The organism is Streptomyces sp. NPDC052079 (assembly GCF_040680275.1).
GTDB lineage: Bacteria > Actinomycetota > Actinomycetes > Streptomycetales > Streptomycetaceae > Streptomyces.
In genome coordinates this window covers 283,110-339,101 of the sequence record NZ_JBFAWL010000002.1, presented here as the reverse complement: position 1 = coordinate 339,101, position 55,992 = coordinate 283,110, and the positions used below count along the sequence as shown (strand labels likewise).

Sequence of the window (55,992 nt, the reverse complement as noted above, 5' to 3'; positions counted from 1 at the left end):
GCGCGCTCGGTGCGGAGATCACCGACGTACGCCGGATCGGGGACGACGGAGAGGCCCTGCACGAGGCGATCACCGGCTGCGACGCCGATGTCGTCGTCACCACCGGAGGCACGGCCGCCGGTCCGGTGGACCATGTGCACCCCACGCTGCGCCGCATCGGTGCCGAACTTCTCGTGGACGGCGTCAAGGTGCGCCCGGGCCACCCCATGCTCCTGGCCCGCACCAAGGAGAGCCAGTACCTCGTCGGGCTGCCCGGCAACCCCCTGGCCGCCGTCTCCGGCCTGCTCACCCTCGCCGAGCCCCTCCTGCGGACCCTTGCCGCCCGCCCCGCGCCGGAGCCGTACACGCTGCCGCTGCGGGACCGGGTGCAAGGACACCCCCACGACACCCGGCTGATCCCCGTCGCCCTGCGGGGCAACCGGGCGCTGCCGCTGCTCTACAACGGTCCGGCCATGCTGCGGGGCATCGCGGCGGCCGACGCACTCGCCGTCGTACGCCCCGGCGGGTCGGGTCCCGGTGAAGAGGCGGAACTGATCGACTTGCCCTGGGCGTCCGGGGGAATCGGGGTGTGTTTCACGTGAAACTTCCGGGCCAGGACGCCATCGCTCGCCAGGCGGACGAACATCTGGTGACCCATCGGGTGAAACTCCCGAGGAAACTGGTGGAACATCCGATCCGCCAGGTCACCAAGCGGCTGTCGATCGCCCTGGTGGTGCTCGTCGTGACGGCGCTCGTCGTGTACGCCGACCGAGACGGCTACACCGACAACTCCGACGGCTCCCTCGATCTCCTCGACGCCTTCTACTATGCGACCGTCACCCTCTCCACCACCGGGTACGGAGACATCACACCGGTCACCGACGGCGCCCGGCTCACCAATATCTTCGTCATCACGCCGCTGCGTGTGCTGTTCCTGATCATCCTGGTCGGCACCACCCTCGAGGCCCTCACCGAACGCACCCGGGAGGAGTGGCGACTGAACCGCTGGAGGTCCATGTTGCGCGATCACACCGTTGTCGTCGGGTTCGGCACCAAGGGCAGGTCGGCGATCAAGACGGTCTGCGCGACGGGGCTGCGCAAGGAGCAGGTCGTGGTGGTCGATCCCAGTGCCAAGGCGATCGAAGCCGCCACGGCGGACGGCTTCGCGGGCGTCATAGGCGATGCCACCCGGAGCGAGGTGCTGAAGCAGGCCGAGCTGCAACGGGCACGGCAGATCATCATCGCGACGCAGCGCGACGATACGGCCGTCCTGGTGACGCTGACGGCGCGGCAGCTCAACCGGGGCGCGAAGATCGTCGCCGCGGTGCGCGAGGAGGAGAACGCCCCGCTGCTGAAGCAGTCGGGTGCCGACGCGGTCATCACCAGCGCCAGCGCGGCCGGGCGGCTGCTCGGGCTCTCCGTGCTCAGCCCCTCGGCCGGCATGGTCATGGAGGACCTCATCCAGCAGGGGAGCGGTCTCGACATCGTGGAGCGGCCGGTCATAAAGGCGGAAGTGGGAAAGACCCCGCGCGAGACGAACGACCTGGTGGTGAGCGTCGTACGCGGGCACCGGGTGCTCGGCTACGACGATCCGGACGTCGGGACGCTGCAACTGACGGACCGGCTGATCACCATCGTGCGGGCGACGCCGGGCACACAGGTCGCCCCGGACATCCGCCCAATCCCCCGAGGCTGAGCCCCGTCCCCCGCTACTTCCGGTTGTACAGCCGCATCGTGACCGGCCCGAAGATCACCACGAACAGCGCGGCCCAGCCCAGCGTCCAGGCGATCTCGTCGGCCGGCCAGTTGCCCGCCATCAGCCCGCGCACGGCGGATGCGAGGTGGGTGACGGGACTGTTGTTGACGAAGGCCTGGAGCCAGCCCGGCATGGTGCGCGGGTCGACGAAGACGTTGGACAGGAAGGTGAGCGGGAAGATCACCATCATGCTGACGCCCATCACCGACTTCTCGGTGCGCAGCAGCAGCCCGAACATCGTCCAGATCCACGAGAAGGCGAACGAGAACAGCACCAGCAGCGCGATCCCGGCGAGCACGCCGGCCACTCCGCCGTCGGCGCGGTAGCCGAGGATCATGCCGACGGTCAGCATCACGAGCGACGCGAGGGTGTAGCGCAGGGCGTCGCCGAGCAGATAGCCGACCATGGTCGACGGCCGCCAGATCGGCAGGCTGCGGAAGCGGTCGAAGACACCCTTCTCGATGTCCGTGTTGACCGAGACGCCGGTGTACATCGTGATCATCACGACCGACATCACCAGGATGCCCGGCAGCAGGAACTGGATGTACTCCTTCGGCGATCCGGCCAGCGCCCCGCCGAACAGGTACGTGTACATCAGCACCATCATGATCGGGAACGCCGTGACGTCGAAGAGCTGCTCCGGCACGTGCTTGATCTTGAGGATGGCGCGCCAGCCGAAGGTCAGCGAGGCCGACCAGGCGCTCGGCCGCGGCGGTCGCTCCTTGGCGACGAGCAGATCGGCCAGGGAGTCGGTGCGCACCGGGGCGAGCTCGCTGCTTTCGGTGGTGGTCGTGGTGCTCATGCCGCCACCTCGTCCTTCGGGTCGTGGGCGTCGTCGGATCCGGAGCCGGGCTGCTGGGTGTCGTGGCCGGTGAGGGCCAGGAACACCTCGTCCAGGCTGGGCTGGCCGAGTGAGAAGTTGTCGACGGTGATGCCGGCGCGGGCCAGTTCGTTCAGCGCGCGGGCGGCCTGCTCGGCGGCGGTGTCGTCGCTCGCCGCCGTGGTGAGCCGGGCGGTGAGCGCCACCGGGTCGGGCTCGGTCTGCACCTGGGCGTCGAGGGCCCGGCGCAGCAGGTCCGCGGCGAGCGGCCGCTGATCGGCGTCCCGCAGCCGCAGATGGACGGACCCGGCACCGACGGACGCCTTCAGCTCGCCCTTGGTGCCCTCGGCGATCACCTTGCCGTGGTCGATGACGGCGATCCGGGACGCCAGCTGGTCGGCCTCGTCCAGGTACTGCGTGGTCAGCAGCACCGTCGTGCCCTGGGCGACGACCGCGCGCACGATGTCCCACACCTGGTTGCGGCTGCGCGGGTCCAGGCCGGTGGTCGGCTCGTCGAGGAACAGCAGGTCGGGGGTGTTGAGGATGGACGCGGCGATGTCGATACGGCGCCGCATGCCGCCCGAGTAGTGCTTGACCTGCTTCCCGGCCGCCTCGATGAGGCCGAACGCCTCCAGCAACTGGGCGGCCCGGGTGCGGGCGGCGGGCTTGCGGTGGCCGAGGAGCCGGGCCAGCAGCACCAGGTTCTCGGTACCGGTGAGGTCCTCGTCCACCGAGGCGTACTGACCGGTGAGGCTCACCCGGCCGCGCACCTCGTCGGCCTCGCGGACCACGTCGTGACCGAAGACGTGGGCTTCTCCGCCGTCCGGCCGCAGGAGGGTGGCGAGCATCTTCACGGTGGTGGTCTTCCCGGCGCCGTTCGGCCCGAGGACGCCGTACACCGTGCCGGCCGGCACGGTCAGGTCGACCCCGTCGACGGCCCGTGTCTCACCGAAGGTTTTGACCAGGCCCACGGTCTCGATCGCCGGGCCGGATGGTGGGGTGCGCATGCTTCGTCCTTCCGCGTGCTCGGGCTACGCAGGGGGAGACCCCCACGGTCGCGCAAACTCATCGGTCGCGCACATGGATTTCCGCCGGTCGCACACCTGACCCCCGCGGTCCCAGGAGTACCGTCCCCCTCATGCATGCGATCACGATTCCCGAACCTGGTGGGCCCGAGGCGCTGGTCTGGGACGAGGTCCCCGATCCCGTGGCAGGCGACGGCGAGGTCCTGGTCGAGGTGGTGGCCGGGGCGGTCAACCGGGCCGACATCCTCCAGCGGCAGGGCTTCTACGACCCCCCGCCGGGCGCCTCTCCCTACCCCGGCCTGGAGTGTTCCGGACGGATCGCCGCGCTCGGCCCCGGGGTGAGCGGCTGGGCGGTCGGCGACGAGGTCTGCGCGCTGCTCGCGGGCGGCGGCTACGCCGAGAAGGTCGCAGTGCCCGTCGGGCAGCTGCTGCCGGTCCCGCAGGGGCTCACCGTCGACCAGGCGGCGGCGCTCCCGGAGGCCGTCTGCACGGTCTGGTCGAACGTCTTCATGATCGCCCATCTGCGCCCCGGCGAGACCTTCCTCGTGCACGGCGGCTCCAGCGGCATCGGCACCATGGCGATCCAGCTCGCCAAGGCCGTCGGCGCGAAGGTGGCCGTGACCGCGGGCAGCAAGGAGAAGCTGGAGCGCTGCGCCGAGCTCGGCGCCGACATCCTGATCAACTACCGCGAGCAGGACTTCCTCGCCGAGGTGAAGCAGGCGACCGACGGTGCGGGCGCGGACGTCATCCTGGACATCGTGGGCGCCAAGTACCTGGACCGCAACGTCCGGGCGCTCGCCGTGAACGGCCGGCTGGCGATCATCGGCCTGCAGGGCGGGGCCAAGGGCGAGCTGAACATCGGCGCGCTTCTCAGCAAGCGCGGCGCCATCAGCGCGACCTCGCTGCGGGCGCGGCCCCTGGAGGAGAAGGCGGCGATCGTGGCCGCCGTACGGGAGCACGTGTGGCCGCTCATCGCCGGCGGCCATGTGCGTCCGGTCATCGACCGCGAGATCCCGATGCCGGACGCGGCCGCCGCCCACCGTCTGGTGGAGGAGAGCGGTCACATCGGCAAGGTCCTGCTGGTCACTCCGGGCTGAGCCGGGCCCGGGGGCGACGTGCCCCACGCGGCGGCCGGTCTCAGCCCGACGCCTGGCGCATGCGCAGGGCGACGAAGGCGAGGCCGAAGCCGAGGCCGATGAGTACCAGGCCGCTGCCGAGCGGAAGGATGCGCAGGACGGGCTCGGTGCTCGCGACCGTCTCGGGCGCCGCCGAGTGCGAGGTCGCCGAGGGCACCGGGACCGCCTCCCGGGATGCCGTTGTGTCGCCCCAGGGTGCCTCGGACACGGACTCCTCGCTGTCCGGACGCGGCCCGTGCGGGCGATCGGTGCGATCGGCGCCCGCGCCCTCGTCCTCGTCCTTGGCCTCGCGCCGCTGCTCCCGCCCATGTGGCCCGGTGTCCCGCGACTCCTCGGCCCGCTCGGACCGGCGGGGGTGCTCCCGGCCCTCGCCCGGCGGGTTCTCGGCCCGCGACGGCTGCCCAAAGAGCGAAGACGAGGGCCCTGCCGAGGACGAGGAGGGGAGAGCGGACGGGGTGGAGGGAGAACGGGACGCGGGCTCGGCCCCGACCTCCGACGCCCCGTAGGCGGCCGCCACCGCCGTACCGGACGCGCCCGCGGCGGGGCCGTACGGCAGCAGCGCCGCCCCCGCCCCCAGAACAACCGCCGCTCCCATTGCACGCAGCCATGGAGTCACGACTGTGACCTCCCGCGCCGGCCGGTGCTCGGTCACACCGTCGGCAAGATGGGCCGGATGGACGCCCAACAGCCTCGCATTCCTGGATAAACCCGGCATTTTGGATACCGCCATCCGGTGGATCCGCGACGGCCGTGACTTCCAGGGGCGCCGCCGAGGTGGACCACGGGTGTGCGAGACAATGAAGCCATGGAGATGCCGAGGAACGAACGGTCGCCCGAGAATCCGCAGATCCTGGTCGTCGGCCAGGACGGCATGGCGCTCAGCGGCGGCAGCGGAGACGAGGACTCCCGCGAGACCCCAGTGACGGAACAGGTCGAACAGCCGGCGAAGGTCATGCGGATCGGCAGCATGATCAAGCAGCTGCTGGAGGAGGTGCGAGCGGCTCCTCTGGACGAGGCCAGCCGGGCCCGGCTCAAGGAGATCCACGCCAGCTCGGTGAAGGAGCTGGAGGACGGTCTGGCCCCGGAGCTGGTCGAGGAGCTGGAGCGGCTCTCCTTGCCCTTCACGGACGAGGCCACCCCGAGCGACGCCGAGCTGCGCATCGCGCAGGCCCAGTTGGTGGGCTGGCTGGAGGGCCTCTTCCACGGCATCCAGACCACGCTCTTCGCCCAGCAGATGGCGGCGCGCGCCCAGCTGGAGCAGATGCGCCGAGCCCTCCCCCCGGGCGTCGGCGACGCCAGCCCGGAGGAACCCCACCTGGGCGGCCGCTCCGGCGGCCCGTACCTGTAACCCCGTCCCCCTGTCCCCGCCCGACGGCACGAAGGGGCCCGGCATCCGAATGCCGGGCCCCTTCCGCCTGCGCGCTGACCGGGTGCCCGCCGGCCGGATTCCGCCGCGGGACGCCGACGCGGGGCGCCGGCGCGGCATCGAACCGGGTTGGCGCCCGCGCCGGCGGGCACGGGCAGGCCTGCAGCCGGCCGGCGGTTGCCGCGCGGCGTGGCTCGGCCTGGCCCTTCTGCCGGGCCTCTACCGCCGGCGCCGCACCGCTGGCCGCCGGTTCGGCGAGGACGGCGGGCCAGCGCCGCGACCGCCAGCAGCGCCTGCGCGCTGACCGGGTGCCCGCCGGCCGGATTCCGGCGCGGGGCGCCGGCGCGGCATCGAACCGGGTTGGCGCCCGCGCCGGCGGGCACGGGCAGGCCTGCAGCCGGCCGGCGGTTGCCGCGCGGCGGCGCTCGTCCTGGCCCTTCCTGCCGCCCGCCTCTACCGCCGGCGCCCGCCGTCGGCTGCGGCCCGCCGGGGCCTGCCGCCCGCCGCCGCCGAAGAGACCGGCGCCCAAGAGGCCCGCGGCGAGCCGCCGGGGTGCGCGTCGGCCCGTACCTGTAACCGTCCCGCAGTCCTCGCTCGAACGGCACGAAGGGGCCCGGCAACCGAATGCCGGGCCCCTTCGCCGTGTCGTGTGTCGCCGGGGTCAGGACGGAGGGTTGCCTGTGGAGACCTTGAGGGTGATTTCCGGCATGTCCTCGGGGTCGACGTCCGTGCCCGCCGGGGGGAACTGCTCCCGGATGGAGCCCTCGCCGTAGGTGTTCTCGTTCACCTTGACGATCTTGAAGTTGCCCCAGCCCGCGGCCTGGAAGCACTCCTTCACCGACCCGATGTACTTGAACTTGAAGTTGGGCAGCCGGATCTTCTCGGGGTCGTTGTACGACTCCTGAGGCTCCTCGCACTCTTCCTTGTCGATCGTCTTGGAGGTGTCAGGTCCGCGGTAGCCCGCCGCCTTGCTCGCCGACGCCGAAGCGGAGCCGCTGTTACCCCCGCCGGCGTGCGGGTCCTCCTCGCCGCCGCCGTTCATCAGCAGCGCGGCGACCAGGCCGCCGACGGCCAGGACCGAGACGGCGACGGAACCGATGATCACCGGCTTGTTCCGGCCGCCGCCCCCCGAGCCGCCCGTCCCGGACGTCTGCGGCGCGATGGTGTACGCCGACGGGGCGGGCGTCCCGTAGCCGCCCTGCTGCGGGTAGCCGTACGCCGGTGACGGGGCCGGCGTGCCGTACGGGTTCGGCGGCGGGGTCGGCTGGTACGGCGTCTGGACGTTGCCCGTGGGCGCCGGCGTTGCCTGGTCGACCGGCGGGAACACCGCCGAGCCGACGCCCGCGCCGCTCTGTCCCTGCGCGCCCGGCACGATGCTCGGCGGGGCCGGCTGGAAGGACTGCGCCACCCGCAGGCACTCCCCGCGCATGGCCTCCGCGCTGGGGAAACGCTCGTTCGGGTTCTTCCTCAGGGCACGGGTGATCAGCGCGTCCACGGCCGGCGGCAGCGAACGGTTGATCGAGGAGGCGGTCGGCGGCTCCTCCTGGACGTGCGCGTACGCGATGGCCAGCGGCGAGTCCGCCTCGAACGGCAGCCGCCCGGTGACCAGCTGGAACAGCATGATGCCGACCGAGTACAGGTCGGAGCGCGCGTCGACGCCCCGGCCGAGCGCCTGCTCCGGCGAGAGGTACTGCGGGGTGCCGACGACCATGCCGGTCTGCGTCATCGACGTCACACCGGACTGCATGGCGCGGGCGATGCCGAAGTCCATCACCTTGACCACGCCGCGCTTGGTCATCATCACGTTGCCCGGCTTGATGTCCCGGTGGACCAGCCCCATCTCGTGGCTGATCTCCAGCGCCGCCAGCACGTCCGCGGTGACCTTGAGCGCCTTGTCGGCGGGCATCGCGCCCTGCTGCCGGATGTCCTCGTCCAGCACGGAGCCCAGCGGACGGCCCTCGACGTACTCCATGACGATGTACGGCGTCGTCATGCCGTCCAGATCGTCCTCGCCGGTGTCGAAGACCGACACGATGTTGGTGTGCGTGAGTTTCGCCACGGACTGGGCCTCGCGGCGGAAGCGCTCACGGAACGCCTGCTCCCGGCCGAGTTCCGTGTGCAACGTCTTGATGGCGACCTGACGGTCGAGCACGCTGTCGTAGGCGAGGTGCACCGACGCCATTCCGCCCTGGCCGAGCAGGTCCCGCAGTTGGTACCGTCCGCCGGCGAGCGCCCGCCCCGCGTACTGGCCCTGTGCGCCGTCCTGGCTCATGTTCCGCGTCCCCCGTAGCCTCTCCGGCGCCGCCGTCGGTGGCTGCTTCGTCGACTGTCTCGTCGTAGATCCAATGTGCTATTCCCGGCCAAGTCTGCCCCAGGCCAGTGACACGTCAAGCGCGGTGCCCGTTCCGTGACCGTACGCGAAAGAAGCGTCGCGGAAGCGTTACAGCGGTCGTACGACCGGTACACCGAATTTGCACGACAGTACGGACTGCGGGTTTCATGACCGGTCCGTCTCGTGCCGGTCCCGGCAGCCCGTCCCGGACCAGAGCCTTGTGCAAAGGCTGTAGCGTGGCCGACGGAGACCGTGACAACACCGCGCGCACCGCGGGCAGAAACGACGGCGAGGACTGATGGCACAGCAGCAGCGCGCTCAGGGCCCGTCCGACGACCCCGAGGCGACTGGCGGCGGCATGTCGGACGCGCCGGACAACTGGGGCAACGGCGGGCTCGTCGGCGACGGCCGGTACCGGCTGACCGGCAGACTCGGCCGGGGCGGCATGGCCGAGGTGTTCGCCGCCGAGGACGTCCGGCTCGGCCGCACGGTCGCCGTGAAGCTGCTGCGCTCCGACCTCGCCGAGGACCCGGTGGCCAAGGCCCGCTTCACGCGCGAGGCGCAGTCGGTGGCCGGTCTCAACCACCACGCGATCGTCGCCGTGTACGACTCCGGCGAGGACGTCATCGGCGGCCAGCCGGTGCCGTACATCGTGATGGAGATCGTCGAGGGGCGCACCATCCGCGACCTCCTGATGAACGCCGAGGCCCCCGGCCCCGAGCAGGCGCTGATCATCGTCTCCGGTGTGCTGGAGGCGCTCGCCTATTCGCACCAGCACGGCATCGTGCACCGGGACATCAAGCCCGCCAACGTCATCATCACCCACAACGGCGCCGTCAAGGTGATGGACTTCGGCATCGCCCGCGCGCTGCACGGCGCGTCCACGACAATGACGCAGACCGGCATGGTCATGGGCACCCCGCAGTACCTCTCCCCGGAGCAGGCGCTCGGCAAGGCCGTCGACCACCGCTCCGACCTGTACGCCACCGGCTGCCTGATGTACGAACTGCTGGCGCTGCGTCCCCCGTTCACCGGTGAGACGCCGCTGTCGGTGGTCTACCAGCACGTCCAGGACATCCCCACGCCCCCGTCGGAGGCCTCCGACGCCTGCCCGCCGGAGCTGGACGGGCTGGTCATGCGCTCCCTCGCCAAGGATCCCGACGACCGCTTCCAGACGGCCGAGGAGATGCGCGGGCTGGTCCAGTACGCGCTGCAGATGCTCTACGACCAGGGCGGCCACACCGGCACCTGGAACACCGGCCCGGTGGACCTGCACGAGGGCCCGCCCACCCCGGCGGCCGGCTACGCGGGGACGGCCATGCTGCCGCACCCGGACGCCGCCGGCACGACGGCGATCCCGCAGCCGATCCTGCCCGGCCGGTACGGCGGCGGGGACGACGGCGGCTTCGAGGGCAACGGCAACCGGGGCAGCGGGCGCGGCAAGCTGTGGATCCTCGCGGTGCTCGCGGTGATCGCCGTCGCGGCGGGGGTCGCGCTGGCGCTCAACAACAGCGGCGGGGGCGGAGGCGGCGGCACGACCGACACGTCGCCGTCCGTCACGCAGACCACCGAGGACGAGAAGGCCAGCGAGTCGCCGAGCGACGAGACGGCCGAGGAGACGACCGACCCCGGTACGGACCCGGGCACCGGCTCGGGCGGCCAGGGCGACTGGACGCCCTCGTACGAGCCCACGCAGGCCCCGTCGCAGACGGAGACGCAGGACCCGTCGGGTGAGCCGACGGGCGGCGAGCCGACCGGCGGCGAGCCCTCGACGCCGACGGACCCCGAGACCGAGCAGCCCCCGGTCACCACGCCCGTGACGCCGCCGACGGGTGGTGGCTCCGAGGGCGGGGAGAACGGTGGCCTGGACGGCGGCGCCGACGGAGGGCCCGAAGGCGGCGACTAGGCGTACGGACCCGCGAGGCCGCGGACGCGCCCGGCCACGCGGCGCCGCCTCGCCATGCGGGGCCGCCTCTTCACGCGGGGCGCCCTCGCTCCGTACACCCTGTGCCTCCCCTCGTGGCACGCCGTGCCGTCACTGAAGTCGACCCTTCCCGTGCCCGGGGTGCCCGGGATAACGTGCCGTTGCTCCGGCCTCCTGCAAGGCTGTGACCAGCGCGCCTTGAAGGGCCTGCCCCATTTACTTGGAAATCCAAGCAAAAACGCAGGTCAGAGGGGTTTCACAGAAATGTGGAGCACTGGGTACCGTGCCTCTTGCAGGGCGCTCGCCGGGGCACCTGTCACGCCTGTTCCCGGTCGAGTGGCACCCACCCCGTGCCCGGTGGTCGAGAAACAGGTGAGCCGCACTGGCCCGCCGGCAACCCCGGGGGCCGGACCGACGGAGGAGCACACGTGACCGTGGAGAGCACTGCCGCGCGCACACCGCGACGCAGCGCCGGAAACAAGGCCGGCACCACCGGCACCAAGCGCACCACCAGCACCACCAAGAAGGCCACCGGAGCGAGGAAGAGCGCCGGGCCCGCCCTCGTCCAGTTGCTGACGCCCGAGGGCAAGCGCGTCAAGAACGCCGAGTTCGACCAGTACGTCGCCGACATCACCGCCGAGGATCTGCGCGGTCTGTACCGCGACATGGTGCTCACCCGCCGCTTCGACGCCGAGGCCACCTCCCTGCAGCGCCAGGGCGAGCTGGGCCTGTGGGCCTCGCTGCTCGGGCAGGAGGCGGCGCAGATCGGCTCCGGCCGGGCGCTCCGCGACGACGACTACGTCTTCCCCACCTACCGTGAGCACGGCGTCGCATGGTGCCGCGGGGTGGACCCGACCAACCTGCTCGGCATGTTCCGCGGTGTGAACAACGGCGGCTGGGACCCCAACGGGAACAACTTCCAGCTGTACACGATCGTCATCGGCTCCCAGACGCTGCACGCCACGGGTTACGCGATGGGCATCACCAAGGACGGCGCGGACAGTGCCGTCATCGCCTACTTCGGCGACGGCGCTTCCAGCCAGGGCGACGTGGCCGAGGCCTTCACCTTCTCCGCGGTCTACAACGCCCCGGTGGTGTTCTTCTGCCAGAACAACCAGTGGGCGATCTCCGAGCCGACCGAGAAGCAGTCCCGCGTGCCGCTGTACCAGCGCGCGCAGGGCTTCGGCTTCCCCGGCGTCCGCGTGGACGGCAACGACGTGCTGGCCAGCCTGGCCGTCACCAAGTGGGCCCTGGAGCGGGCCCGCGCCGGTGAGGGCCCGACGCTGGTCGAGGCGTTCACGTACCGCATGGGCGCGCACACCACCTCCGACGACCCCACCCGCTACCGCCACGACGACGAGCGGGCCGCCTGGGAGGCCAAGGACCCGATCCTGCGCCTGCGCCGCCATCTGGAGTCCGCACACCACGCGGACGAGGGATTCTTCGCGGAACTCGAGGCCGAGAGCGAAGCGTTGGGCAAGCGGGTGCGCGAAGCGGTCCGTGCCATGCCCGACCCGGACCATTTCGCCATCTTCGAGAACGTGTACGCGGACGGCCACGCGCTCGTGGACGAGGAGCGGGCGCAGTTCGCCGCCTACCAGGCGTCGTTCGCGGACCAGGACGGGGGCAAGTGAGATGGCGGAGACCGTGACATCCAAGAAGATGGCTCTGGCCAGGGCGGTCAACGAGTCGCTGCGGCATGCGCTGGATGCGGACCCGAAGGTCGTCGTCATGGGCGAGGACGTCGGCAAGCTCGGTGGCGTGTTCCGGGTGACGGACGGGCTGCAGAAGGACTTCGGCGAGAGCCGTGTCATCGACACCCCGCTCGCCGAGTCGGGCATCGTCGGCACGGCGATCGGCCTGGCCCTGCGCGGCTACCGCCCGGTGGTGGAGATCCAGTTCGACGGCTTCGTCTTCCCGGCGTACGACCAGATCGTCACACAGCTCGCGAAGATGCACGCCCGCTCGCTGGGCAAGGTCAAGCTCCCGGTTGTCGTGCGCATTCCGTACGGCGGCGGCATCGGCGCGGTGGAGCACCACTCGGAGTCCCCGGAGTCGCTGTTCGCGCATGTGGCCGGTCTGAAAATCGTGTCGCCGTCGAACGCGTCGGACGCCTACTGGATGATGCAGCAGGCCATCCAGAGCGACGACCCGGTGATCTTCTTCGAGCCCAAGCGGCGCTACTGGGACAAGTCCGAGGTCGACACCGAGGCGATCCCGGGTCCGCTGCACACCGCGCGCGTGGTACGCGCCGGCACGGACCTCACCCTGGCCGCCTACGGCCCGATGGTGAAGCTCTGCCAGGAGGTCGCCGACGCGGCCGCCGAGGAGGGCCGCTCCCTGGAGGTGCTCGACCTGCGGTCGGTCTCCCCGATCGACTTCGACTCGATCCAGGCATCGGTGGAGCGGACGGGCCGGCTGGTCGTGGTCCACGAGGCACCGGTGTTCTTCGGTTCCGGCGCGGAGATCGCCGCGCGGATCACCGAGCGCTGCTTCTACCACCTGGAGGCCCCGGTGCTGCGGGTGGGCGGCTACCACGCCCCGTACCCGCCGGCCCGTCTGGAGGAGTCCTACCTCCCGGACCTGGACCGGGTGCTCGACGCCGTCGACCGCTCGCTGGCGTACTGAGGAGAGGGTCGTGACGACGATGACGAACGCGTCCGTACGCGAGTTCAAGATGCCGGACGTGGGCGAGGGCCTCACCGAGGCCGAGATCCTCAAGTGGTACGTCCAGCCGGGTGACAAGGTCACCGACGGCCAGGTGATCTGCGAGGTGGAGACGGCGAAGGCGGCCGTCGAACTGCCCATCCCCTACGACGGCGTGGTCCGCGAGCTGCACTTCCCCGAGGGCAGCACGGTGGACGTGGGCACGCCCATCATCGCGGTGGACGTCGCGGGCGGCGCGGCCCCGGCGGAGGAGGCGCCCGCCGCTGCCGCCGCGTCGGAGGCACCTGCCGCACCCGCCACACCCGCCGCGCCTGCCGAGGAAGCCGGGGAGAAGCCCGCCGCCCGTCAGCCCGTGCTGGTCGGCTACGGCGTGGCCACCTCCACGACTCGTCGCCGCCCGCGCAAGCAGGCCCCGGACGACACCGCTGCCCGCCAGGCGGCGGTGGCGGTCCAGACGGAGCTGAACGGCCACGGCGCCGGGGCCGCCGCCCCCCAGGAGCGCCCGCTGGCGAAGCCGCCGGTGCGCAAGCTGGCGAAGGACCTGGGCGTCGACCTGGCCACGGTCACTCCGACCGGCCCGGACGGCATCATCACCCGCGAGGACGTGCACGCGGCCGCGGCCACGGCACAGGCGCCGGCACCGGAGCAGGAGGCCGTGCAGGTCCCCGCCCCGGCCCCGGTCGCCCCGGCGTCGTACGACACCGGCCGCGAGACCCGTATCCCCATCAAGGGGGTGCGCAAGGCGACGGCGGCGGCGATGGTCGGCTCGGCGTTCACAGCGCCGCACGTCACGGAGTTCGTGACGGTCGACGTGACGCGCACGCTCAAGCTGGTCGAGGAGCTCAAGCAGGACAAGGAGTTCGCCGGACTGCGGGTGAACCCCCTCCTGCTGATCGCCAAGGCGCTGCTGGTCGCCATCAAGCGCAACCCCGAGATCAACGCGTCGTGGGACGAGGCGGCCCAGGAGATCGTGGTCAAGCACTACGTCAACCTGGGCATCGCGGCGGCCACCCCGCGCGGTCTCATCGTCCCGAACATCAAGGACGCCCACGCCAAGACGCTGCCGCAACTGGCCGAGTCCCTGGGCGAACTGGTGTCCACGGCGCGGGAGGGCAGGACGAGCCCCGCCGCGATGCAGGGCGGCACGGTCACGATCACCAACGTCGGCGTCTTCGGCGTCGACACGGGCACGCCGATCCTCAACCCCGGCGAGTCGGCGATCCTCGCCGTCGGCGCGATCAAGGCCCAGCCGTGGGTCCACAAGGGCAAGGTCAAGCCCCGTCAGGTCACCACGCTGGCCCTCTCCTTCGACCATCGTCTGGTCGACGGCGAACTGGGCTCGAAGGTCCTGGCCGACGTGGCCGCGATTCTGGAACAGCCCAAGCGGCTGATCACCTGGGCGTGACGCCCGTACGGCGACGGCTCCCCGCCCACCGGGCGGGGAGCCGCTCTCCGTTCTCGGCCGGGGTGCTCACCGGCTCGCCGCCAGGGCCCGGGAGACCGCGGCGAGCGCGACGGAGAAGCTGCCGGCCGTGCACAACAGCCAGAGCACCACGGCCAGCAGGGAGCGGTCCAGGGGGCGCGGGCCAGCCGGCGTAGTTTCCAGGTCGACGCGCCCCCGAGCAGAGCGAGGGTGACGAGCGAGCCACCGCTCACAGCCAGCCCCGCCGGTCGCCGAGGGCGCTGCGGATGCCGGCGGCCACGCCGTCCGGGGCCCGGGGAGGGCGGTGAAGCCGTCGGAGACGATCTGCTCCATGACGATCGTGGCGATGGTCTCGGCCTCGAGTACACGCCGGCAGTCGTACGAGGTGCGCCGCAGGATCAGGTTGACCGTCTCGCGCCAGAGGTCGGGCGTGTCGTCGGGCCACCGGAGCTCCTCCTCGGACTCGCTGAGGTGTCCGGTGAGGCGGTGCCCCCGGGTGGCCGGAGACGCCCCGGGGCCCACGGCCGGTGCGCGGCCGGGGCCCCAGGGTGTGCGGGCGCACGGCCCCGGGCGGGTCAGAGCCTGCCGAAGCCGTAGCTCAGGAGCTTCTTCGCGTCCTTCTCGCGCTGGGCGGCGGAGGACGACGCCAGGACCGTGCCGATGACCGTCTTGCCGTTCCGCGTCGCGGCGAAGACCAGGCAGTACTTGGACACCGAGCCGGAGCCGGTCTTCACGCCGATCGTGCCCTGGTAGCTGCTGAGCAGCGTGTTCGTGTTGGTCCACGGCGCCATCGTGCGGGTGCCGCCCGACTTCGTCCGCGTCTTCGCCGTGTACTTCTTCGTCTTCACGATCGAGCGGAACGTGGAGTTTTTCATCGCACTGCTCGCGATCTTCGTCAGATCGCGCGGCGTGGAGTAGTTCTTGCCGTTCCCGATGCCGTCGAACGAGTCGAAGTGGGTGTTCTTCAGGCCCAGTTTCTTCGCGTCCGCGTTCATCTTGCCGATGAACGATTTCACGCGGGCCGAACGGGTTGTGCCCGTGCCGAACTTGTCGGCCAGCGCGTACGCCGCGTCGCAGCCGGACGGCAGCATCAGCCCGTAGAGCAGCTGGCGCACGGTGACCTTGTCACCGACGATCAGCCGCGCCGACGAGGCGTTCTTCGACACGATGTAGTCGCTGTACGCCTTTTGGATGGTGACCTTGGCGTCAAGGTTCAGGTTCTTCTGCGCGAGGACGACCTTCGCGGTCATGATCTTCGTGGTCGAACCGGTCGAACGGCGCGTGTCCGCCGCCTTGGTGTACAGCGACTTGCCGTTCGCGTTGTTCATCACGAAGCCGCCCTTGGCGACGATCGTGGGCGCGGCGGCGGCCTGTACGGGAGCGGCCTGCGCGGGCGCTGCGTAGAGCGCTCCGGCCGAGAGGACGGCTCCGGTGGTCACGGCGACGCCGACGGCTCTGCTGATGCGGATGCCCTGAATGCCGATCTTCAAGTGAGGTACCCCGATTGAGTTGAATGCCCCAGAGGTGCGGCAGAGTTGAGGTGCGGCCCGCAGTGGGCCGCACATGTCCGACTCCTGTGGGTGGCGGATGGTTGTGCTCGCCGTGGGGTGAGTTTCCGGGGATGTGTGCAGTCCGCATCGTGGACGCGCGCTTTCACGCGTACATGTTGTATCTATCCTGTCCGCATGACCAGCCTGGCCCCTGTGAAGCAGCCGCCCGCCGCCGAGCGCGTCTACAGCCATGTCAAGCAAGCGGTCCTGGACCGCCGTTACGAGGGTGGCACGCTGCTCACGGAGGGCGAGCTCGCCGAGGCGGTGGGGGTCTCGCGGACCCCGGTGCGGGAGGCGCTGCTGCGCCTGGAGGCCGAGGGGCTGCTCAGGCTCTACCCGAAGAAGGGCGCGCTGGTCCTGCCGGTCTCCGCGCAGGAGATCGCCGACGTCGTGGAGACCCGGCTGCTGGTCGAGGAGCACGCGGCGAGAAAGGCCGTACCCGCGCCGCCCGCTCTCATCGAACGCCTGGAGCAGCTGCTCGCCCGGCAGAAGGAGCAGGCCGCCGCCGGTGACTTCGCCGCCGCGTCCGTCACCGACCGGTGCTTCCACGCCGAGATCGTCCGCAGCGGCGGGAACGAGATTCTCTCCCGCCTCTACGACCAGCTCCGCGACCGTCAGTTGCGCATGGGCGTCGCCGTGATGCACTCCCACCCCGACCGCATCGCCAAGACCCTCGCCGAGCACGAGGAGATCCTCGCGGCGCTGCGCTCGGGTGACGCGGAAGCGGCCGTCGGTGTGGTGCACCGGCACGTCGGCTGGTTCTCCCACCTGGCCAGGGGTGAGGTGCGGTGAGCGCCGCCAGTAAGGGGTCCGGCGCAGCGTGCGCGGACCCTCCCGGCGGACGGCGGGCCCTCGCCGTCTGGGGGATCGGCGTCTCCGTCTACTTCGTCGCCGTCATCTTCCGCACCTCCCTGGGGGTGGCCGGCCTCGACGCCGTCGACCGCTTCGGGGTCAACGCCTCCGCCCTGTCCACCTTCTCCATCCTCCAGCTGCTGGTCTACGCGGGGATGCAGATCCCTGTGGGGCTGCTGGTCGACCGGCTCGGCACCAAGAAGGTGCTGAGCATCGGCGCCGTGCTGTTCACGGCCGGGCAGCTCGGCTTCGCCTTCTCGCCGTCGTACGGCATGGCGCTCGCGTCGCGGGCGCTGCTCGGGTGCGGGGACGCGATGACGTTCATCAGCGTGCTGCGGCTGGGCAACCGGTGGTTCCCGGCGCGGCGCGGGCCGCTGGTCGCACAGTTGGCCGGGCTGGCCGGCATGGCGGGCAACCTCGTCTCCACGCTGGTCCTGTCACGGCTGCTGCACGGGGTCGGTTGGACGGCGGCGTTCGCGGGCAGCGCGCTTGCCGGGGCGGGGGTGTTCGTGCTGCTGGTGCTGTTCCTGAAGGACCACCCCGAGGGCCACGAGCCGGAGCCCGTTGCGCACCGGGGCGCCGCCTATGTACGCCGTCAGATCGCCGCGGCCTGGCGGGAGCCGGGGACGCGTCTCGGGCTGTGGGTGCACTTCACCACGCAGTTCCCGGCGATGGTGTTCCTCCTGCTGTGGGGCATGCCGTTCCTCGTCGAGGCGCAGGGGCTTTCCCGGGCGGCCGCCGGCGAACTGCTGACGCTCGTGGTGCTGTCCAACATGGCCTTCGGCCTCCTCTACGGCCAGATCGTCGCCCGGCACCACGGGGCGCGGCTGCCGCTGGCGCTGGGCACGGTCGGGGCGACGGCGGTGCTGTGGGCGGCGACGCTGGTTTATCCGGCGGATCGGGCGGATACGGCGCCGATGTGGCTGCTGGTGGTGCTGTGCACGGTGTTGGGGGCCTGCGGGCCGGCGTCGATGCTCGGGTTCGACTTCGCGCGGCCCGCGAATCCGCCGGAGCGGCAGGGGACGGCGTCGGGGATCACGAACATGGGGGGCTTCCTGGCCTCCATGACGACGCTGTTCATGGTCGGGGTGCTGCTGGACGCGACCGATGGCGATTACGGTGTCGCGTTCTCGTCGGTGTTCGTGCTGCAGGCGCTGGGCGTGTCGCAGATTCTGCGGTTGTGCGGGCGGGCGGCGCGGGCGGAGCGGGAGCGGTTGGTGGCTAGCCGGGTGTCGTCGGTGCACGTGCCTGTGTAGGTGCCCCGGCGTGGGGACTGGGCGGGGGTGGGACGCGCGGCCCGGCGCTTGCGGGGTGCCGTCGCGCCCACCCGTGCCGCCCTGCGGCACGATTGCCCGCGGGAGCGGGGAGGCTCAGGGTGTGACCGCGAAGTGGCGGAGGATTGCTGCGGCCAGGTCCTGGTCGCCCTCTGTCTTCAGGCGGTCCGCCATCGCTTCCGGGGTCACGCGGCCGCAGGCCAGGCGGACGTAGGTCTCCCAGTCGAGGCTGAGGGTGGCGGCCGGGCCGAGGGCCGGGGCCGTTTCCAGGGTGCCGCGGCCCTGGATGTCGACGCGGACCGTGCGCAGGAACTCCACCGGACCGTGGACGTCGATGACCACGGCCGAGCTGCGCGGCGCCCGCGCCTGCTCGGCGACCACGCGCGGCAGCTCGGCGAGCAGCACGTCGCGAGCGATGTACGCGCCGGGCGAGTCCAGGTTGCCGGGCCGGCCGAGGGCCGTGCGCAGATCCTGCTCGTGCGCCCATACGTCGAAGGCGTGCCGGCGCATGGACTCCTCCAGCGTGAGCTCCGTGCCCAGCGGGCCGCGCACCTTGGTGCCGGGGTCGCGCGTCTCGTTGCGCAGCTGGCGGTTGCGCCGGATGATCATGAGCTCCAGCTCGGAGGTCATCTCCGGCGCCGTGTGGTGACGTCGCACGTCGACCTGCATCTCCATGTACCGCTGGTGGTCGTTGGTGACGTGGAACAGGTCGCGCGGCAGCGTGTGGATGGGGCGGGGGTCGCCGTACATCTCCGAGTCCAGGCCGATGACGTGGGACACGATGTCGCGGACGGACCAGCCCGGGCATGGCGTCCGCCGGTTCCAATCGCTTTCCGGAAGCGGCTGCACCAGCTCGGATATCGCCTCGATCGAGTGGGTCCAGGCGTCGGCGTAGGGCTGGAGGGCGGGATGCAGGCTCACGGAACGGGACCCCTCGGCGGTCGGTACACGGGCAGGTTGTGGCGGCGGTGCCAGTGGGCGGTGGCTGCGCTGCGTGGGTGTCTCGGGTCGCTAAGTTACGCTGCTGTGAGGCACCCCGGCAGTGCTTTCCTGTGACGATCGTAGGCCCGTGTGCGCGGGTCGAATGCCAGGACGGTGGTAGTGTGCGCGCTTCTCTGCTCCAAGTCGCCGTGAACGAGGACGAATCGGTCGAATCGCGCCGACGTCGGGTCGCCGCGATGGTGCGGGATCAGGCCGGTGCCGATCTCGTCGTGCTGCCGGAGCTGTGGACCACGGGCGCGTTCGCGTACGAGGCGTTCGACAGCGAGGCGGAACCGCTCGAAGGGCCGACCTTCGAGGCGATGGCCAAGGCCGCGAGCGACGCGGGCGTGTGGCTGCACGCGGGCTCCGTGCCCGAGCGCGCCGTGTCCGGCAGCGGCTCCGCCGCGGGCGACGGCACCCTCTACAACACCTCCCTGGTCTTCTCCCCCTCCGGGGAGCTGGCCGCCGCCTACCGCAAGATCCACCGCTTCGGCTTCGACAAGGGCGAGGCCGTGCTGATGGGGGCGGGCGACGAACTGGTGACGGTCCGTCTGCCGCACACCGTGCTGGGTGTGGCGACCTGCTACGACCTCCGTTTCCCCGAACTGTTCCGCGGTCTCGTCGACGCCGGTGCCGAGACCTTCGTCGTCCCGGCCGGCTGGCCGGAGCGCCGCCGGTCCCACTGGACGCTGCTGGCGCGGGCACGGGCGGTGGAGAACCAGTCGTTCGTTCTCGCCTGTGGAACGGCGGGGACGCACGCCGGAGTTCCGCAGGCGGGTCACTCGATCGTGGTAGATCCCTGGGGTGAGGTCCTCGCCGAGGCGGGCCCCGGCGAGGAAATCCTCACGGTGGACTTCGACCCGGCAACGGTGGCGGGCACCCGCGAACGCTTCCCGGCCCTCAAGGACCGCGTCCTGGGCCTGCCCGCTCCGCGGCACTCGGGCGCGTAGCCGCCCCGGCCCCCCGGGTCCCATCCGCCCCCACCCGGGCTGGTGGACCCCTGGGGTGAGGTCCTCGCCGAGGCGGGCCCCGGCGAGGAGGTCCTCACGGTGGACTTCGACCCGGTGACGGTGGCGGGCACCCGCGAACGCTTCCCGGCCCTCAAGGACCGCGTCCTGGGCTTGGCCACTCCGGGACACTTCGGCGCGTAGCCGCCCCGCCGCCCCCAGGTCCCGTCCGTCTCCGGGGCTGGTGGACCCCTGGGGTGAAATCCTCGCCGAGGCGGGCCCCGGCGAGGAAATCCTCACGGTCGGCTTCGACCCGGCAACGGTGGCGGGCACCCGCGAACGCTTCCCGGCCCTCAAGGACCGCGTCCTGGGCCTGCCCGCTCCGCGGCACTCCGGCGCGTAACCGTCCCGCCACGGGCCACCGGGGCGGGACAGCCATGCCGGTCAGCCGGGCCGGGGACAGCAGCATGCGCAGCGGGACGGTCTTGGCCTCGGCCTCGTGTCCCGCCGTGTCGACGTGGGTACCGTCACCGACGAAGGACGCGCAGAAGAGGCGCGCGCCGCGGCCCGCCCCGCCCCAACCCTCCGGTCCTGCCTACTCCTCCCGCTCCTTCTCCGCCAGGTGGATCACGCACACCGCCACCGCGATCAGCAGCGCGGGGTCCGCGTCGTCCCGTACGACGTCGACGCCGTAGGTTTCCCGGACGTGCAGCCAGCGGCGGGAGATGACGGCGAGCAGTTCGCCGTCGTACTCCACGGCGAACTCCCGGTCCACGATCCGGCCGCTGACGTCCAGTTCGGTGCTGCCGTCCGCCAGGGCCACCCGGTAGTGGTTGCGCAGCAGCGACAGGCGCTTGCGCCGGACGGTGGCGAGCGGCTCGCCGCCCCGCTCGATCACCATGGTGTCCCGCAGGGCCAGCATCTTCTGATGGATGTCGATGAGGACCCGGCCCTCGGTGTCCTTCAGTTCGAAGGTGTCCCGCAGCCGCATCGCCTTGCCGTCGACGAGGAAGACCTTGTTCCCCCGGTCGTCCTCGATCCAGTAGTCGTCCCCGATGCCGAGGATCCGGTCCCGCACAAGGAATCTCATGCCGTGAGGGCTTCCCCCGCCCCGCCCCCGGCACCCGGCGAATGGGCCGACAGGCCGAGCCCCTTCACCGGGACCCGACGGATGGCGCCGGGAGGCCGCTTGCGGAAAGGCGTGGGTGCGGAGATCGACCGACGGCTACGGTAGGAGCAACCATGCCTGAGACAAGTGCCCGTCACCGTCCCACCGCCCTGGTCGTGGGCGGCAGCCTCGCCGGGCTGTTCGCCGCGGCGGCCCTCGCGGAGAGCGCCGATGTCACCGTCGTCGAGCGGGACCGGCTTCCCGAGGGGGTCGGGCAGCGGCGAGGTGTGCCGCAGGCACGGCACGCGCATCTGGTGTGGAGCGGCGGGGTCCAGGCGTTCGACCAACTGCTTCCAGGGCTGGTCGGCGAGGTCGTCGCCAGGGGAGGGCGGCTGGTGCGGATCATGCGGGACATGGTCTCGCGCGCCCCCAACGAGGTCTGGTTCCGCCGCTTCACCTCCACGCACCACCGCAATCTCGTCTGCTCCCGTGAGCTGCTGGACGCCGTCGTACGCGACCGGGTGCTCGCCGACGACCGCATCACGCTGCGGCAGGGCACCACCGCGCTGGGACCGACGGGGGACGCCACCAGGGTCACCGGCGTGCGCGTGCGCTCCGGTGAGCGGGAGAGCGTGCTGTCCGCCGACTTAGTCGTCGACGCCTCCGGACGCGGATCCCGCGCCGCGCGCTGGCTGACGCAACTGGGGCTGCCCGCGGTCGCCGAAAGGGAGATCGACGCCGGAGTCGCCTACGCGACACGGCTGTTCCGCGCTCCGGGGTCCACCGCGGGAACGAACTTCCCGCTCGTCAACGTCCAGGCCAATCCGGCCAAGGCGCCCGGCACGGGCGGCATCATCCTGCCCATCGAGGGCGACCGCTGGATCGTCACGCTGGCCGGTACCCGGGGCGGGGAACCCAGCGGTGATCCGGGCGCCTTCGTGGACTTCGCCCTCGGCCTAGGTGACCCCGTCATAGGCGAGCTGCTCGCGGACGCCGAGCCCCTCGGTGACGTCGCCACGACCCGTAGCACCGCCAACCTGCGCCACTACTACGAGAAGATGCGCCGTTGGCCGGACGGATTCCTGGTCCTCGGTGACGCCGTCGCCGGCTACAACCCCGTGTACGGGCACGGCATCACCGTGGCCGCGCAGAGCGCCCTCGCCGTCAGGGACGTGCTCCGCTCCACGGGCGTGCGGGCGCCCGGGACCGCCCGGTGTCTCCAGCGGGTCGCGGCCCGTCCCGTCGCCGCCGCGTGGGATCTCGCCGTGGGGCAGGACGCCCTGTATCCGGGCGCGGCCGGCACACCGCCCACCGCCGTGGAGCGCCTCCTGGCCCGGTACGTGGACCGGGCCGTCGCCACCGGTGCGCGCCATCCGCGGGCGCTCGGCGCGCTGCTGGACGTGATGAGTCTGGAGAAGCCCGCCACCCGCCTGTTCTCACCGGACATGCTCGTCCCGATGCTCCTCGGCCCCCGCAAGGCGTATCTGCAGGGGCCGCCGTTGACGGAGGCCGAGCGCAAGGCGGCTGTGCGCTGAGGCCCGGCCCCTACGGAGAGGCGCGGGAGAGTCCCGCTCTCCCGCGCCCTCGTGCGCATCGGCCGCCCCCCGGTCAGACCCCGTACCCGTCGCTGTAGCCGTCGCGGGTGTGGTGGTGGGGGCGGGTCGTGTCGTCGACGACCGGGGTGGCGGGTGGTACGACGACCCGCCGACGCCGGGCGATGCTGCTGAAGGTCGCGACGCCGATCAGACCGACGATCATGAAGATGATGCCGACCAGGTCAAGGTTGACACCCTGCATGTCCCAGTCGGTCGCGAACGTGAGGATTGCTCCCACGGCGATGAGGATGATGCATCCGCCGAGGCCCATGAGTGTCGCCTCCCTGTCCGGTGTTTCCGGTGCGCACCGGGTACCCGGGCGGGCGGCGGTCATGCGCCTTGGCACGTAAGGCGGCTGACTAGCTCTCAAGGAACGCGACGAGCGCGTTCGCCAGCAGGAACGGGTCGTTGGCGCCGCACAGTTCGCGCGCGCTGTGCATCGACAGGATGGCCACGCCGATGTCGACGGTCCGGATGCCGTGCCTGGCCGCGGTGATCGGGCCGATGGTGGTGCCGCACGGCATCGCGTTGTTGGAGACGAAGGACTGGAAGGGCACGTCCGCCTTCTCGCAGGCCGCCGCGAACACCGCACGGCCCGAACCGTCGGTGGCGTAGCGGTTGTTGACGTTGACCTTGAGGATGGGGCCGCCGTCGACGCGCGGGTGATGGGTCGGGTCGTGCCGCTCGGCGTAGTTGGGGTGGACGGCGTGACCGGTGTCGGAGGACAGGCAGACGGAGCCGGCGAAGGCGCGCGCCCGGTCCTCGTAGGAGCCGCCGCGCGCGAACACCGAACGCTCCAGCACGCCGCCGAGCAGCGGGCCGTCCGCACCGGTGTCCGACTGGGAGCCGTTCTCCTCGTGGTCGAAGGCGGCGAGTACGGGGATGTGGGACAGGCCCGCGCCCCGGCCCGCCGCTGCGGCGAGCGCGACCGTACCGGCGTGCACGGACAGCAGGTTGTCCATGCGCGGCCCCGCCACCAGCTCTCGGTCGCGGCCCAGGTAGGCGGGCGCCTCGACGGAGTGGACCATCAGGTCCCAGCCGGCGACCTCGCCGGACGGCAGCCCGGCGGTCTCCTCGAGGAAGGCGATGAGATCGCCGTCGCGGACGTCGCCGCCCATGCCCCAGACCGGCTGCATGTGCCGCTGCTTGTCGAGCTTGAGGCCCTCCGCGTTGACCGAGCGGTCCAGGTGGATGGCGAGCTGGGGGACGCGCATCAGGGGGCGGTCGACGCTGACCAGGTGGGTGGAGCCGTCGCGCAGGGTCAACCGGCCGGCCAGGCCCAGGTCGCGGTCGAGCCAGGAGTTGAGCAGCGGACCGCCGTAGATCTCCACGGCCACCTGGCGCCAGCCGTGCGCACCACTGTCGGGCCGGGGTTTCACCCGCAGGTTGGGGGAGTCGGTGTGGGCGCCGACGATCCGGAAGGGGGTGTGCGCGTCCGCGCCCTCGGGGACGTACCAGGCGATGATCGCGCCGCCGCGCAGCACGTACTTGCCGCCCGACGACCCTTCCCAGGCGTCCGTCTCCGCGACCTGCCGGAAGCCCGCCTTCTCCAGCCGCTCGGCGACGTTCGCCACGGCGTGGTACGGCGTGGGACTGGCCGCCAGGAAGGACATGAGGTCGTCGGTGTGGCCGCGATCGAAGCGGGGGGGTTCGCTCATGGGTTCACCTTAACGAGGGCGAGGGCCCGCTTCCCTGTGCGGGAGCGGGCCCTCGTCGGGGTCCATACGCGGCTCGTGGGGTTCTGTACTGATTACGTACCGTGAGGACCCGTAAGGGTCAGAACGCCGCCTCGTCCAGTTCCATCAGGTCCAGTTCGACGCCCTCGGCGACCTTGCGGGCCAGGGTGACGCCGGGGAGGACGTTGGCCGCGAAGAAGCGGGCCGCGGCGATCTTGCCGGTGTAGAAGGCCTGGTCCTTGGCGGTGGCCGTGGCCAGCTTGTCGGCGGCGACCGCGGCGCCCTTGAGCAGCAGGTAGCCGACGATCACGTCACCGGAGGCCATCAGCAGGCGGGTGGTGTTCAGGCCCACCTTGTAGATGTTCTTGACGTCCTGCTCGGTGGCCGCCAGGTCGGTGAGCATCAGGCCGACGATGGCCTCCAGCTCGACCGCCGCCTTGGCCAGGTGCTCGCGGGCGCCCGCCAGCTCCTCGCCGCCCTCGCCGAGCGCCAGGAACTTCTTGATGTCCTCGGCGAGCGAGTTCAGGGCCGCGCCCTGGTTGCGGACGATCTTCCGGAAGAAGAAGTCCTGGCCCTGGATCGCGGTGGTGCCCTCGTACAGGGTGTCGATCTTGGAGTCCCGGATGTACTGCTCGATCGGGTACTCCTGCAGGAAGCCGGAGCCGCCGAAGGTCTGCAGCGACTGGGCGAGCTGCTCGTAGCCCTTCTCGGAGCCGTAGCCCTTGACGATGGGCAGCAGCAGGTCGTTGAGCGCGTGCTCGGCCGAGACGTCCTCGCCCGCCGCCTCCTTCACCGCGATGGTGTCCTGGACGGACGCGGTGTAGAGGACGAGGGCGCGCATGCCCTCCGCGTACGCCTTCTGCGTCATCAGCGAGCGGCGCACGTCGGGGTGGTGGGTGATGGTGACCTTGGGCGCGGACTTGTCCATGAAGTTGGCCAGGTCCGGGCCCTGGACGCGCTCCTTGGCGTACTCCAGCGCGTTCAGGTAGCCGGTGGACAGCGTGGAGATCGCCTTCGTGCCGACCATCATGCGGGCGAACTCGATGATGCGGAACATCTGGCGGATGCCGTCGTGCTTGTCGCCGATCAGCCAGCCCTTGGCGGGGTGGCGGTCGCCGAAGGTCATCTCGCAGGTGTTGGAGGCCTTCAGGCCCATCTTGTGCTCGACGTTGGTGGCGTAGACGCCGTTGCGCTCGCCCAGCTCGCCGGTCTCGAAGTCGAAGAGGTACTTCGGGACGAGGAAGAGGGACAGGCCCTTGGTGCCGGGGCCGGCGCCCTCGGGGCGGGCCAGCACGTAGTGGAGGATGTTCTCCGACATGTCGTGCTCACCGGAGGTGATGAACCGCTTCACGCCCTCGATGTGCCAGGAGCCGTCCTCCTGCTGTACGGCCTTGGTGCGGCCGGCGCCCACGTCCGAGCCGGCGTCCGGCTCGGTGAGGACCATGGTGGAGCCCCACTGCTTCTCGACGGCGATCTGCGCGATCTTCTTCTGGACCTCGTTGCCCTCGTCGTGCAGGATCCCGGCGAAGGCCGGGCCGGAGCAGTACATCCACACGGCCGGGTTGGCGCCCAGGATCAGCTCGGCGTACGCCCAGATCAGCGACGGGGGAGCGGTGGTGCCGCCGATGGCCTCGGGCAGGCCGAGACGCCAGTACTCGGAGTCCATGAAGGCCTGGTAGCTCTTCTTGAACGAGGCCGGGACCGGGGCGGTGTTGGTCTCGGGGTCGAAGACCGGCGGATTGCGGTCGGCCTCGGTGAAGGACTCGGCCAGCTCGTTCTCCGCGAGCCGGGTCAGTTCGTCGAGGATGCTCTTCGCGGTCTCGGCGTCCATCTCCTCGAACGGGCCCGTGCCGTACAGCTTGTCGCGCCCAAGTACTTCGAAGAGGTTGAACTCGATGTCGCGGAGATTCGACTTGTAGTGCCCCATGGCGACGGCTCCGTTGAGAGATCGGCGAGGCACTGACTCCTCGCACCTAGTTCACGTACCAACAAGTAGCTACGATGATGCTACCCGTCGGTAATAAGAAGCAACCCCGATCCGGACATCTGTGACCCAGCCCTCCCGGCGGGTCAGTAGTCTGTGCGGCATGTACGGCTACGACCAGAGCGCGGGGACGCAACAGGGTTACGTCCCGCCGCAGCAGCAGATGCCGGGCGGGTACGGGCAGCAGGCGCCGCTGTATCCGGAGCCGTCCGCACCCTCGCTCGCCGATGCCGTGCGCGCGTTCACCAGCGGCCAGATGGCGGCCGAGGACTTTCAGCAGGTCTTCGCCACGTCCAAGGTCTACTGCCCCCGCGGTGACAACCCCGGATTCCTCGCCCTGCACAACACCCAGCAACCGGTGATCCCGATGTTCACCTCGCTCAAGGAGCTGCGGCGGTACGCGGGCAAGGAGTCGAAGTACTTCGTGATCACCGGCGCCGAGGTGATCGACCTGCTGCCGACCGGCTACGGCTTCGTGCTCGACATGGAGGGCGAGCACAGGATGGTGTTCGACGCCAAGGCCGTGGAGCAGATGGTCGAGTTCGCCATGCGCCGGATGTATGGCTGAAGCGATTGCCGCACAGACGACTGAGGACGCCGGTGTGCGCCCGCGCGGAGCCCGGAGGGAATTCCCTCCGGGCTTTCTCCGTTCCTGGTGGCAGGAAGTTCAACGCTCAACTAAAATGGGTGTACCCAAGGAGGTACCGACATGCCTGCAGTGACCGTCGAGAACCCGTTGACGCTGCCCCGCGTGAGCGCGACCGCCGACGCCGTGGCCCGTCCCGTGCTCGCCGTCACGACCGCGCCGAGCGGATTCGAGGGCGAGGGCTTCCCGGTGCGCCGGGCGTTCGCCGGAATCAACTACCGCCATCTCGACCCGTTCATCATGATGGACCAGATGGGTGAGGTGGAGTACGCGCCCGGGGAGCCGAAGGGCACCCCCTGGCACCCTCACCGCGGCTTCGAGACCGTCACGTACATCATCGACGGGATCTTCGACCACCAGGACTCCAACGGCGGTGGCGGCACCATCACCAACGGCGACACCCAGTGGATGACGGCGGGCGCCGGTCTGCTGCACATCGAGGCGCCGCCGGAGCACCTGGTCGTGTCCGGCGGGCTCTTCCACGGGCTTCAGCTGTGGGTGAACCTCCCCGCCCGGGACAAGATGATGGCGCCGCGCTACCAGGACATCCGCAGCGGCAGCGTCCAGCTGCTCACCTCCCCCGACGGCGGCGCGCTGCTGCGGGTCATCGCCGGTGAGCTGGACGGCCATGAGGGCCCCGGCATCACGCACACGCCCATCACGATGATCCACGCGACGCTCGCACCGGGCGCCGAGGTCACCCTGCCCTGGCGGGAGGACTTCAACGGCCTGGCGTACGTCCTCGCCGGGCGCGGGTCGGTCGGCGCCGAGCGCCGTCCGGTCCACCTGGGCCAGACGGCGGTCTTCGGCGCCGGCTCCTCGCTCACCGTCCGCGCGGACGAGAAGCAGGACGCGCACACGCCGGACCTGGAGGTCGTCCTCCTCGGCGGTCGGCCCATCCGTGAGCCCATGGCCCACTACGGCCCGTTCGTGATGAACACCAAGGACGAGCTGATGCAGGCCTTCGAGGACTTCCAGAAGGGCCGCCTCGGCACGATCCCGGCCGTGCACGGCATGACCGAGGCCGGACCGGAGACCGGCACCGACGGCGCCTGAGCACGACAGGGAACCGACCGGTCGCCCGCGGACACCACGACGTCCGCCGGCGGCCGGGCCGCCCGCTCAGTCGTCTCCCGCGACCGCGCCGTCCCTCTCGTACAGGTCGAACCAGATGCTCTTGCCCTGGCCGCGCGGGTCCACGCCCCAAGTGTGGGAGAGGACTTGGACCAGGATCAGGCCCCGGCCGGAGGACGCCAGCTCGCCCGGTCGGCGCGGGTGCGGCAGGTCGTCGCCGCCGTCGGTGACCTCGATGCGAATTCGGCGGCCGTCTCCCCCGTCGGTGACCTCGGCGAGCAGCAGGGCGTCGGTGTCGGTGTGCACCAGGACGTTGGTGAGAATCTCCGAAAGGAGCAGCACCGCCGAGTCGACCTGGTCCGTCGAGGGCCAGTCGTGCAGCAGTTCGCGCAGTTGGTGCCGGGCCACGGCGACCCGCTCGGGCTCGGCCTGCGCCACCGTCAGCATCGTGCGGCGCACCGGCGGCCGTACCGTGTCGGACTCCGCGCCGAAGCCGCAGCCCTCGCCCTGCCGGGACAGCAGTAGGACGGCGATGTCGTCCTCGCGCCGGTCGGCCAGCGGGCCGGTGGTGTGGTGCGAGGAGGGGCCGTGCACCGCCTGGACCAGCGCGTCGGCCAGCTCCTCCTGGTTGCCCTGGTGCTCCTCGAGGATGGTGCGCAGCCGCCGCCAGCCGGTGTCCAGATCATGGCCGCCGGTCTCGATCAGCCCGTCCGTGCAGATCATCATGGTCTCGCCGGACTCCAGGACCATCTGCGTGGTGGGATAGTCGGCGTCCGGGTCGATGCCGAGCGGCAGCCCGCCCGCCGTCGGCCGGGTCAGCACCGTCGCGTCGGCCATACGGATCACCGGGTCCGGGTGCCCGGCGCGGGCGATCTCCAGCACGCCGCTCACCGGGTCGACCTCGGCGTACAGACACGTCGCGAAGCGCAGTTCGGGGTCCCCCTCGCCGATGCCGTGCAGGAAGCGGGAGGCGCGGGCAAGCACGGCGTCCGGCCGGTGGCCCTCGGAGGCGTACGCCCGCAGGGCTATCCGCAGCTGGCCCATCAGCCCGGCGGCCCGTACGTCATGGCCCTGGACATCGCCGATGACCATCGCGAACCGCCCGCTGGGCAGCGGGATGACGTCGTACCAGTCGCCGCCGACCTGGAGGCCGCCGCCGGTGGGAACGTACCGGGCGGCCACGCCCATGCCCGGGATGCCCTGTCCGAGCTTCGGCATCATCGAGCGCTGCAGTCCGTCGGTCAGCGCCCGCTCGCTCTCGGCCGTGCCCGCGCGGGTCAGCGCCTGGGCCAGCATCCGGGCCACCGTGGTCAGCACCGAACGCTCGTCCGGGGTGAACGCGACCGGGTAGGCGAAGGCCGCCAGCCAGGCCCCCATCGTGCGGCCGGAGGCGGTCAGCGGCAGGAACGCCCAGGACTGGCGCCCGAAGCGCTCGGCGAGCGGCCAGGTGAGGGGATAGCGGGCCTTGTACTCCTCCGGGGAGGAGAGATAGACCGCGCGGCCGGTGCGCACCACCTCGGCGGCCGGGTAGTCGGTGTCCAGCGGCATGGAAGTGAACGGGCTGTCGGCGCCGGGCTCGTGCCCGTGGTGGCCGATGATCGTGAGATGGTCGCCCTCCACGCCGAACACGGCCATTCCGTCCGGTGTGAATCCGGGCATCGACAGATTGGCCGCGACCCGCAGCACTTCCTGCGTCGACCGTGCCTCCGCCAGCGCGCGTCCCGCGTCCAGCAGGAACGCCTCCCGCGAGCGCCGCCAGTCCCCGGTGACCGCCCTGCGCCCGGCGGGCGTGCCCGGCGTCGGCTCGGCGACCTCCTGGAGGGCACCGGTCAGGACGTATGCCCTGCGGGCGCGGTCGTAGGAGGGCTTGGCGCGGCTGCGCACGACCCGGAGCACCCGCTGCCGGTCGTCCATGACCCGGAGGCGTACCTCGGCGAGGGTGCCCTCGGCGACGGCGAGCTGGACCACTCCGGTGATCTCGTTCCAGTCGACGGGATGCAGCCGGGCCCGGATCTGCGCTTCGGTGAGGGTGACCTGCCGGGCGGGCAGCCCCAGCAGCCGCGCTGCCACGGCGTCGACCGTGAACAGCCCGGCGGCGGTGTCCCAGTGCCACAGTCCGGTGTCGAGGGCGGCGAGGACGTCCCCCACGGTGGGCAGGGGCTCACCAGAGCGCATTGCTCCACTTTATGAGGAAGATGTCGAAATGTTCCACCGAAGGCCGAGACCCGCCCCGCGGGTAATGGCGGAGAAGTGGTCCCGGGTCGGCCGGTAGGCTTGGGGGAGTTTCACGTGAAACAACGACCCCGATCTGCGAAGGCTGGATGAACGACGATGCATCGGTACAGGTCCCACACCTGCGGCGAGCTCCGCGCCTCTGACGTCGGCACCGACGTCCGGCTGAGTGGCTGGCTGCACAATCGGCGCGACCTGGGCGGCATCCTCTTCATCGATCTGCGCGATCACTACGGCATCACGCAGCTCGTGGCGCGTCCCGGCACCGAGGCGTACGAGGCGCTGGACAAGCTCTCCAAGGAGACCGTGATCCGCGTCGACGGCAGGGTCGTCTCCCGCGGCGAGGAGAACATCAACCCCGACCTGCCGACCGGTGAGATCGAGGTCGAGGTCGCCGAGGTCGAGGTGCTGAGCGAGGCGGCGCCCCTTCCCTTCACCGTCAACACCGAGGACGGGGTCAACGAGGAGCGGCGCCTGGAGTACCGCTTCCTGGACCTGCGCCGCGAGCGCATGCACCGCAACATCATGCTGCGTACGCAGGTGATCTCGGCGATGCGCCAGAAGATGACGGCGCTGGGCTTCAACGAGATGGCGACGCCGATCCTGAGCGCCACCTCCCCCGAGGGCGCCCGTGACTTCGTGGTCCCCTCCCGCCTGCACCCGGGCAAGTTCTACGCCCTCCCCCAGGCCCCGCAGCAGTTCAAGCAGCTGCTGATGATCTCCGGCTTCGACCGCTACTTCCAGATCGCGCCCTGCTTCCGCGACGAGGACGCCCGCGCGGACCGCTCGCCGGGCGAGTTCTACCAGCTCGACGTCGAGATGAGCTTCGTCGAGCAGGAGGACGTCTTCCAGCCCATTGAGAAGCTGATGACCGAGCTGTTCGAGGAGTTCGGCAACGGCCGTCATGTGACGTCGCCGTTCCCGCGCATCCCGTTCCGCGAGGCGATGCTGAAGTACGGCTCCGACAAGCCGGACCTGCGCGCCCAGCTGGAGCTCGTCGACATCACCGACATCTTCGAGGGCTCGGAGTTCAAGGCGTTCGCCGGCAAGCACGTACGGGCGCTGCCGGTTCCGGACGTCTCCGGCCAGCCGCGCAAGTTCTTCGACCAGCTCGGTGACTACGCGGTCTCGCAGGGCGCCAAGGGCCTGGCGTGGGTGCGCGTCGGCGAGGACGGCTCGCTGAGCGGCCCGATCGCGAAGTTCCTCACCGAGGAGAACGTCGCGGAGCTGACCAAGCGGCTCTCGCTGGCCCCCGGCCACGCGGTGTTCTTCGGCGCGGGCGAGTTCGACGAGGTCTCGAAGATCATGGGCGCGGTGCGGGTCGAGGCGGCCAAGCGCGCCGGTCACTTCGACGAGAACGTCTTCCGCTTCTGCTGGATCGTCGACTTCCCGATGTACGAGAAGGACGAGGAGACCGGCAAGATCGACTTCTCGCACAACCCGTTCTCGATGCCGCAGGGCGGCCTGGAGGCCCTGGAGACCCAGGACCCGCTGGACATCCTCGGCTGGCAGTACGACATCGTCTGCAACGGCGTCGAGCTGTCCTCCGGCGCCATCCGGAACCACGAGCCGGAGATCATGCTCAAGGCGTTCGAGATCGCGGGCTACGACCGTGAGACGGTCGAGGAGAAGTTCGCCGGCATGCTCCGCGCGTTCCGCTTCGGCGCCCCGCCGCACGGCGGCATCGCGCCCGGTGTCGACCGGATCGTCATGCTCCTCGCCGACGAGCCCAACATCCGCGAGACCATCGCCTTCCCGCTCAACGGCAACGCCCAGGACCTGATGATGGGCGCCCCGAGCGAACTGGACGAGGCCCGCCTGAAGGAACTCCACATCTCGGTACGCAAGCCGCAGCCGAAGTAGGCCCGACAGCGTCGACGGGGCCCGGAAGCGTTCACCGCTTCCGGGCCCCGTCGGTCGTGTGAGGGGGCTTAGAGGGCGGGGTCCTCGTCGGTGAAGAGGTCCTCGGCTGCTGCCGCCGTCAGCGAGCGCTCGAACCAGGTGGTGAGCGTGTCGAGGTCGGTGCAGCCGGTGATGCGTTCGCGGATGTCGTCGGAGATTACGAGCCCGCGCACCGTGAGGACACGCAGGATGTCCTCGATCTTGCCCTCGGCCTTCCCCTCCAGGTACTTCTCCTCGAAGAGCGTTCCGTGCCCCGGGAAGTGAGTGACGACGTCCTGCATGAGCTTCCTCCAGTTCTCCCTGGTCGGAGTGGACTCCAGACCGACTTCCACCACCTCGAACCAGTACTTCGTGACGTCCGGCGGGAAGGCCACCAGCCCGCGGGCGACCGCTTCCAGTATGGCGGCCGCCCTGGGGCCCTGGCTGTGAATGATGGCCGACAGCGCCGCCAGGGCCGGCCGCTGGGCCACCACCGTCTCGTCGGTGACCTCCGGGACGGTCTGCGGACCCAGCACGAAGGGCCGGGTGACCTGGGTCGTCCACGGGCCCACCGCGCACTGGAAGGGACCCGCTGCCCAGGCCGCCGTCGAGCGGTCGCGGCAGACCACGACCAGCAGCACGGGCAGGTCGTATTTCGCACGCAGATAGGAGACGTAATACGCCCAGCTCTTCGCCTTCTCCGGGTCCTTCTTCGTCTGGGCCTCCACGGCCAGGACGAAGTGTTCGCCCATGTCGGGCTCGAACTTGAGGACCGTGTCGGCGCGGCGTTCCACCGGGCGGATCTCGGTGACGTCGGCGGAGAGCTCGTAGAAGTCCGTCTTCAGAGGCGGGGGCAGGCCCAGTGCCTCGAAAACGGGGGCGAGGGCCTCGGGGTGCTCCTGGAAGAGCCGGTGGGAGGCCTCGTGTGTCGCTGTGACCATGCGACAAACATGGCTGGTCCCCGGGCCGGAAGGAGAGACAATAGGGGATGATCATTCGTTCGGGTGATGAATAAACGTTCCTCAGTGTTGCTCGCCGCCCTCGCTCCCGTAGAGCGGCAGATTCCGGGTCGAGATGGTCCAGTCGGCGATGGTGACGTCCTCGCCGTAGACGAAGTCCTTCCGGGTGGCGTAGCGGGGGCCGTCCGGGGTGGTGTGGATGTCGGTGAGGACGGCGCCCTCGCCCGTACGCGGGTCGAAGATCACGTAGATGGGGACGCCCATGAGGGGGTAGTCGCGCATCTTGGTGACCCAGTCGTTCTCCGGGTTGGACTTGGAGACCACTTCGATGGCGGCGATGAGCGAGCGAGGGTCGATCGAACCCTGGACGTTCAGGTCCGCCCATGCGATCACCATGACGTCGGGATGGCGCATGATGCCCTCGGGCTCGTCCTCCACATCAGGTGTGCCGGTATGGGCCAGCAACTCGTCCGGCATCGTCCTTTCCAGACGGCGGCTGATGTGTGCAGCCGTGACCTCGTGAGGCCCTCCCGGCGACATCATGTCGTGGACGATTCCTTCCTTGGTGATCTCGAACTTCCCGGGCAGCGTGTCGTCCATGGACTGAACGAAGTCCCGCATGGCCCGGTACAGGTGGGAGGCGCCCTGCTGCGGGTTGTCCGGGGCGATGGTCATGGCGCTCGCTCCTCGTCGTCTGTGCCCAGGGGCAAGGATCGTCACGTTCATGCTAGGCGGCCTCCGGAAGACCGGTTCGGCAGTCGCGGCAGCGACCTGGTTCAGGTGCGCGGAAGGCGCGGTCGCAGCCTTCGCAGTTCTGGAGCGGGTGGCGGACGGCCGGTGGCTGCGCGGGTGCGCGGACGGGCGGCGGGGGCGGGAGCTGGGCGGTGAGGCGGTGGGCGAGGAGGGCGGCCGGCCGGACGAGGGGCTCGTCCGGCAGGTTCGCGGTGAGGGCCTGGCGTACGGCGGTGGGGGTGAGGTCGCGCTCCAGCCAGGCGGCGACGCCGGGTGCGAGGTGTTCGGCGTCGGTGGCGGAGAGGAGCAGCCGGGGGTCATGGCGGCGCAGGCCGGCCAGGACGTCGAGGGCCGTCTGGAGCATGGCGGGCCAGGGGTGCGACGGCTGGGGCACGGCGGGCAGCCGCCGCTTGCGGGGCGCGGGCTCGTCGGGGGCCGTCCGCCGCGCGGGCCTGCGGGCGGCCTGCTCCCGGGCGCCTCGGTGACCTGGCCGGTTGCAGGACACCGTGCGGGTGACGATTCGGCCGGTGGAGGTGCGCTCGCGGGTGCGGCGCAGGTAGCCGTGCGTTTCGAGCTCCCGCAGGGCGGCGGCGATCCGGGTGGGGCCCTCGGGGAAGCGGGCCGCAAGGGTCTTGATGTCGACGGCGGTGCCCCGCCGCACGGACTGGATGTAGCAGGCCAGTCCGATGGCGAGCAGGGACAGCTCAGGGTGCTGGGCCAGGTCGTTGCCGATCACCGTGAAGTTCTCGGTGTGGCGGACGTGGTCGTGGATGACGCCGGCGACGGGCTGTCCGTCGGGGTGGTTCTTGCCCGGGATACGGGACTGGGGGCGCGCGGGAGCGCTAGGGTTTTCGGTGTCCATCGGGAAGCGCCTATCTTCCTCGGTGGTCAGGCCCTCGCACTGGGATGCCAGTCCCGGCGAGGGCCGTCGCATGTCTGGGGTTGTGTGTGTACTGCTGGCGCTGAGCGTAAGGCAGGCAACCAGGCCAAAGGCCAGCCCACTTGGGCATATTCACTCGCGGGAGTGAGTTTGCCCGGCGGGAGGGAGGGGTGGGGCTTGGTGGGGTGCTTTCTCCCTAGTGGGTAGTACTTGGGGAGCGCAGGTCCGTCCGGAGCGTGGGAGTTCATGCTCCGGTGACTGCGGGGCGGGGAGGGTGAGTTCGGCCCAGACCGTCTTGCGGGGCGGCAGGTCCTGGGTGACGCCCCAGCGGTCGGCGAGGGCGGCCACGAGGGTCAGACCGCGGCCGGTTTCGGCGTCCGGGCCCGGCGCTCGGAGATCCGGGAGCCGGTGACCACGCGTGTCCGTGAGCTCGATGCGGAGCAAGCCAACGCGCCCCGCACCTGGTCTCGCCGGGTGCGGGGCGGTGTCGTATGGCTCAGGGCCTGTCTTCGAGAGGTTCGGTGTTACCGCGCCACGAACTGGGTGAGGATGGCCTGGACCTCGTAGATGTCGACGCCCTTGGTGAAGGTCTTTTGCAGCGGGGTCGGGGAGCCCGAGAGCCAGATCTTCAGCTCGGCGTCGAGGTCGAACGTGCCGGCGGTCTCCACCGCGAAGTGGGTGATGCTGCGGTACGGGATCGAGTGGTACTCCACCTTCTTGCCGGTGATGCCCTGCTTGTCGACCAGGATCAGACGGCGGTCGGTGAACAGTATGGTGTCGCGGATCAGCAGGAACGCGGCGTGCACCTGCTCGCCGTGGCCGAGCAGGCGGGCGTAGTCCTGCTGGGCCTGCGTCGGGTCGACGGTGTGCGCGTTGCCGAAGAGTGCCATGGAACGAATCCCCCCACGTGAGTGGCGGCGGCCGGATCTCGGCCGCCTTCACACGATCTTCGCAAGGGGCGGGGACCGGGAGAAGATCTCTCTTTCTCCCGGCCCCCGTCTGTAGCGAGCGCGTTACGCGGTCGGCTTCTCCTCGAGACGCGGGAACAGGAGTGCGCCTCGTCTCGTGCTCGTTGGCCGAGCTGTGCTGGCGGGTCGGCGGTCAGTCGTGACTACTCGTCTTCGAAGGTGTCTTCGGCCGTCGGGGCCGTGACGGCACGACGGAGCCAGCGGCGCAGGATCTCTAGGTCGCCGCAGCTGATGATGCGTTCCCGGACCGCTTCGGGGACGTCGATGTCGCGCACTTGCAGGATGTCCAGGACGTCCTCGGCGGCGCGTCGTACCGCGCCCTCGACCCGGCCTTCGTCACCGATTTCCTCGGAGAGGTCGGACTTGTAAAAGGAGAGGTCCACGGCCACCAGTTTCCTCCACAGGTGTGCTGCCGGGTGCTTGCCCAGGCCTTGTGCGATGAGTTCGATGATCGGGGCGGCGACGTCCTGCGGTGTGCCCCGCAGAACGGTCGTCATTGATTTGGTCCTGCGGTGCGTCCCGCAGGGCGGTTGCCATTCTTTCCGGTGGTCGTGGAAGTCCCGGTGTGGAGTGAGAGTGCAGCGCAGAGGCCCGGAAACGGGTGGTTTCCGGGCCTCTGGGTGTTTGTGGCGCCTCCTACGCGGTCGGCTTCTCCTCGAGGCGAGGGAAGAGGACCGCGCCCTTGGTGACCGTCGAGCCGGCGGGGAGCCTGCCCCAGGCGGCGGACTCCTGGACCTTCTGGTCGGCGAGGGCGCCGAGGCCCGCCTCCGCGCCGAGGGAGTCCCAGAGCTTCTGGGAGGTCTCCGGCATGACCGGGTTCAGGAGGACGGCCACCGCGCGGAGGGACTCCGCGGCCGTGTAGAGGATCGTCGCCAGGCGGGCCCTGCCCTCCGGTGAGTCGTCCTTGGCGACCTTCCACGGCTCCTGCTCCGTGATGTAGCCGTTGACCTGCTTCACGAAGTCGAACACCGCCAGGATGCCGCCCTGGAAGTCCAGCTCGTCGCCGATGCGGCGGTCCGCCTCCGTGACGGCCTTCGCCAGCGCGTCGTGGATCGCCTTCTCCGCCTCGCCCTCGGCCGTCGCGGCCGGCAGTTCGCCGCCGAAGTACTTGCCGACCATCGCGGCCACACGGGACGCCAGGTTGCCGTAGTCGTTCGCCAGCTCGCTGGTGTAGCGGGCCGAGAAGTCCTCCCAGGAGAAGCTGCCGTCCTGGCCGAAGGCGATCGCCCGCAGGAAGTACCAGCGGTACGCGTCCACACCGAAGTGCGAGGTCAGGTCCTGCGGCTTGATTCCGGTCAGGTTGGACTTGCTCATCTTCTCGCCGCCGACCATCAGCCAGCCGTTCGCGGCGATCTTCCCCGGGAGGGGGAGGCCCTGCGCCATCAGCATGGCCGGCCAGATGATCGCGTGGAAGCGGAGGATGTCCTTGCCGACCAGGTGGACGTCGGCGGGGAAGGTCGACTCGAACTTCTCCGGGTTCTCGTTGTACCCGACCGCCGTGGCGTAGTTCAGCAGGGCGTCGACCCACACGTAGATGACGTGCTTGTCGTCCCACGGGACCGGCACGCCCCAGTCGAACGTCGAGCGGGAGATGGACAGGTCCTGCAGGCCCTGGCGGACGAAGTTCACGACCTCGTTGCGCGCGGACTCCGGCTGGATGAAGCCGGGGTTGGCCTCGTAGTGGGCGAGCAGCTTCTCGCTGTACTCGCTGAGCTTGAAGAAGTAGTTCTCCTCGCTGAGGATCTCCACCGGCTTCTTGTGGATCGGGCACAGTTTCTGGCCCTCGTACTCGCCCTCCCCGTCGAGCAGCTCACCCGGGAGCTTGTACTCCTCGCAGCCCACGCAGTACGGGCCCTCGTAGCCGCCCTTGTAGATCTCGCCCTTGTCGTACAGGTCCTGCACGAACTCCTGGACGCGGTCGGTGTGCCGCTTCTGCGTGGTGCGGATGAAGTCGTCGTTCGCGATCTCGAGGTGCTCCCACAGGGGCTTCCAGGCCTCGTTGACGAGCTTGTCGGCCCAGGCCTGGGGCGTGACCCCGTTCGCCTCGGCCGTACGCATGATCTTCTGACCGTGCTCGTCCGTGCCGGTGAGGTACCACACCTTCTCGCCGCGCTGGCGGTGCCAGCGGGAGAGCACGTCGCCTGCGACGGTCGTATAGGCGTGGCCCAGGTGAGGAGCGTCGTTGACGTAGTAGATGGGGGTCGTGACGTAGTACGCCTTCGCCCCCTGCTTCTCTGTTCCAGTGGCCGCCATGGTCGAAATCCTACTGGGCTGGCGGAGCTCGACTCACATGCGTTTCGGGGCGGGCGGGCGGCACGGGTGTGGTGTGCGGTGCCGCCCGCCCCGGTGGTGGTTACGGGCGCCAGGAGGCCAGGACGCCCTCGTACAGCTCCTTGTCCGTGAGCTCACGGGGGGTGGGGCCCGCGTGGAAGAAGGAGGTGTTCTCCGTCTTCAGTTTGCGGAGGTAGTCGAAGGCCTTGTTGTCATGCTCCCCGAAGGCGACGAAGGAGAAGAACACGCCAGGGTGGTTCTTCGCCGCGTCGGTGAGGGCCTGGGTGGCCGGGGTCTTGGCGTCGGGGGCGCCGTCCGTCTGGAAGACCACCAGGGCGGGGGTGCCGGCCGGCTCCTTGGCGTGCTGCGCGAGGACCGCCTCGACGGCGGCGTGGTAGCTGGTACGGCCCATGCGGCCGAGGCCGGCGTGCAGCTCGTCGATCTTGTTCTCGTGGTCGGTGAGGGTCAGCTCACCGGTGCCGTCGAGTTCGGTGGAGAAGAACGTGACGTGGAGGGTGGCCTCCGTGTCGACGTGGGCGGCGAGGGCGAGGGTCTGCTCGGCGAGGGCCTGGGCGGAGCCGTCCTTGTAGTACGGGCGCATGCTCGCGGAGCGGTCGAGGACGAGGTAGACCTTGGCGCGGGTGCCGGTGAGGTCGTGCTTCTTGAGGGTGGCGCCGGCGGCCTTGTAGGCGGTGGTGAGGGTGGTGTTGCGGAGCCGTGTGGCGGGGGTGGCGGGCTGGGCTGTTGGTTCGGCGTCGCGTTCGGCTTCCGCCGGGGTTTCGTTCTCACCCGGGGCGGTGCCGGCGGCTGCGGCGGGCTGGGCTGTCGGTTCGGCCTCGCCTTCGGCTTCGGCCGGGGTCTGGTTCCCACCCGCACCGCCCGTGCTGCTTTCGTTGTCGGGTGCGGGTGGCCCCTGTGGCGTGTCCTCGCCGTCGGCGGCCGCGGGTGAGTCCTCGGTGGGGGCCGTGGGCTCCGCCTCGGAGGCGGGCTGCGGGGCGGCTTCCGCTTCGGCCTGCGGCTCCGCCTCGGGGGCGGACTGCGTGGCGGGCTCTGCTTCGGCCTGCGGCTCCGGTTCCGCCTCGGCGGCGGGCAGGGGGGCGGGCTCTGCTTCGGCCTGCGGCTCCGGTTCCGCCTCGGCGGCGGGCAGGGGGGCGGGCTCTGCTTCGGCCTGCGGCTCCGGCTCCGGGGCGGGCTGCGGGGCGGGCTCCGCTTCGGCCTGCGGCTTCGGCTCCGGCTTCGGCTCGGGTTCTGTCTCGGCCTGCGGCTCCGGCCCCGGCTCCTGGGTGGGGTCTGGCTCTGCCCGGGTGGGGGCCGGGGTGTCGTCCGGGCGGGTGGGGACCGGGACTGTGATCTTGTCGAATGCGGCGCTGACGAGGTCGTGCTCGTCGCGGGGTTCCGGGACCGACGGCGTGGCCTGGGCCGGGGCCGGTTCCGGGGAGGGGGACGGAATCGTCGGGGGGGCCGCGGGTTCCGGGGCCGGTTCGGGCGATGTCGGAGCGGCCGTTTCCGTCGGCTCGGCGGCCGGTGCCGTACCCTCCGCTTCGGCGGCCCTCGCTTTGCGTGACCGTCCGAACGCGTTCCGCAGGAGAGTGAGAATGCCCATGTGCGCAACCCTTCGCGTGAGTTGATGCCCGTCAATCCCTGGCCAGGACGGACACGTAAGGTTAGCGGCCCGCAAGGGCGATCTTGGGCAGGGTGGGTTTGCGGAATCGTATATGTCAAGGGGGCGATCTGGCCCACCTCGACGGTCATCCGCTACCGCCCGGTGCAACTTCCTTTATGCCGCCGCACGTTCACCCGTCGTTCACCAAGGCGCCCGGTTGCCGCACCTATGCGCTCCTACGGTCTCGCTGACACCACGGGCACCCAAGGAGAACATACGTGCGAAAGCTGCTGCCGTTGATCGGAACGCCGTTCGGTTCCCACCCCGGCGGCCGGTCCGCCATGACCTGTCGTTTCCGGTGTGGTGACGCCTGTTTTCACGAGGTGCCCAACACCAGCTCCAACGAGTACGTCGGCGACGTCATCGCCGGTGCCCTCAGCCGCCGGTCCCTGATGCGCGCCGCCGCGGTCGTCACCGTCGCCGCCGCCCCTCAGGTGCAGGCGGCGTCCGCCGCCGCACGCCACGGTCACCGCCGTACACCCGAGGGCGCCCGCGGTCTGCGGTTCACGCCCGTCGCGCCGAACACCGACGACGCCGTCACTGTGCCGGAGGGCTACCGGCAGGACGTCGTCATCCGCTGGGGCGAGCCCATCCTGCGCGGTGCGCCCGCCTTCGACCCGGAGCGGCAGAGCGCGAAGGCACAGACCGGACAGTTCGGGTACAACTGTGACTTTCTCGCCCTGCTGCCGCTGCGCGGCGAGCCTGGCCGGCAGCTGCTCGTCGCCAACCACGAGTACACCGACGAGGTCCTGATGTTCCGGGACTACGACCCCGCGAACCCGACGCGCGAGCAGGTGGAGATCGCCTGGGCCGCGCATGGGCTGGCCGTGGTCGCCGTCGAGGAGGAGCGGCGCAGCGGGGGGCTGACGCCCGTCCCCCGGCACCACCTCAACCGGCGGCTCACCGCCACCACCGAGTTCCGGCTCACCGGTCCCGTCGCCGGGTCCGACCTGGTGAAGACCTCCGCCGACCCGAGCGGCACCAAGGTGCTCGGCACCCTCAACAACTGCTCCGGCGGCACCACCCCCTGGGGCACCACCCTGCATGGCGAGGAGAACTTCAACCAGTACTTCGCCCACGGCTCCAGCGCCACCGACAAGCGGTACGGGATCGGCACCGGAGCCACCGAGCGCAAGTGGGAGAGGTTCGACAAGCGGTTCGACCTCGCCCAGGAGCCGAACGAGGCGCACCGCTTCGGCTATGTCGTCGAGCTCGACCCGTACGATCCCGGCTCCACCCCGCGCAAGCACACCGCGCTGGGCCGGTTCAAGCACGAGGGCGCGACCGTGCGGCTGACGCACGACGGGCGTCCGGTGGTCTACACCGGGGACGACGAGCGGTTCGACTACTTCTACAAGTTCGTCGGCAGCAAGCGGATGCGGCACGGCAGCGGCCGCTGGGTGCGTGAGCACAACCTTTCGCTGCTCGACGAGGGCACGCTGTACGTCGCCCAGCTGACCGGTGACTCGCCCGCCGTCGAGATCGACGGGACGGGCGGGCTGCCCGAGGACGGCGAGTTCGACGGGGGCGGACGGTGGATCCCGCTGGCCACCGCCACCGCCGACGGTGCCGTCTCGCATGTCGAGGGCATGACTGCTGAGGAGGTTTTTGTTTTTACGCGCCTCGCCGGTGACAGGGTGGGGGCCACCAAGATGGACCGGCCCGAGGACATCCAGCCCAACCCGGTCACCGGCAAGGTGTACGTCGCCCTCACCAACAACTCCCACCGGGGAAGGGACGGATACGCCGCCGCCGACGAGGCCAACCCTCGCAACGCCAACAAGCACGGCCACGTCCTGGAGCTGACCGAGCACCGGAACCGGCCGGAGAGCACGCGCTTCTCCTGGTCGCTGTTCCTGGTCGCGGGTGACCCGCAGGACCCGGCGACGTACTTCGCCGGGTTCCCCAAGGACTCCGTCAGCCCGATCTCCTGCCCGGACAACCTTGCCTTCGACGACCACGGCAACCTGTGGATCTCCACCGACGGCAGCGCCCTCGGCTCCCACGACGGCCTCTTCGGCGTCGCAACGCGCGGCGGTCGGCGCGGTGAGCTGAAGCAGTTCCTCACCGTGCCGAACGGCGCGGAGACCTGCGGCCCGGTCATCCAGGGCCGGCGGGTCCTGGTCGCCGTGCAGCACCCGGGCGAGGTCGACGGGGCGACGGTCGACAACCCGGGGAGCACCTGGCCCGACGGGCCCGGCAGCTATGTCCGGCCCGCCGTGGTCGCCGTGTGGCGCGCGGACGGAGGGGACGTCGGCGTCTGAGACCGGGCTCGACACCGGGAGCGGCCGGAGAGGTGCTCATCCGGCGTTGGCCGGGTGCCGCTGCGCCCACCCGTGCCGCCCCAGCGGCACGATTGCCCGCAGCTGGGGTCGCGGCGGGAGAGGTGCTCGCCGGTGCTTGCCGGGTGCCGGTGCGCCCACCCGTGCCGCCCCAGCGGCACAATTGCCCGCAGCTGGGGTCGCGGCGGGAGAGGTGCTCGCCGGTGCTTGCCGGGTGCCGGTGTGCCCACCCGTGCCGCCCCAGCGGCACAATTGCCCGCAGCTGGGGTCGCGGCGGGAGAGGTGCTCGCCGGTGCTTGCCGGGTGCCGGTGCGCCCACCCGTGCCGCCGCAGCGGAATGATTGCCCGCAGTTGGGGCGGCGGCCGGAGAGGTGCTTGCCGGGTGCCGGTGTGCCCACCCGTGCCGTCGCAGCGGCACGATTGCCCGCAGCTAGGGGCCCGGTCAGGCGCCGGGTACCAGCTCCTCCGTCCACTCCCGGTACGCCGGTGCCTGGCGCGCCACCTCTCGGTATGCGTCGGCCAGGTCGGGATAGACGCCCTCCAGCTCCGTGTCCGTGCGGGCGGCCAGCAGCAGTCGTACGCCGAGCGGATCGCCGTACAGCCGGCGGACCGCCGTCTCGGGGCGGGAGGGCGACGTCGGCTGGCACACGGTGACGACCTCGCCGATGGCGACCAGCGACGCGGCGGTGTGGTAGTCGCCGTGCAGCACGCGCGGGCTGATCCCGGCGGCGCGCAGCATCCGGCGTACGGCGTCCCACTCGCCGTCGACCGTCGGGTCGATCATCCAGCGGTCGCCGGCCAGGTCGGACAGGTGGACGACCGGGTGGGCGGCGGCCGGATGGTCGGCCGGCAGGGACACGAACTGCGGCTCGCGCTCGATGAGGACCCGGGTGCGCAGGCCCTCGGGGATGCGCAGCGGGCAGCCCTCCACCTCGTGCACGAACGCGACGTCGAGCTGTCCGTCGGCGACCATGCGCAGCAGGGCGTTGGCGGAGACGTCCATGTGCAGGGTGGGTTCCTGCCAGTGCCGGCGCAGTCGGCGCAGCCAGCCGGCCAGCGCCCGGCTGGCGGTGGATCCGATGCGCAGCTGGCGGCCGCCGACAGCGGCGGCGCGGGCCTCGGTGACCAGGGAGCGCAGCTCGGTGACGAGCGGGCGGGCGCGGCTGAGCACCAGCCGGCCCAGTGGGGTGGGACGGCAGCCGGTGCGCGCGCGCACGAACAGGGCACCGCCCAGCTCCTGTTCGATGCGCCGCAACTGCGTGCTCAACGAGGGCTGGGCCACGCCGAGTTGGCGTGCGGCGCGGTGGAGACTGCCGGTGTCGGCAATCGCGCACAACGCCCTGAGGTGCCTGACCTCGAGCTCCATGTCCTGGGAGGGTAAGGCGGAAGTTCAAGATTCACCAGACATACAAATCCCGCCCGTTCAGGCGGAGTCGGGCGGGTGCGACGGCATGGCCGGAGTACGCCGATAGCACGGTCCTATCACCGGTTGCCATCATCACAGCCGCCCGGCGGGCGCGGACACTCACCGATGACATCTGACTCACCCCCACCAAAGGAGTCATCGATGCGCATGCGCATGCCCATGTCCGTGCTCACCGCCGCGGGTCTGAGCCTCACGGCCCTCGGCCTCGGCACCGCCCCGACCACGGCGGCCCCCGCCCCGCTCGACACCGGATCGCTCGCCTCGATCGCCGCGTACGACGGTTCGTCGGAGGAAGCGGCGGCGAACCGCGCGTTCTTCGAGGCCGTGCTGAAGTCGGCGGCCGAGAAGCGGGCCGCGAACCCGTCGAGCGCGGCGGCCGTCACCGTCGTCTACAACGCCTCCCAGGCGCCCTCGTTCGCCTCGCAGATAGCCCGCAGCGCGCAGATCTGGAACAGCTCGGTCTCGAACGTGAGACTCCAGGCCGGCACGTCGGGTGCGGACTTCTCGTACTACGAGGGCAACGACTCGCGCGGCTCGTACGCGTCCACGGACGGTCACGGCCGGGGGTACATCTTCCTCGACTACCGGCAGAACCAGACGTACGACTCCACGCGTGTGACCGCGCACGAGACGGGGCATGTGCTCGGTCTGCCGGACCACTACTCCGGGCCGTGCAGCGAGCTGATGTCCGGGGGCGGGCCTGGTCCGTCCTGCACGAACGCGTACCCCAACTCTGCGGAGCGGTCGCGGGTGAACCAGTTGTGGGCGAACGGGTTTGCGGCGGCGCTGGACAAGGCGTTGCAGAAGTCGTCGCGGTGACCGGTAACTGGTAGACCTCCGGTGCTGGGGTGGCCGGGGGGGGGTGTCGCGCAGCCCGGCGTTTGCGGGGTGCCGCTGCGCCCACCCGTGCCGCCCCAGCGGCACGATTGCCCGCAGTTGGCGGGGGCGGTGCCCGCAGCTACGTGTGCAGGGTTAGGTCCACCAGGACGGCTTGGTGGTCGGTTCCGGGGAGGGTGAGGAAGCGGGACTTTTGGGTTGCGAACTCCTTGGAGACGAGGACGTGGTCGATTTGGACGCCGAATGCGGGGGCCGTTCGCGAGGGCCAGCTCGGGGTGCGGTCCGCGCCGTTGAGGCGGGCCGCGTCGCGTAGACCGGTGTCGAGGATCCGGCGGAACGCCGCGTGGTCCTGGGAGGCGTTGAAGTCACCGGCGAGCACGGTCGGGGTGTCCGGCTCGGCGGCGGCCGCGTCCCGCAGCCGGCCGAGCTCCCGCTGCCACAGGGGTACCTGGTCGGGGAGCGGCGGCATGGGGTGGGCGAGCTGGAGCCGTACGGCGTGGCCGTCGACGTCGGCGACGGCCCCGGGCATGCCCATGGTGCCGCGAACACCTTCGGTGGGCTCCAGCGGAAAGCGGCTGAGGATGACGGAGCCCTCGGAACCGCCGCCCGCCACGGCCTGCCGGTGCGGATAGGCGTCCGCGAGTTCCCGCTGCAGAGCCGCGTCGCAGGTGTACTCGCACTCCTGGACGAACACGATGTCCGGCTTCTCGCGGCGCACCTCCGCGATCAGCGCGCCGGTGGCCCGCCCGAACTCCACGTTGGAGGTCAGCACCCGCAGCTCGGCGACGGGCGGCCCCGAGGGGTCGCCCGTCTTCCCGTACGGCTCGATGAACCACGCCAGCAGGCCGAGGAGGAGCACGCCCCAGACGGCGCCGGTCCACCAGCGGGCGAGCACGGTGAACAGCAGGCCGGCGGCGGTGGGGACGAGCAGCCAGGGCAGGAAGGCGAGCAGCTGGGGCACGGGGGTGACGCCGTCGGTGTCCGCGGTGCGGCAGCCGACGACCACGCTCACCCCGGCGAACAGCAGCGCCGCACACCAGGCACCGAACCGCCGCCCTCCCCCGGCGCGCCGCCCCGCTCCGTCCCCGGTCACCGTCGGGTCGGCAATCGCAGTCTCCAACGTCCAGGCCTTCCGCTCACCGTCGCGATGCCCCGCATCCTTCCTCAAGGACGGGGGAGCGTGGCGGGCGGTTGCCGGTACGGGTCGTCCGGGGCGTCGGACGCGGCCGGCGACGGAGGATCGCGGCGGGCGCGGTAGCGGCCCGTCAGCCAGGAGGCCAGGGCCACCGTCAGGCCCACCGCCAGGAGCACCCAGGACGTGGTGCGCAGGGTGGCGGTGAGGGCGTCGTAGATCGCGCCCGCCGCCGCGCGGTGGACGGGGTCGGGCAGGTCGGCCAGGGTGAGCCGGCGGCCGACGGCGACCGCCACCGCGAGCAGGGCGCCGCCGAGCGCCGTGCCCAGACCGGTGGCGGTGAGCGCACGGCGACGGCAGGCGGCGACGGCGATTCCGGTGACGGCGAGGCCGATGGTCGCGAGCGGCAGCCAGAAGGCGGCGGCGTGCAGCGCCTGATATCCCTTGCGGAGTCCCGCCACCTCCTCGGCCGGTACCACCGCGACCTCGGTGTGCTCGACGGGGATGCGGTCGGCGTAGGGCATGTGGTCGGCGGCGAGGCGCTGTTTCACCTGGGCGGTGACCGGTGCGAGGTCCACGGTCACGGGGCCCCGGGGAGCCGCGTCGTCGCGCAGGGCGTGCAGGACGGCGTCGTGGACGGCTCTGTTTCCCGCCTCCCATGCCGTGCGGAACGCCGGTGTGCGGGTGAAGGAGTGGACCGCGTCCCGGATGAAGGGGGCGAGGGCGGACTGCTGTGTGCCCTGTGCCTCCGGAGCCAGTGTCCGCACGACCTCGTTCCCCACGGTGTCGGCCACGGCGGTGCGTACGGCGGGGTCGGCGGCCAGGGGGGCCATGGTGTCGACGTAGCGGGGGGTGTCCGCGAGGGCGAGGGTTGCCCAGGTGGTGACGGCGGTGCAGGGGGTGAGGAGGCAGGCGAGGGCGAGGAGGGCGGCGGACAGGGGGTCGCGGAGGGACACTCCTCCAGGCAACGGGGTGAGGCTGACGTGCGCCAGTGCTGCGCGGGCGTACGGGTGAGCCCGCAGCTGTGACGCCTACATGATGCGGTGGCCCTCCGCGTCCTCGTGGGTGTAGAAGCGGTAGAACATCGTGGCGAAGACGCCCGCCGCGACTGCCAGGGACAGCCCCGCGGAGCGCAGGACGCTGCCGCCGGACTGGCTGAACAGGAAGCCGACCGCGCCGCCGCTGAAGGCCGCCCAGGCCACCGCGTGCAGTTCCCGGCGGAGTTTCGGGGCCAGGGCGAGGAGCGCCATGAGGACGAGCGCGAACGCGAGCGCGGTGAGGAAGCCGAACAGGAGGTTCCAGCCGGTGATGGGCCCGCCTTGGCGCCGGTTGGCCGCCGCCCAGTAGCCGTACACCAGCCCGAGGAGGACGGGCATCGCGACCAGCGCCGCCCTGTGCACCCGTCCGCTGAAGAGGTCCGTCGTGCTGCCCCGGTCGATCGCTCTCCGGGATCGGGGTGCCGTATGCGTCATGAGAGCACTCCTCTCGCCACGCCCCCGCCTCTCAGGGCACACCCACCGCGCCCCCCTGGCAAGCCGGCTGCGCGCAACCCCGTACGTCCGGAGACCGGATGCGGGCCGTGCGGCCACGTGTTTCGCTGGGGCCGTGAGTCCGGGCAGCGGTGGGCATGGCCTGCACGACCGGTATCCGCGGGCCGGCCGCGAAGACGTCGTGCACCGGCACGAGATGCTGCGGGTGCGGGGCCGCAGCGTCGCCTGGGTGCCCCCGCTGCTGCTGCTCACCGCCATCGCCGTGGCCGACTACAACACCACGGGCGAGTTCCGGATCATCTCCTGGATCGTGCTGGTGCCGGGCATCGCCGCCGCGATCTGCAGGGTGTGGGAGACGGCTCTGTTCGCCGTGCTGTCGATGGGCGTCTACACCCTTGTGGACAGCGCCTGGCCGCACCAGTTCCAGGCAGGACTGCCGGACTTCATCCTCGTCGCCCTCGGTGGCGTCCTCGCCACCCTGGCCTGCATGGTGCGGGTCCGCGGTGAGCGGCGCGCGCTGCACATGCGGGACGTCACCGACACCGTCCGCCGTACCGTGCTGCGCCCGCTCCCCACCGGCTGGGGCGGCCTGGACCACGCGGGGATCTACCTCACCGCGGACGCCCAGGCGCGGGTCGGCGGCGACTTCTACGACATCCAGCCGGGTCCGCACGGCACCCGGGTCTTCGTCGGCGATGTGCAGGGCAAGGGGCTGGGGGCGGTGGAGACGGCGGCCGTGCTGCTCGGCACGTTCCGGGAGGCCGGCTTCCACGAACGGGAGCTGACGACCGTGGCCGACCGTCTGGAGAGCCGGATGCGGCGCCACCGCGAGTACACCACCGCCCTCGGCCGGGCCGACGGCGACCGGTTCGCCACCGCCGTACTGCTCGGCTTTCCCGCGGACCGGACCGATGTCGTGGACACCGTCGTCTTCGGGCACGAACCGCCGCTGGCCGTCGGCCCCGACGGCGTACGGATGCTGCCGGTCGCCGGGGGGCTGCCGCTCGGCTACCGCGACCTCGCACCCGGGCCGCCCGGAATGCGCCGGGTGCCGCTGACGGCCGACGAGACGCTGCTGGTGGTCACCGACGGGGTGACCGAGGCCCGGGACGGCGACGGACGTTTCTACCGGCTGGCCGACCAGGTGCGGCGGGCCGTGGCGACGGACTCGCGGCTCGTCGCACCGGCACGGCTCGTCAGCTTCGTACGGGACGGCACGCTGCGCCACTGCGGGGGCCATCTGACCGACGACACCACGGCGTTCGCGGTGCGGCGGACCCGCGTGGCGGGAGGCGAAGGCCCCTAAGGGGGACGTTCACCGTACTGACCGCACCCTTTGCAGCCGCAGCGGTTACCGTGCTGTGCCGTAGGTGATCGACAGGGGGAGGGGACCATGCCCGGAACCGTGCTGCTGCTGGCGGCCTCGCCGGTGGGCCGCGGGCGGCTGGTGGACGCGGCGTCCGTGCTCCCGGTCCTCGCCGCCGTACCGCCCTCCGTGCTGTCCGGCACGGACACCGCCAACGTCGTCGAACTCGCCGACCCGCCGGAGCCGCAGGCCGTGCTGACCCGGCTGCGCGCGGCCGCCGCCGCCCCGGGACCGCTGACCGTGTACGTCACCGGCCAGCTCCAGCTCGACCGCCGCCAGCGGCTGCCGCACCTGGCGCTGGCCCGGACGACCGCGGCCACCGTCCGGTACACGGCGCTCCCCTGGCAGTGGTTCCGGGAGGAGCTGCGGCTGCGCCCGGCGGGCGCGACCACCCTGATCCTCGACCTGCACGCCGACCCGGACACCTGGCAGTCGCTGTCCGCGCCGCGGCCTTCGGGCCCATCCCCGCTGGACTGCGGGCGGGACAACGCCGTTTACGGCCGCATCGCCCCGCCGCCGTCCCGCCGGACGGTCGCGGCACCCGCGTACATGAAGGCGGTCGCGACGATACTGCGCAGCGGACGGCGCCCGCCGGACGAGGAGCTGCACCAGCGGGCACTGGCCCGGATGGCGCCGGAGGGCGGGGACACCGGCCTGGTGCTGACCCAGCGCGGGCCGCTCCCAGGCGACCCGCACGCGGCCGTCACCGCCGCCGTCCGGGCCGGGCGGCACGCGGACGCCGACGCGCTCGCCGCGCGGCTGGAGCAGGCGGCCGGTCTGGCGCACGGGCCGGTCTCCGAGGAGGCGATGCACTGGACCGAGGTACGGGCGGATCTGGCGATGCTGGCCGGGGACGCGGCGCGCAGCTGCCGTGCCTGGCTGGCGGTGGCCACGGCCCGGCTGGCCGCCGGCCAGCCGGCGGACGCGCCCGCCGTCGAGGCCGCGGTGGACCGGGCGCACCATCAGTGGGGCCGGATCGGCGACCCGGCCAGGGCACGGGAACTCGGCCCACTGCTCGCGGAGTTGCGCGGGCGGGTACCCGGCCGGCGGGAGGGCGCCCTGGACCATGTGCGGCAGCAGCTGCACCGGCTGCAGACACAGGCCTGACCCCGTACGCCCGTATCCCCTGCGGGGTGGCGAGGGCTACCGCACTGCCGCTTCCACCGGTGCCGTGGTCGGGCATGTGCGGCAGCAGCTGCGTCGGCTGCAGACACAGGCTTGACCCGAGAGGCGTACGGCCGTATCCGCTGCGGGGGCGGCAAGGGCGGCCGTTATCGCACCGCCGCTTCCACCGGTGCCGTGGTCGGTGGCTCCGGGGCGGGGTCGGCGGCCTTGGCCGGGCCCGCGTTCGCCGCCAGGACCAGCGCCGCGACCGCGGCGACGGCCGCGGCGAAGCCTCGGGCGTAGCGCTCGGTGGTGCGTGTGGGTTCCAGCACGGCGACCTCGCAACAGCGATGGGTTAAGCACGTTTAATCCGCGGTTTAACCTAGGGGCTGTCGGACGCGAACGGCAAGGGGCACTGGGGGAGTTGGCATGGGGGATCGGGACGAGCCCGGGACCATCGGACGCCGGGTGCAGCAGTTGCGCGTGGAGCGCGGGCTGACCCAGAAACAGCTGGCCGAGCCGGTGTACACGCCCGCGTACATCTCGACGCTGGAGGCCGGACGGGTGCGCCCCTCCGACGACGCGCTGCGGCATCTCGCCGACCGTCTAGGAGTCGAGTTCGACGAACTGGCGACCGGACGCCCCGCCCGGCTCGTCACCGAACTGCGGCTGCGGCTCACCGAGGCGCAGCGCACGCTCGCCGCCGGTACGGCGGAGGAGGCCGTGCGGCAGTACAAGGCGCTGCTCGCCGAGGCGGAGACGCACGGCCTGGCCGAGGAGGAGGCCGCCGCGCTGCTCGGACTCGGGGAGTGCGCGCTGGAGTCCGGTGAGCTGGCCGATGGCCGCCTGTACTTCGAGCGTGCCGAGGCCCGGCTCGCCGACGCGCCGTTGACCGCGCGGGTGCCGGCGCTGCGCGGGCGGGCCGTCGCCCACTATCTCGCGGGGGAACTGCGGTACGCCGTCTACCTGCTGGAGTCCACGCTCGACGAGCTCAACCGGGGCGGACTGCACGACCCGGACGCGCTGCTGCTGCTCTACGCCAGTGTGATCGGCCCGTACATGGACATGGGCGCGCACGCGCGGGCCGCGCAGGCGGCGGAGTTCGCGCTGGCGCTGGCGCCGCAGTCCGGCGACCCGGCGCTGGTGGCGCGCATGCACCGGTCGGTGGCCCGCACGCTGCTCGCCGAGGGCCGCCTGGCGGAGGCGGACGCCTCGCTGGCCAAGGCCGCGGAACTGTACCGGGGGCTGCAACTCCGTACCGAGCTGGCCAACTGCCACTGGATGCGCGGGTACGTGTACGCGCAGAACGGCGAACTGGAGCGTGCCGAGCAGGAGATGCGCGAGGCGCTGCACATGCTCTCCACCTCGCGCGCGGCCCTCTACAGCAGCCAGCTGACGGTCGAGTTGGCGGACGTACTGCACCGGCGCGGGCGCTCGCGCGAGGCGGCGGAGCTGCTGCGGGACGTGCTCGGCGGGCTGTCGCCCGAGCGGGGCGCGGTGCACGCGGCGGCGGCGCACCGGCTGCTCGGGATCATCGCGGAGGACGCGCGGCGGGTGGAGGAGGCGGAGGAGCACTATGTGCGGGCGCTGAGCCTGCTGGAACGGGCGGGCGCGGCGGGGGACCTGGCCGATCTGTGCCGGCTGCTCGGGGATCTGCTGCGGCGCGCCGGGCGTATCGAGGCGGCGCTCGACGCGTACCGGACCGGGCTGGGGCACCGTACGGCTCCGGGTACGACGACGCTGGGGCCGGCGCCGGCACAGCCGGCTGTGTAGCCGGGCGGCTCCCGGCGGCGGTGCGGCCTCGTCCCCGCCGCTACGTTTTGCGGGTGGGGGCGGGGGTAGTCGGGGGGCGTTTTCGGGTGGTGACGGGAGGCGGTGGGTGTGCGGCCCAGGGACCGCCCCGGGGACGGCGGCGCCGGTGGCGGGGAGTACCGGCGGATCGCCGAGACGATCGCCGAGGAGCTGCGCGGGGCCGGGCCCGCCGCGGTGCCTGAGCGGCTCTGCGCGGCGGCCGTGACGCTGCTGCCGGTGGACGGCGCCAGCGTGTCACTGCGCGGTGACGCCATGCCCGTGCACCTGGCCGCCTCCGGCCCCCGTGCCGCACGCCTCGCCCAGCTCCAGGCGACCCTGGGCGACGGCCCCTGCTGTCACGTCCTGGTGACCGGCGCCCCCGTGCTGGTCGGCGATCTGGCCGCCGACGACTGCGCCCACCGCTGGCCAGTCTTCGCCCAGCAGGCCCTCGGTGCCGGCGTACGGGCCGTGTACGCACTCCCCCTCGGCATCGCCGGCGTCTGCGTCGGCACCCTCGACCTCTACCGCGACACGCCCGGCGCACTCACCGACCGTCAGCTCCGCACGGCCCGGCTGGTCGCCGGCGTCATGACGGGCGCGCTGATGGACCTGCCGCACGACCCCCGGGACGGCGGCGAACCCTGGCTGAGCGGGCTGGCCGCCGACCATGACCGGGTGCATCAGGCCGTCGGCATGATCATGGCCCAGCTAGGCGTCGGCGCGGACGAGGCGCTCGCCCGGCTGCGCGGTGACGCCTTCGCCCAGGGCGCGACCGTCCTCGAGGTCGCCCTCGACGTCGTCGCCCACCGTCGGCGCTTCGACGCCTCCTGAACCTGAGGACGACCGTAGGCTTGGCGACCATGGACATAGCCGCTCTCTTACCGGGGCTCTTGCAGAAGGCCCCGGAGTCGGGGATGAATGCATCTCAAGGTTGCTCTGACGTGCGCCTTACAGCGGACGTTGTTGCTGCTCGATGTACTGGCGGACGATCGCCAAGGGTGCTCCGCCGCACGATGCGGAGAAATATGAGGGCGACCACAGGTGCCCGTGCATGAGGGCGCGGTTGGTTTGGCCGGTGAACTCCTGCCGTATCCGGCGAGCGGAGACGCCCTTGAGGCTGTTGACCAGCTTCGAGACGGCGACCTTGGGCGGGTAGTGCACCAGCAGGTGGACGTGATCACGTTCGCCGTTGAACTCCTTCAGCTCCGCCTCGAAGTCCTCACAGACCTTGCGCATGATCTCTTCGCAGCGTGTCAGCATCTCGTCGTCGAACACCCCGCGCCGGTACTTCGTCACAAAGACCAAGTGCACATGCATCGCTGAAACGATGTGCCTGCCACGCCTGTAGTCGTTCCGCCCGTCCATGAGACCAATGGTAGTAGGGTCGTGGATGTGCAGCTCCGCTATAACTACCGGGCCTACCCGGACGCCTCCCAACGCCGTGCGCTGGCACGTGCGTTCGGGTGTGCCCGCGTGGTGTGGAACGACTGCCTGCGCGACCGGAAACAAGCGCACGCGGCGGGACTGCCGTATGTGACGTCGGCCGAGCTGTCCCGGCTTCGCATCACCCAGGCCAAGCACACCGAGGATCGCGCCTGGCTCGCCGACGTCTCAGCGGTCGTCCTGCAACAGTCTCTGCGGGACCTGGATGCCGCCTACAAGAACTTCTTCGACTCGGTCAAGGGCAAGCGGCAGGGCCGCAAGATTGGCCCTCCCCGCTACAAATCGAAGAAGGACACCCGGCAGTCGATCCGCCTCAACACCAACGCCTTCTCCCTCCAGGACGACGGCACGGTGTACGTGGCCAAGGTCGGCGACCTCAAGGTCAAATGGTCCCGACGGCTTCCGGCCGCGCCTACCTCCCTGACCGTCACCAAAGACAGCTGTGGCCGGTACTTCCTCAGCTTCGTCGTGGACACCGCACCGGACATCCTTCCCGAGGTGGAAGCGGAGTCCGGTATCGACCTCGGCCTGTCCGCCTTCGCCGTCCTGTCCGACGGCCAGAAGATCGACAGTCCCCGCTTCCTGCGCCGGGCGGAGAAGAAACTCAAACGCCTTCAGCGGGAGTTGTCCCGCAAGCAGAAAGGGTCGAAGAACCGGGCCAAGGCCCGGATCAAGGTCGCACGCCAGCACGCCAAGGTGGCGGACCGGCGCCGGGACTTCCACCACAAGGCTTCCACACAGATCATCCACGACAACCAAGCGGTGTTTGTGGAAGACCTCGCGGTGTCCGGCCTCGGCCGCACCCGGCTCGCCAAGTCCGTGCACGACGCGGGATGGTCCGCGTTCCTGCGGATGCTGGAGTACAAGGCGGCTCTGCACGGCCGCACCTTTGCCAAGGTGGACCGGGCCTTCCCGTCCTCGCAGGTCTGCTCGGCCTGCGGATTCCGGGACGGCCCCAAGCCCCTGCACGTCCGGCAGTGGACGTGCGGCGCATGTGGCACCGTGCACGACCGCGACCACAACGCAGCCCGCAACGTCCTCTTCGAAGGACGCCGCATCGTCGCCGCCGGACGGGCGGAGACGCCAAACGCCTGTGGAGCGCCGGTAAGACGGGCACACGTGCCCGCACAGCGCGGTGAAGCAGGAAGCCCCCGGAAGGGTCAGACGACCCAGGCTGGAATCCCTGGACTTTAGGCCAGGGAGCACGTCAATCATCTGCGTCGTGATCCCCTCCCCTCGGCATCGTGACGATCCAGAACCACCTCTCCCGGGCCGACCGCCGCGCCGCCCGCATCGAGCGCAAACTCGACCTGGTCCTGGACCACTTGGGTCTCCACGACGAGGTCCCGGGACTGGACGAGGTCCGCACCCTGGTACGCCAGGGCAAGCAGGTCCAGGCGATCAAGCTGTACCGCGAGAACACCGGCGCGGCCCTGCCGGAGGCCAAGCAGGCGGTGGACCGCCTGGGCTGACGCCCAGCCCGCCGGGTGTTCAGATCTGTAGCCGGCCCTGTCGCGCGACCTCCTTCAGGCGGTCCGCGCCCAGTTGGGTCATGGCCTGGGTGACCTCCGGCAGGACCTCGCCGAAGCCGCCGTTCGTCAGGGTGATCGTGTCGTCGCCGACGCGTACCGCCGCGACGTCGACGGTGAGATACGTCGGCGTCCCGCCGGAGGCCTCTCCGGTCATCCGTACGCGCAGTCCCGCCCGCGCGTCGCCCGCCTCCGGCAGGGGTAGTTCGGACACCTCGACGAGCTGGGCGCCGGCCCGCTGGGTGGTCGCCTCGAAGCGTTCGCACGTCTCCGGCAGGGTCCCCAGCCAGCTCAGGACGCGGTCGACGTCGGCCCGGGGGTGGGCGGCGACCTGGTAGCGCAGCTGGGTGTCGTTGTAGGTGTCGTCCAGGGTGACGGTGGCCAGCGGGCCGGACGGGCTGCCGAACAGTTCCTCCGTGTAGAGCGCTTCGAGGAGCCGGCGGCACTCGGGGTCCTCCGTGGTCGCCTTGAGCATGCCGTCCCGCCAGGTCGCCGCGCCCCGGCTTGGCATCCACGGCTCCCCCAGGTCCGCCTCTGTGAGCAGCGCCTCCCGCAGCTGCGCCTTGCTCAGCGCGGACGGGGACGGCGCGGCCCGCTCGCCGGCGGGGGCGGCCCCGGACGCGGACACCGACGGGGAGGGCGACGGCGCCGGGGGCTGGGAGACGCCCGCGGGTAGTCCGCGCGGCACGTTCCGGTCGGTGGCCATGCACGCGGCCGAGGCCAGCAGCACCGTCGCCGACAGCGCGGAGGCGAGGAGAACGCGGGCGGCGGCCGGGGCATGGGTCATCGGGGTGCCTCCTGGGGGACCGGGCCGTCCACGAGCGGACATGACCTGCTCTTACGGCACCACCGGGCCGCCCGGGCCACCAGCGCGGCGAGCCGTCCGGGTGAGCGGCGCGCACCGGACACCGACTCGCGGGACGGCCTCCCTTTCGTACGGCCACCCGATGCCTCGGCTTCCCGCGGCCACCGACGCCTGGGCCGATGGCGGGCCGGCCGCGGTACGGGTGCGGACGTGCGGCGGCTCGGGGCCTGGCTCCGGTGGAGGAGCCGCCGCGGCGGATGGCGGAGCGGTGGGGCCGGCGCGGGTGCCGTCCTTTTCCTCCCGGCCACCGACGCCTCGGCCGGCGGCGGGCCCGGCCCCGGGACCCCGCGTAGGGTCGACGGGCACGCGAGCCCTCGGAAGGAGCCCCGCCGTGACGAACGAGCAGCCCATCCCGGTGATCATCGACTGCGACACGGGGGTCGACGACGCCCTGGCCCTGCTGTTCGCCGTACGCCACCCGGGGATCGACGTGCGCGCCGTGACCTGCGTCGCCGGGAACACCGACGTGGACGGCGTCGTACGCAACACGCTGACCGTGCTCGAGCGGGCGGGCGCGCCGGACATCCCGGTCGCGCGGGGCGCCGAACGCCCGCTGATCGAGGCACCGCGCTCCGCCCACCATGTCCACGGCCACGACGGCATGGGCGACCTCGGGCTGCCTGCCCCGCGCCGCTCCCCCGCCGATGTGGACGCGGTGACCCTGCTGCGCCGCGAGATCCTCGCCTCCCCGCGCCCCGTCACCCTCGTGCCCACCGCCCCGCTCACCAACATCGCCTTGCTGCTGCGGACCCATCCCGAGGTCACCCGCAACATCGAGCGGATCGTGTTCATGGGCGGCGCGGCGGGCGCCGGGAACGCCACGCCGGTCGCCGAGTTCAACGTGTGGCACGACCCGGAGGCCGCCGCGGTCCTGCTCACCGCGGGCGTGCCGATCACGATGTACGGCCTGGACGTGTTCAGCCGGGTCGTCGTCCCGGGCGCGGAGGTGCGGCGGTTGCGCGCGAGCAGCGAACCAGGCACCCGGCTGGCCGGCGACCTGCTCGCCCATCGCCCCGCCCACCCGCG

The 55,992-nt window shown here is 71.3% G+C and carries 50 protein-coding genes and 3 pseudogenes (2 of these 53 running past the window's edge); 26 read left to right on the top strand and 27 right to left on the bottom strand.

The features are described 5' to 3' along the window. Positions 1–581 carry the 3' end of a molybdopterin molybdotransferase MoeA gene (locus AB0L56_RS06005; protein ID WP_365419495.1) on the top strand. The gene continues 790 nt to the left of window position 1, outside the view, so the window shows 581 of its 1,371 coding nt (coding positions 791–1,371); its start codon lies beyond the left edge, outside the window; the stop codon is at positions 579–581. Continuing rightward, entirely contained in the window at positions 578–1,675 is a 1,098-nt protein-coding gene (locus tag AB0L56_RS06000) for a potassium channel family protein (RefSeq protein WP_361026589.1), read from the top strand. Before AB0L56_RS06005 ends, AB0L56_RS06000 begins: the two co-directional genes overlap by 4 nt. Before the next feature lie 13 nt (positions 1,676–1,688). Here the strand turns inward: AB0L56_RS06000 and AB0L56_RS05995 are convergent, their stop codons facing one another. Together AB0L56_RS05995 and AB0L56_RS05990 are read right to left on the bottom strand one after the other, a co-directional pair. After that, positions 1,689–2,537, bottom strand: coding sequence for an ABC transporter permease (locus AB0L56_RS05995; protein WP_361026586.1), 849 nt, complete (start codon positions 2,535–2,537; stop codon positions 1,689–1,691). Next, the gene (locus AB0L56_RS05990) at positions 2,534–3,562 is read right to left on the bottom strand and encodes an ATP-binding cassette domain-containing protein (RefSeq protein ID WP_365419490.1); all 1,029 of its coding nucleotides are present in this window, start codon (positions 3,560–3,562) and stop codon (positions 2,534–2,536) included. Before AB0L56_RS05990 ends, AB0L56_RS05995 begins: the two co-directional genes overlap by 4 nt. 131 nt (positions 3,563–3,693) lie before the next feature. Between AB0L56_RS05990 and AB0L56_RS05985 the strand changes: the two genes are divergently transcribed. Next, the gene (locus AB0L56_RS05985) at positions 3,694–4,677 is read left to right on the top strand and encodes an NAD(P)H-quinone oxidoreductase (RefSeq protein WP_365419487.1); all 984 of its coding nucleotides are present in this window, start codon (positions 3,694–3,696) and stop codon (positions 4,675–4,677) included. Positions 4,678–4,717: 40 nt separating this feature from the next. Here the strand turns inward: AB0L56_RS05985 and AB0L56_RS05980 are convergent, their stop codons facing one another. Then, the gene (locus tag AB0L56_RS05980; protein WP_365419484.1) at positions 4,718–5,332 is read right to left on the bottom strand and encodes a hypothetical protein; all 615 of its coding nucleotides are present in this window, start codon (positions 5,330–5,332) and stop codon (positions 4,718–4,720) included. 189 nt (positions 5,333–5,521) lie between these two features. Between AB0L56_RS05980 and AB0L56_RS05975 the strand changes: the two genes are divergently transcribed. Then, complete coding sequence (locus tag AB0L56_RS05975) at positions 5,522–6,064, top strand: bacterial proteasome activator family protein (protein ID WP_361026574.1); 543 nt, start codon at positions 5,522–5,524, stop codon at positions 6,062–6,064. 679 nt (positions 6,065–6,743) lie between these two features. Here AB0L56_RS05975 and AB0L56_RS05970 read toward each other — a convergent pair. Then, positions 6,744–8,354 carry a protein kinase gene (locus AB0L56_RS05970; protein WP_365419481.1) on the bottom strand — a complete coding sequence of 537 codons (1,611 nt, stop codon included), beginning with the start codon at positions 8,352–8,354 and terminating at the stop codon, positions 6,744–6,746. Positions 8,355–8,712: 358 nt separating this feature from the next. Here AB0L56_RS05970 and AB0L56_RS05965 point away from each other — a divergent pair, with 358 nt between their 5' ends. The 4 genes from AB0L56_RS05965 to AB0L56_RS05950 all read left to right on the top strand — a co-directional run bounded on the left by AB0L56_RS05965 (position 8,713) and on the right by AB0L56_RS05950 (position 14,410). Beyond that, complete coding sequence (locus AB0L56_RS05965) at positions 8,713–10,320, top strand: protein kinase (protein WP_365419479.1); 1,608 nt, start codon at positions 8,713–8,715, stop codon at positions 10,318–10,320. A 446-nt stretch (positions 10,321–10,766) separates the two neighbouring features. Then, a complete protein-coding gene (pdhA, locus tag AB0L56_RS05960; RefSeq protein WP_361026564.1) occupies positions 10,767–11,972 on the top strand; it encodes a pyruvate dehydrogenase (acetyl-transferring) E1 component subunit alpha in 1,206 nt (401 codons plus the stop codon). Position 11,973: 1 nt separating this feature from the next. Continuing rightward, complete coding sequence (locus tag AB0L56_RS05955; RefSeq protein ID WP_365419475.1) at positions 11,974–12,966, top strand: alpha-ketoacid dehydrogenase subunit beta; 993 nt, start codon at positions 11,974–11,976, stop codon at positions 12,964–12,966. Positions 12,967–12,976: 10 nt separating this feature from the next. Beyond that, complete coding sequence (locus AB0L56_RS05950; RefSeq protein ID WP_365419472.1) at positions 12,977–14,410, top strand: dihydrolipoamide acetyltransferase family protein; 1,434 nt, start codon at positions 12,977–12,979, stop codon at positions 14,408–14,410. A 66-nt stretch (positions 14,411–14,476) separates the two neighbouring features. Here the strand turns inward: AB0L56_RS05950 and AB0L56_RS05945 are convergent, their stop codons facing one another. Both AB0L56_RS05945 and AB0L56_RS05940 read right to left on the bottom strand, forming a co-directional pair. Next, positions 14,477–14,950 carry a hypothetical protein gene (locus AB0L56_RS05945; protein ID WP_365419470.1) on the bottom strand — a complete coding sequence of 158 codons (474 nt, stop codon included), beginning with the start codon at positions 14,948–14,950 and terminating at the stop codon, positions 14,477–14,479. 53 nt (positions 14,951–15,003) lie between these two features. Then, a complete protein-coding gene (locus tag AB0L56_RS05940) occupies positions 15,004–15,918 on the bottom strand; it encodes a D-alanyl-D-alanine carboxypeptidase (protein ID WP_365419467.1) in 915 nt (304 codons plus the stop codon). Positions 15,919–16,113: 195 nt separating this feature from the next. On the opposite strand from AB0L56_RS05940, the gene AB0L56_RS05935 reads away from it, so the two are divergent. Further along, entirely contained in the window at positions 16,114–16,770 is a 657-nt protein-coding gene (locus AB0L56_RS05935; RefSeq protein ID WP_361026549.1) for a GntR family transcriptional regulator, read from the top strand. Continuing rightward, complete coding sequence (locus AB0L56_RS05930; protein ID WP_365419463.1) at positions 16,767–18,086, top strand: MFS transporter; 1,320 nt, start codon at positions 16,767–16,769, stop codon at positions 18,084–18,086. The genes AB0L56_RS05935 and AB0L56_RS05930 overlap by 4 nt, the downstream gene beginning before the upstream one ends. Positions 18,087–18,200: 114 nt before the next feature. Here AB0L56_RS05930 and AB0L56_RS05925 read toward each other — a convergent pair whose 3' ends face one another. Then, a complete protein-coding gene (locus AB0L56_RS05925; RefSeq protein WP_361026543.1) occupies positions 18,201–19,025 on the bottom strand; it encodes a maleylpyruvate isomerase family mycothiol-dependent enzyme in 825 nt (274 codons plus the stop codon). A gap of 182 nt (positions 19,026–19,207) precedes the next feature. Between AB0L56_RS05925 and AB0L56_RS05920 the strand changes: the two genes are divergently transcribed. The 3 genes and pseudogenes from AB0L56_RS05920 to AB0L56_RS05910 form a co-directional block, all read left to right on the top strand. Further along, positions 19,208–20,035: a carbon-nitrogen family hydrolase gene (locus AB0L56_RS05920; RefSeq protein ID WP_365419460.1), complete on the top strand. Its 828-nt coding sequence runs from the start codon at positions 19,208–19,210 to the stop codon at positions 20,033–20,035. 39 nt (positions 20,036–20,074) lie between these two features. After that, a pseudogene (locus AB0L56_RS05915) lies at positions 20,075–20,236 on the top strand (carbon-nitrogen family hydrolase); the annotation flags it as partial. Between the two features lie 13 nt (positions 20,237–20,249). Beyond that, a pseudogene (locus tag AB0L56_RS05910) lies at positions 20,250–20,435 on the top strand (hypothetical protein); the annotation flags it as partial. Between the two features lie 192 nt (positions 20,436–20,627). Here AB0L56_RS05910 and AB0L56_RS05905 read toward each other — a convergent pair. Then, complete coding sequence (locus AB0L56_RS05905) at positions 20,628–21,122, bottom strand: LURP-one-related family protein (RefSeq protein WP_361026537.1); 495 nt, start codon at positions 21,120–21,122, stop codon at positions 20,628–20,630. Between the two features lie 152 nt (positions 21,123–21,274). On the opposite strand from AB0L56_RS05905, the gene AB0L56_RS05900 reads away from it, so the two are divergent. After that, positions 21,275–22,675: an FAD-dependent oxidoreductase gene (locus AB0L56_RS05900; protein ID WP_365419456.1), complete on the top strand. Its 1,401-nt coding sequence runs from the start codon at positions 21,275–21,277 to the stop codon at positions 22,673–22,675. Positions 22,676–22,748: 73 nt separating this feature from the next. Here AB0L56_RS05900 and AB0L56_RS05895 read toward each other — a convergent pair whose 3' ends face one another. From AB0L56_RS05895 to AB0L56_RS05885, 3 genes are all read right to left on the bottom strand, one after another. Then, on the bottom strand, positions 22,749–23,006 hold the full coding sequence (locus tag AB0L56_RS05895) for a DUF6458 family protein (protein ID WP_361026531.1): 258 nt from the start codon (positions 23,004–23,006) through the stop codon (positions 22,749–22,751). A gap of 88 nt (positions 23,007–23,094) precedes the next feature. After that, positions 23,095–24,393 (bottom strand): M18 family aminopeptidase, encoded by a 1,299-nt coding sequence (locus tag AB0L56_RS05890; protein ID WP_365419452.1) that lies wholly within the window; start codon positions 24,391–24,393, stop codon positions 23,095–23,097. 118 nt (positions 24,394–24,511) lie between these two features. Beyond that, entirely contained in the window at positions 24,512–26,338 is a 1,827-nt protein-coding gene (locus tag AB0L56_RS05885) for an acyl-CoA dehydrogenase (RefSeq protein WP_361026525.1), read from the bottom strand. A gap of 160 nt (positions 26,339–26,498) precedes the next feature. On the opposite strand from AB0L56_RS05885, the gene AB0L56_RS05880 reads away from it, so the two are divergent. After that, on the top strand, positions 26,499–26,963 hold the full coding sequence (locus AB0L56_RS05880; RefSeq protein WP_361026522.1) for an SseB family protein: 465 nt from the start codon (positions 26,499–26,501) through the stop codon (positions 26,961–26,963). Positions 26,964–27,104: 141 nt separating this feature from the next. Continuing rightward, positions 27,105–28,097, top strand: a complete 993-nt coding sequence (locus AB0L56_RS05875; protein WP_365419447.1) for a pirin family protein — start codon at positions 27,105–27,107, stop codon at positions 28,095–28,097. Positions 28,098–28,163: 66 nt separating this feature from the next. On the opposite strand, the gene AB0L56_RS05870 is transcribed toward AB0L56_RS05875, so the two are convergent. Beyond that, positions 28,164–30,290, bottom strand: coding sequence for a SpoIIE family protein phosphatase (locus AB0L56_RS05870; RefSeq protein ID WP_365419444.1), 2,127 nt, complete (start codon positions 30,288–30,290; stop codon positions 28,164–28,166). Positions 30,291–30,446: 156 nt separating this feature from the next. Here AB0L56_RS05870 and aspS point away from each other — a divergent pair, with 156 nt between their 5' ends. Continuing rightward, entirely contained in the window at positions 30,447–32,210 is a 1,764-nt protein-coding gene (gene aspS / locus AB0L56_RS05865) for an aspartate--tRNA ligase (protein WP_365419441.1), read from the top strand. 68 nt (positions 32,211–32,278) lie between these two features. Here the strand turns inward: aspS and AB0L56_RS05860 are convergent, their stop codons facing one another. The 8 genes and pseudogenes from AB0L56_RS05860 to AB0L56_RS05825 form a co-directional block, all read right to left on the bottom strand. Then, on the bottom strand, positions 32,279–33,169 hold the full coding sequence (locus tag AB0L56_RS05860) for a hypothetical protein (protein ID WP_365419438.1): 891 nt from the start codon (positions 33,167–33,169) through the stop codon (positions 32,279–32,281). A gap of 81 nt (positions 33,170–33,250) precedes the next feature. Then, positions 33,251–33,862: a Uma2 family endonuclease gene (locus AB0L56_RS05855; RefSeq protein ID WP_365419435.1), complete on the bottom strand. Its 612-nt coding sequence runs from the start codon at positions 33,860–33,862 to the stop codon at positions 33,251–33,253. Positions 33,863–33,914: 52 nt separating this feature from the next. After that, a complete protein-coding gene (locus AB0L56_RS05850) occupies positions 33,915–34,781 on the bottom strand; it encodes a helix-turn-helix domain-containing protein (RefSeq protein WP_365419432.1) in 867 nt (288 codons plus the stop codon). A 150-nt stretch (positions 34,782–34,931) separates the two neighbouring features. Further along, positions 34,932–35,240, bottom strand: a pseudogene (locus AB0L56_RS05845) (ATP-binding protein); the annotation flags it as partial. Positions 35,241–35,323: 83 nt separating this feature from the next. Continuing rightward, positions 35,324–35,689, bottom strand: coding sequence for a PH domain-containing protein (locus AB0L56_RS05840; protein ID WP_361035059.1), 366 nt, complete (start codon positions 35,687–35,689; stop codon positions 35,324–35,326). 221 nt (positions 35,690–35,910) lie between these two features. Continuing rightward, on the bottom strand, positions 35,911–36,264 hold the full coding sequence (locus AB0L56_RS05835) for a hypothetical protein (protein ID WP_365419428.1): 354 nt from the start codon (positions 36,262–36,264) through the stop codon (positions 35,911–35,913). Between the two features lie 139 nt (positions 36,265–36,403). After that, positions 36,404–38,020, bottom strand: coding sequence for a methionine--tRNA ligase (gene metG / locus AB0L56_RS05830; RefSeq protein ID WP_365419425.1), 1,617 nt, complete (start codon positions 38,018–38,020; stop codon positions 36,404–36,406). A gap of 100 nt (positions 38,021–38,120) precedes the next feature. Further along, positions 38,121–39,641 carry a VWA domain-containing protein gene (locus tag AB0L56_RS05825; protein ID WP_365419422.1) on the bottom strand — a complete coding sequence of 507 codons (1,521 nt, stop codon included), beginning with the start codon at positions 39,639–39,641 and terminating at the stop codon, positions 38,121–38,123. A 278-nt stretch (positions 39,642–39,919) separates the two neighbouring features. Between AB0L56_RS05825 and AB0L56_RS05820 the strand changes: the two genes are divergently transcribed. Next, positions 39,920–41,965, top strand: a complete 2,046-nt coding sequence (locus tag AB0L56_RS05820) for a PhoX family protein (protein WP_365419419.1) — start codon at positions 39,920–39,922, stop codon at positions 41,963–41,965. Between the two features lie 460 nt (positions 41,966–42,425). Here AB0L56_RS05820 and AB0L56_RS05815 read toward each other — a convergent pair whose 3' ends face one another. Then, positions 42,426–43,349 (bottom strand): LysR family transcriptional regulator, encoded by a 924-nt coding sequence (locus AB0L56_RS05815; protein ID WP_365419416.1) that lies wholly within the window; start codon positions 43,347–43,349, stop codon positions 42,426–42,428. Positions 43,350–43,550: 201 nt separating this feature from the next. On the opposite strand from AB0L56_RS05815, the gene snpA reads away from it, so the two are divergent. Then, a complete protein-coding gene (snpA, locus tag AB0L56_RS05810; protein ID WP_365419413.1) occupies positions 43,551–44,228 on the top strand; it encodes a snapalysin in 678 nt (225 codons plus the stop codon). Positions 44,229–44,367: 139 nt separating this feature from the next. Here the strand turns inward: snpA and AB0L56_RS05805 are convergent, their stop codons facing one another. The 3 genes from AB0L56_RS05805 to AB0L56_RS05795 all read right to left on the bottom strand — a co-directional run bounded on the left by AB0L56_RS05805 (position 44,368) and on the right by AB0L56_RS05795 (position 46,850). Next, on the bottom strand, positions 44,368–45,366 hold the full coding sequence (locus AB0L56_RS05805) for an endonuclease/exonuclease/phosphatase family protein (RefSeq protein WP_365419410.1): 999 nt from the start codon (positions 45,364–45,366) through the stop codon (positions 44,368–44,370). A gap of 44 nt (positions 45,367–45,410) precedes the next feature. Further along, positions 45,411–46,334, bottom strand: coding sequence for a hypothetical protein (locus tag AB0L56_RS05800; RefSeq protein WP_361035038.1), 924 nt, complete (start codon positions 46,332–46,334; stop codon positions 45,411–45,413). A 75-nt stretch (positions 46,335–46,409) separates the two neighbouring features. Continuing rightward, on the bottom strand, positions 46,410–46,850 hold the full coding sequence (locus AB0L56_RS05795; RefSeq protein WP_365419406.1) for a hypothetical protein: 441 nt from the start codon (positions 46,848–46,850) through the stop codon (positions 46,410–46,412). Between the two features lie 133 nt (positions 46,851–46,983). Here AB0L56_RS05795 and AB0L56_RS05790 point away from each other — a divergent pair, with 133 nt between their 5' ends. Both AB0L56_RS05790 and AB0L56_RS05785 read left to right on the top strand, forming a co-directional pair. Continuing rightward, the gene (locus tag AB0L56_RS05790) at positions 46,984–48,174 is read left to right on the top strand and encodes a PP2C family protein-serine/threonine phosphatase (RefSeq protein WP_365419403.1); all 1,191 of its coding nucleotides are present in this window, start codon (positions 46,984–46,986) and stop codon (positions 48,172–48,174) included. Between the two features lie 87 nt (positions 48,175–48,261). Next, positions 48,262–49,341, top strand: a complete 1,080-nt coding sequence (locus AB0L56_RS05785; RefSeq protein ID WP_365419400.1) for a hypothetical protein — start codon at positions 48,262–48,264, stop codon at positions 49,339–49,341. A gap of 164 nt (positions 49,342–49,505) precedes the next feature. On the opposite strand, the gene AB0L56_RS05780 is transcribed toward AB0L56_RS05785, so the two are convergent. Then, the gene (locus AB0L56_RS05780; protein WP_365419397.1) at positions 49,506–49,670 is read right to left on the bottom strand and encodes a hypothetical protein; all 165 of its coding nucleotides are present in this window, start codon (positions 49,668–49,670) and stop codon (positions 49,506–49,508) included. 97 nt (positions 49,671–49,767) lie between these two features. On the opposite strand from AB0L56_RS05780, the gene AB0L56_RS05775 reads away from it, so the two are divergent. Both AB0L56_RS05775 and AB0L56_RS05770 read left to right on the top strand, forming a co-directional pair. Next, on the top strand, positions 49,768–51,111 hold the full coding sequence (locus tag AB0L56_RS05775; protein ID WP_365419394.1) for a helix-turn-helix transcriptional regulator: 1,344 nt from the start codon (positions 49,768–49,770) through the stop codon (positions 51,109–51,111). Between the two features lie 102 nt (positions 51,112–51,213). Beyond that, on the top strand, positions 51,214–51,960 hold the full coding sequence (locus AB0L56_RS05770; protein WP_365419391.1) for a GAF and ANTAR domain-containing protein: 747 nt from the start codon (positions 51,214–51,216) through the stop codon (positions 51,958–51,960). A 117-nt stretch (positions 51,961–52,077) separates the two neighbouring features. On the opposite strand, the gene tnpA is transcribed toward AB0L56_RS05770, so the two are convergent. After that, positions 52,078–52,494 (bottom strand): IS200/IS605 family transposase, encoded by a 417-nt coding sequence (gene tnpA / locus AB0L56_RS05765; protein WP_365419388.1) that lies wholly within the window; start codon positions 52,492–52,494, stop codon positions 52,078–52,080. Positions 52,495–52,521: 27 nt separating this feature from the next. Between tnpA and AB0L56_RS05760 the strand changes: the two genes are divergently transcribed. After that, complete coding sequence (locus AB0L56_RS05760) at positions 52,522–53,766, top strand: RNA-guided endonuclease TnpB family protein (protein WP_365419385.1); 1,245 nt, start codon at positions 52,522–52,524, stop codon at positions 53,764–53,766. 50 nt (positions 53,767–53,816) lie between these two features. Then, positions 53,817–54,044 carry a hypothetical protein gene (locus AB0L56_RS05755; RefSeq protein WP_365419382.1) on the top strand — a complete coding sequence of 76 codons (228 nt, stop codon included), beginning with the start codon at positions 53,817–53,819 and terminating at the stop codon, positions 54,042–54,044. Positions 54,045–54,063: 19 nt separating this feature from the next. Here the strand turns inward: AB0L56_RS05755 and AB0L56_RS05750 are convergent, their stop codons facing one another. Next, complete coding sequence (locus tag AB0L56_RS05750; protein WP_365419379.1) at positions 54,064–54,888, bottom strand: hypothetical protein; 825 nt, start codon at positions 54,886–54,888, stop codon at positions 54,064–54,066. A 409-nt stretch (positions 54,889–55,297) separates the two neighbouring features. On the opposite strand from AB0L56_RS05750, the gene AB0L56_RS05745 reads away from it, so the two are divergent. Then, on the top strand, positions 55,298–55,992 hold the 5' portion of the coding sequence (locus AB0L56_RS05745) for a nucleoside hydrolase (protein WP_365419376.1). The gene runs 289 nt beyond the window's last position; the window shows 695 of its 984 coding nt (coding positions 1–695); the start codon lies at positions 55,298–55,300; its stop codon lies off the right edge, out of view.

What these genes read in the sequence shown, in the direction of transcription:
- AB0L56_RS05995 (WP_361026586.1), bottom strand. Translation starts at nt 2,537, where the DNA reads ATGAGCACCACGACCACCACCGAAAGCAGCGAGCTCGCCCCGGTGCGC.
- AB0L56_RS05990 (WP_365419490.1), bottom strand. Translation starts at nt 3,562, where the DNA reads ATGCGCACCCCACCATCCGGCCCGGCGATCGAGACCGTGGGCCTGGTC.
- AB0L56_RS05985 (WP_365419487.1), top strand. Translation starts at nt 3,694, where the DNA reads ATGCATGCGATCACGATTCCCGAACCTGGTGGGCCCGAGGCGCTGGTC.
- AB0L56_RS05975 (WP_361026574.1), top strand. Translation starts at nt 5,522, where the DNA reads ATGGAGATGCCGAGGAACGAACGGTCGCCCGAGAATCCGCAGATCCTG.
- AB0L56_RS05970 (WP_365419481.1), bottom strand. Translation starts at nt 8,354, where the DNA reads ATGAGCCAGGACGGCGCACAGGGCCAGTACGCGGGGCGGGCGCTCGCC.
- AB0L56_RS05965 (WP_365419479.1), top strand. Translation starts at nt 8,713, where the DNA reads ATGGCACAGCAGCAGCGCGCTCAGGGCCCGTCCGACGACCCCGAGGCG.
- AB0L56_RS05955 (WP_365419475.1), top strand. Translation starts at nt 11,974, where the DNA reads ATGGCGGAGACCGTGACATCCAAGAAGATGGCTCTGGCCAGGGCGGTC.
- AB0L56_RS05935 (WP_361026549.1), top strand. Translation starts at nt 16,114, where the DNA reads ATGACCAGCCTGGCCCCTGTGAAGCAGCCGCCCGCCGCCGAGCGCGTC.
- AB0L56_RS05905 (WP_361026537.1), bottom strand. Translation starts at nt 21,122, where the DNA reads ATGAGATTCCTTGTGCGGGACCGGATCCTCGGCATCGGGGACGACTAC.
- AB0L56_RS05900 (WP_365419456.1), top strand. Translation starts at nt 21,275, where the DNA reads ATGCCTGAGACAAGTGCCCGTCACCGTCCCACCGCCCTGGTCGTGGGC.
- AB0L56_RS05895 (WP_361026531.1), bottom strand. Translation starts at nt 23,006, where the DNA reads ATGGGCCTCGGCGGATGCATCATCCTCATCGCCGTGGGAGCAATCCTC.
- AB0L56_RS05890 (WP_365419452.1), bottom strand. Translation starts at nt 24,393, where the DNA reads ATGAGCGAACCCCCCCGCTTCGATCGCGGCCACACCGACGACCTCATG.
- AB0L56_RS05885 (WP_361026525.1), bottom strand. Translation starts at nt 26,338, where the DNA reads ATGGGGCACTACAAGTCGAATCTCCGCGACATCGAGTTCAACCTCTTC.
- AB0L56_RS05880 (WP_361026522.1), top strand. Translation starts at nt 26,499, where the DNA reads ATGTACGGCTACGACCAGAGCGCGGGGACGCAACAGGGTTACGTCCCG.
- AB0L56_RS05875 (WP_365419447.1), top strand. Translation starts at nt 27,105, where the DNA reads ATGCCTGCAGTGACCGTCGAGAACCCGTTGACGCTGCCCCGCGTGAGC.
- AB0L56_RS05870 (WP_365419444.1), bottom strand. Translation starts at nt 30,290, where the DNA reads ATGCGCTCTGGTGAGCCCCTGCCCACCGTGGGGGACGTCCTCGCCGCC.
- aspS (WP_365419441.1), top strand. Translation starts at nt 30,447, where the DNA reads ATGCATCGGTACAGGTCCCACACCTGCGGCGAGCTCCGCGCCTCTGAC.
- AB0L56_RS05860 (WP_365419438.1), bottom strand. Translation starts at nt 33,169, where the DNA reads ATGGTCACAGCGACACACGAGGCCTCCCACCGGCTCTTCCAGGAGCAC.
- AB0L56_RS05855 (WP_365419435.1), bottom strand. Translation starts at nt 33,862, where the DNA reads ATGACCATCGCCCCGGACAACCCGCAGCAGGGCGCCTCCCACCTGTAC.
- AB0L56_RS05850 (WP_365419432.1), bottom strand. Translation starts at nt 34,781, where the DNA reads ATGGACACCGAAAACCCTAGCGCTCCCGCGCGCCCCCAGTCCCGTATC.
- AB0L56_RS05840 (WP_361035059.1), bottom strand. Translation starts at nt 35,689, where the DNA reads ATGGCACTCTTCGGCAACGCGCACACCGTCGACCCGACGCAGGCCCAG.
- AB0L56_RS05835 (WP_365419428.1), bottom strand. Translation starts at nt 36,264, where the DNA reads ATGACGACCGTTCTGCGGGGCACACCGCAGGACGTCGCCGCCCCGATC.
- metG (WP_365419425.1), bottom strand. Translation starts at nt 38,020, where the DNA reads ATGGCGGCCACTGGAACAGAGAAGCAGGGGGCGAAGGCGTACTACGTC.
- AB0L56_RS05825 (WP_365419422.1), bottom strand. Translation starts at nt 39,641, where the DNA reads ATGGGCATTCTCACTCTCCTGCGGAACGCGTTCGGACGGTCACGCAAA.
- AB0L56_RS05815 (WP_365419416.1), bottom strand. Translation starts at nt 43,349, where the DNA reads ATGGAGCTCGAGGTCAGGCACCTCAGGGCGTTGTGCGCGATTGCCGAC.
- snpA (WP_365419413.1), top strand. Translation starts at nt 43,551, where the DNA reads ATGCGCATGCGCATGCCCATGTCCGTGCTCACCGCCGCGGGTCTGAGC.
- AB0L56_RS05795 (WP_365419406.1), bottom strand. Translation starts at nt 46,850, where the DNA reads ATGACGCATACGGCACCCCGATCCCGGAGAGCGATCGACCGGGGCAGC.
- AB0L56_RS05785 (WP_365419400.1), top strand. Translation starts at nt 48,262, where the DNA reads ATGCCCGGAACCGTGCTGCTGCTGGCGGCCTCGCCGGTGGGCCGCGGG.
- AB0L56_RS05775 (WP_365419394.1), top strand. Translation starts at nt 49,768, where the DNA reads ATGGGGGATCGGGACGAGCCCGGGACCATCGGACGCCGGGTGCAGCAG.
- tnpA (WP_365419388.1), bottom strand. Translation starts at nt 52,494, where the DNA reads ATGGACGGGCGGAACGACTACAGGCGTGGCAGGCACATCGTTTCAGCG.
- AB0L56_RS05750 (WP_365419379.1), bottom strand. Translation starts at nt 54,888, where the DNA reads ATGACCCATGCCCCGGCCGCCGCCCGCGTTCTCCTCGCCTCCGCGCTG.